Annotated in this window: 53 protein-coding genes, 4 tRNA genes and 1 pseudogene (2 of these 58 cut by a window edge); 15 read left to right on the top strand and 43 right to left on the bottom strand. The window is 61.3% G+C overall.

Annotated elements, in window-relative coordinates; genetic code table 11:
• From ACYVHK_RS15015 to ACYVHK_RS14990, 6 genes are all read right to left on the bottom strand, one after another.
• On the bottom strand, positions 1-540 hold the 5' portion of the coding sequence (locus tag ACYVHK_RS15015) for a response regulator transcription factor (RefSeq protein ID WP_460533676.1). 93 nt of this gene lie to the left of the window's left edge; only the first 540 of its 633 coding nucleotides appear in the window; its start codon is at positions 538-540; the stop codon falls past the left edge of the window.
• Positions 537-1832, bottom strand: coding sequence for a PAS domain-containing sensor histidine kinase (locus ACYVHK_RS15010; RefSeq protein ID WP_460533673.1), 1296 nt, complete (start codon positions 1830-1832; stop codon positions 537-539). Before ACYVHK_RS15010 ends, ACYVHK_RS15015 begins: the two co-directional genes overlap by 4 nt.
• Before the next feature lie 114 nt (positions 1833-1946).
• Positions 1947-2969, bottom strand: coding sequence for a zinc-dependent alcohol dehydrogenase (adhP, locus tag ACYVHK_RS15005; RefSeq protein WP_460533670.1), 1023 nt, complete (start codon positions 2967-2969; stop codon positions 1947-1949).
• A gap of 78 nt (positions 2970-3047) precedes the next feature.
• On the bottom strand, positions 3048-4427 hold the full coding sequence (gene hemN, locus ACYVHK_RS15000; RefSeq protein ID WP_460533667.1) for an oxygen-independent coproporphyrinogen III oxidase: 1380 nt from the start codon (positions 4425-4427) through the stop codon (positions 3048-3050).
• Positions 4428-4665: 238 nt separating this feature from the next.
• The gene (locus ACYVHK_RS14995) at positions 4666-5652 is read right to left on the bottom strand and encodes a hypothetical protein (RefSeq protein ID WP_460533664.1); all 987 of its coding nucleotides are present in this window, start codon (positions 5650-5652) and stop codon (positions 4666-4668) included.
• 9 nt (positions 5653-5661) lie between these two features.
• Complete coding sequence (locus ACYVHK_RS14990) at positions 5662-7158, bottom strand: hypothetical protein (RefSeq protein WP_460533661.1); 1497 nt, start codon at positions 7156-7158, stop codon at positions 5662-5664.
• Between the two features lie 459 nt (positions 7159-7617).
• On the opposite strand from ACYVHK_RS14990, the gene ACYVHK_RS14985 reads away from it, so the two are divergent.
• The gene (locus ACYVHK_RS14985) at positions 7618-9135 is read left to right on the top strand and encodes a sigma 54-interacting transcriptional regulator (protein WP_460533658.1); all 1518 of its coding nucleotides are present in this window, start codon (positions 7618-7620) and stop codon (positions 9133-9135) included.
• Between the two features lie 43 nt (positions 9136-9178).
• On the opposite strand, the gene ACYVHK_RS14980 is transcribed toward ACYVHK_RS14985, so the two are convergent.
• Positions 9179-9721 carry a hypothetical protein gene (locus tag ACYVHK_RS14980; protein WP_460533655.1) on the bottom strand — a complete coding sequence of 181 codons (543 nt, stop codon included), beginning with the start codon at positions 9719-9721 and terminating at the stop codon, positions 9179-9181.
• A complete protein-coding gene (locus ACYVHK_RS14975) occupies positions 9718-11904 on the bottom strand; it encodes a protein kinase domain-containing protein (RefSeq protein WP_460533652.1) in 2187 nt (728 codons plus the stop codon). The genes ACYVHK_RS14980 and ACYVHK_RS14975 overlap by 4 nt, the downstream gene beginning before the upstream one ends.
• A gap of 551 nt (positions 11905-12455) precedes the next feature.
• Here ACYVHK_RS14975 and ACYVHK_RS14970 point away from each other — a divergent pair.
• The 3 genes and pseudogenes from ACYVHK_RS14970 to ACYVHK_RS14960 all read left to right on the top strand — a co-directional run bounded on the left by ACYVHK_RS14970 (position 12456) and on the right by ACYVHK_RS14960 (position 16569).
• Positions 12456-15437 (top strand): ligand-binding sensor domain-containing protein, encoded by a 2982-nt coding sequence (locus tag ACYVHK_RS14970; protein ID WP_460533648.1) that lies wholly within the window; start codon positions 12456-12458, stop codon positions 15435-15437.
• A 315-nt stretch (positions 15438-15752) separates the two neighbouring features.
• A pseudogene (locus tag ACYVHK_RS14965) lies at positions 15753-16142 on the top strand (class I SAM-dependent methyltransferase); the annotation flags it as partial.
• Between the two features lie 217 nt (positions 16143-16359).
• Positions 16360-16569: a hypothetical protein gene (locus ACYVHK_RS14960; protein WP_460534072.1), complete on the top strand. Its 210-nt coding sequence runs from the start codon at positions 16360-16362 to the stop codon at positions 16567-16569.
• Between the two features lie 61 nt (positions 16570-16630).
• Here the strand turns inward: ACYVHK_RS14960 and ACYVHK_RS14955 are convergent, their stop codons facing one another.
• Complete coding sequence (locus ACYVHK_RS14955; protein ID WP_460533645.1) at positions 16631-17536, bottom strand: LysR family transcriptional regulator; 906 nt, start codon at positions 17534-17536, stop codon at positions 16631-16633.
• A 140-nt stretch (positions 17537-17676) separates the two neighbouring features.
• Here ACYVHK_RS14955 and ACYVHK_RS14950 point away from each other — a divergent pair, with 140 nt between their 5' ends.
• Complete coding sequence (locus ACYVHK_RS14950) at positions 17677-18870, top strand: MFS transporter (RefSeq protein ID WP_460533642.1); 1194 nt, start codon at positions 17677-17679, stop codon at positions 18868-18870.
• Positions 18871-18917: 47 nt separating this feature from the next.
• On the opposite strand, the gene ACYVHK_RS14945 is transcribed toward ACYVHK_RS14950, so the two are convergent.
• Both ACYVHK_RS14945 and ACYVHK_RS14940 read right to left on the bottom strand, forming a co-directional pair.
• A complete protein-coding gene (locus ACYVHK_RS14945) occupies positions 18918-20645 on the bottom strand; it encodes a methyl-accepting chemotaxis protein (RefSeq protein WP_460533639.1) in 1728 nt (575 codons plus the stop codon).
• A gap of 551 nt (positions 20646-21196) precedes the next feature.
• Positions 21197-21664 carry a MuF-C-terminal domain-containing protein gene (locus tag ACYVHK_RS14940; protein WP_460533636.1) on the bottom strand — a complete coding sequence of 156 codons (468 nt, stop codon included), beginning with the start codon at positions 21662-21664 and terminating at the stop codon, positions 21197-21199.
• A 560-nt stretch (positions 21665-22224) separates the two neighbouring features.
• On the opposite strand from ACYVHK_RS14940, the gene ACYVHK_RS14935 reads away from it, so the two are divergent.
• Positions 22225-22392: an antitoxin Xre/MbcA/ParS toxin-binding domain-containing protein gene (locus ACYVHK_RS14935; RefSeq protein ID WP_460534062.1), complete on the top strand. Its 168-nt coding sequence runs from the start codon at positions 22225-22227 to the stop codon at positions 22390-22392.
• A gap of 316 nt (positions 22393-22708) precedes the next feature.
• On the opposite strand, the gene ACYVHK_RS14930 is transcribed toward ACYVHK_RS14935, so the two are convergent.
• The 10 genes from ACYVHK_RS14930 to ACYVHK_RS14885 form a co-directional block, all read right to left on the bottom strand.
• Complete coding sequence (locus ACYVHK_RS14930) at positions 22709-23944, bottom strand: type II secretion system protein GspD (protein ID WP_460533633.1); 1236 nt, start codon at positions 23942-23944, stop codon at positions 22709-22711.
• Entirely contained in the window at positions 23925-24938 is a 1014-nt protein-coding gene (locus ACYVHK_RS14925) for a P-loop NTPase family protein (RefSeq protein WP_460533630.1), read from the bottom strand. The genes ACYVHK_RS14930 and ACYVHK_RS14925 overlap by 20 nt, the downstream gene beginning before the upstream one ends.
• 9 nt (positions 24939-24947) lie before the next feature.
• On the bottom strand, positions 24948-25277 hold the full coding sequence (locus ACYVHK_RS14920; protein WP_460533627.1) for a DUF5455 family protein: 330 nt from the start codon (positions 25275-25277) through the stop codon (positions 24948-24950).
• 3 nt (positions 25278-25280) lie between these two features.
• On the bottom strand, positions 25281-26660 hold the full coding sequence (locus ACYVHK_RS14915; protein WP_460533624.1) for a hypothetical protein: 1380 nt from the start codon (positions 26658-26660) through the stop codon (positions 25281-25283).
• 196 nt (positions 26661-26856) lie between these two features.
• Positions 26857-27111, bottom strand: coding sequence for a hypothetical protein (locus tag ACYVHK_RS14910; RefSeq protein ID WP_460533621.1), 255 nt, complete (start codon positions 27109-27111; stop codon positions 26857-26859).
• A 158-nt stretch (positions 27112-27269) separates the two neighbouring features.
• Positions 27270-27434, bottom strand: a complete 165-nt coding sequence (locus ACYVHK_RS14905; RefSeq protein ID WP_460533618.1) for a hypothetical protein — start codon at positions 27432-27434, stop codon at positions 27270-27272.
• The gene (locus ACYVHK_RS14900; RefSeq protein ID WP_460533615.1) at positions 27434-27634 is read right to left on the bottom strand and encodes a hypothetical protein; all 201 of its coding nucleotides are present in this window, start codon (positions 27632-27634) and stop codon (positions 27434-27436) included. The genes ACYVHK_RS14905 and ACYVHK_RS14900 overlap by 1 nt, the downstream gene beginning before the upstream one ends.
• Positions 27634-27993: a hypothetical protein gene (locus ACYVHK_RS14895; protein WP_460533612.1), complete on the bottom strand. Its 360-nt coding sequence runs from the start codon at positions 27991-27993 to the stop codon at positions 27634-27636. The genes ACYVHK_RS14900 and ACYVHK_RS14895 overlap by 1 nt, the downstream gene beginning before the upstream one ends.
• Before the next feature lie 22 nt (positions 27994-28015).
• Positions 28016-29407 carry a replication initiation factor domain-containing protein gene (locus tag ACYVHK_RS14890; RefSeq protein WP_460533609.1) on the bottom strand — a complete coding sequence of 464 codons (1392 nt, stop codon included), beginning with the start codon at positions 29405-29407 and terminating at the stop codon, positions 28016-28018.
• On the bottom strand, positions 29404-29589 hold the full coding sequence (locus tag ACYVHK_RS14885; protein WP_460533606.1) for an excisionase family DNA-binding protein: 186 nt from the start codon (positions 29587-29589) through the stop codon (positions 29404-29406). Before ACYVHK_RS14885 ends, ACYVHK_RS14890 begins: the two co-directional genes overlap by 4 nt.
• 102 nt (positions 29590-29691) lie before the next feature.
• Here ACYVHK_RS14885 and ACYVHK_RS14880 point away from each other — a divergent pair, with 102 nt between their 5' ends.
• Positions 29692-30318, top strand: coding sequence for a hypothetical protein (locus ACYVHK_RS14880; RefSeq protein ID WP_460533604.1), 627 nt, complete (start codon positions 29692-29694; stop codon positions 30316-30318).
• On the top strand, positions 30315-31349 hold the full coding sequence (locus ACYVHK_RS14875; RefSeq protein WP_460533601.1) for a site-specific integrase: 1035 nt from the start codon (positions 30315-30317) through the stop codon (positions 31347-31349). Before ACYVHK_RS14880 ends, ACYVHK_RS14875 begins: the two co-directional genes overlap by 4 nt.
• A gap of 49 nt (positions 31350-31398) precedes the next feature.
• On the opposite strand, the gene ACYVHK_RS14870 is transcribed toward ACYVHK_RS14875, so the two are convergent.
• From ACYVHK_RS14870 to ACYVHK_RS14855, 4 genes are all read right to left on the bottom strand, one after another.
• Positions 31399-31483 (bottom strand) — tRNA-Leu (locus ACYVHK_RS14870).
• 13 nt (positions 31484-31496) lie between these two features.
• Positions 31497-31570: transfer RNA gene (locus ACYVHK_RS14865), tRNA-Cys, on the bottom strand.
• A gap of 52 nt (positions 31571-31622) precedes the next feature.
• Positions 31623-31698 (bottom strand) — tRNA-Gly (locus tag ACYVHK_RS14860).
• Between the two features lie 34 nt (positions 31699-31732).
• A tRNA-Gly gene (locus tag ACYVHK_RS14855) sits at positions 31733-31808 on the bottom strand.
• Between the two features lie 1010 nt (positions 31809-32818).
• On the opposite strand from ACYVHK_RS14855, the gene ACYVHK_RS14850 reads away from it, so the two are divergent.
• Positions 32819-33070 (top strand): ACT domain-containing protein, encoded by a 252-nt coding sequence (locus tag ACYVHK_RS14850; protein ID WP_460533598.1) that lies wholly within the window; start codon positions 32819-32821, stop codon positions 33068-33070.
• Positions 33071-33390: 320 nt separating this feature from the next.
• On the opposite strand, the gene ACYVHK_RS14845 is transcribed toward ACYVHK_RS14850, so the two are convergent.
• From ACYVHK_RS14845 to ACYVHK_RS14830, 4 genes are all read right to left on the bottom strand, one after another.
• On the bottom strand, positions 33391-33816 hold the full coding sequence (locus ACYVHK_RS14845) for a hypothetical protein (protein ID WP_460533595.1): 426 nt from the start codon (positions 33814-33816) through the stop codon (positions 33391-33393).
• Positions 33817-34051: 235 nt separating this feature from the next.
• On the bottom strand, positions 34052-34609 hold the full coding sequence (locus ACYVHK_RS14840; RefSeq protein ID WP_460533592.1) for a DUF4865 family protein: 558 nt from the start codon (positions 34607-34609) through the stop codon (positions 34052-34054).
• A complete protein-coding gene (locus ACYVHK_RS14835) occupies positions 34606-35016 on the bottom strand; it encodes a tautomerase family protein (RefSeq protein WP_460533589.1) in 411 nt (136 codons plus the stop codon). Before ACYVHK_RS14835 ends, ACYVHK_RS14840 begins: the two co-directional genes overlap by 4 nt.
• A 1-nt stretch (position 35017) precedes the next feature.
• Positions 35018-35350: a carboxymuconolactone decarboxylase family protein gene (locus tag ACYVHK_RS14830; protein ID WP_460533586.1), complete on the bottom strand. Its 333-nt coding sequence runs from the start codon at positions 35348-35350 to the stop codon at positions 35018-35020.
• 113 nt (positions 35351-35463) lie between these two features.
• Here ACYVHK_RS14830 and ACYVHK_RS14825 point away from each other — a divergent pair, with 113 nt between their 5' ends.
• Positions 35464-36354, top strand: coding sequence for a LysR substrate-binding domain-containing protein (locus tag ACYVHK_RS14825; protein ID WP_460533583.1), 891 nt, complete (start codon positions 35464-35466; stop codon positions 36352-36354).
• 286 nt (positions 36355-36640) lie between these two features.
• Here ACYVHK_RS14825 and ACYVHK_RS14820 read toward each other — a convergent pair whose 3' ends face one another.
• A complete protein-coding gene (locus tag ACYVHK_RS14820; protein ID WP_460533580.1) occupies positions 36641-37756 on the bottom strand; it encodes an HPP family protein in 1116 nt (371 codons plus the stop codon).
• A gap of 119 nt (positions 37757-37875) precedes the next feature.
• On the opposite strand from ACYVHK_RS14820, the gene ACYVHK_RS14815 reads away from it, so the two are divergent.
• Positions 37876-38319: a MarR family winged helix-turn-helix transcriptional regulator gene (locus ACYVHK_RS14815; RefSeq protein ID WP_460533577.1), complete on the top strand. Its 444-nt coding sequence runs from the start codon at positions 37876-37878 to the stop codon at positions 38317-38319.
• Here ACYVHK_RS14815 and ACYVHK_RS14810 read toward each other — a convergent pair.
• On the bottom strand, positions 38306-39877 hold the full coding sequence (locus ACYVHK_RS14810; protein ID WP_460533574.1) for an ABC transporter substrate-binding protein: 1572 nt from the start codon (positions 39875-39877) through the stop codon (positions 38306-38308). The genes ACYVHK_RS14815 and ACYVHK_RS14810 overlap by 14 nt on opposite strands.
• 205 nt (positions 39878-40082) lie before the next feature.
• Positions 40083-41045: an AraC family transcriptional regulator gene (locus ACYVHK_RS14805; RefSeq protein ID WP_460533571.1), complete on the bottom strand. Its 963-nt coding sequence runs from the start codon at positions 41043-41045 to the stop codon at positions 40083-40085.
• Between the two features lie 130 nt (positions 41046-41175).
• Here ACYVHK_RS14805 and ACYVHK_RS14800 point away from each other — a divergent pair, with 130 nt between their 5' ends.
• Together ACYVHK_RS14800 and ACYVHK_RS14795 are read left to right on the top strand one after the other, a co-directional pair.
• Positions 41176-41928 (top strand): SDR family NAD(P)-dependent oxidoreductase, encoded by a 753-nt coding sequence (locus tag ACYVHK_RS14800; protein ID WP_460533568.1) that lies wholly within the window; start codon positions 41176-41178, stop codon positions 41926-41928.
• A 190-nt stretch (positions 41929-42118) separates the two neighbouring features.
• Positions 42119-42421, top strand: a complete 303-nt coding sequence (locus ACYVHK_RS14795; RefSeq protein ID WP_460533565.1) for a hypothetical protein — start codon at positions 42119-42121, stop codon at positions 42419-42421.
• 263 nt (positions 42422-42684) lie between these two features.
• On the opposite strand, the gene ACYVHK_RS14790 is transcribed toward ACYVHK_RS14795, so the two are convergent.
• The 11 genes from ACYVHK_RS14790 to ACYVHK_RS14740 form a co-directional block, all read right to left on the bottom strand.
• Positions 42685-43119 carry a hypothetical protein gene (locus ACYVHK_RS14790; protein WP_460533562.1) on the bottom strand — a complete coding sequence of 145 codons (435 nt, stop codon included), beginning with the start codon at positions 43117-43119 and terminating at the stop codon, positions 42685-42687.
• 16 nt (positions 43120-43135) lie between these two features.
• Positions 43136-44191 (bottom strand): glycine betaine ABC transporter substrate-binding protein, encoded by a 1056-nt coding sequence (proX, locus tag ACYVHK_RS14785; RefSeq protein ID WP_460533558.1) that lies wholly within the window; start codon positions 44189-44191, stop codon positions 43136-43138.
• A 30-nt stretch (positions 44192-44221) separates the two neighbouring features.
• Positions 44222-45451: an ABC transporter permease gene (proW, locus tag ACYVHK_RS14780; protein WP_460533555.1), complete on the bottom strand. Its 1230-nt coding sequence runs from the start codon at positions 45449-45451 to the stop codon at positions 44222-44224.
• Between the two features lie 103 nt (positions 45452-45554).
• Positions 45555-46754, bottom strand: a complete 1200-nt coding sequence (gene proV, locus ACYVHK_RS14775) for a quaternary amine ABC transporter ATP-binding protein (protein WP_460533553.1) — start codon at positions 46752-46754, stop codon at positions 45555-45557.
• 479 nt (positions 46755-47233) lie between these two features.
• Entirely contained in the window at positions 47234-47746 is a 513-nt protein-coding gene (locus ACYVHK_RS14770; RefSeq protein ID WP_460533550.1) for a MarR family winged helix-turn-helix transcriptional regulator, read from the bottom strand.
• A 110-nt stretch (positions 47747-47856) separates the two neighbouring features.
• A complete protein-coding gene (locus ACYVHK_RS14765) occupies positions 47857-48309 on the bottom strand; it encodes a GNAT family N-acetyltransferase (protein WP_460533547.1) in 453 nt (150 codons plus the stop codon).
• A 31-nt stretch (positions 48310-48340) separates the two neighbouring features.
• Positions 48341-48730, bottom strand: coding sequence for an Imm50 family immunity protein (locus tag ACYVHK_RS14760; protein ID WP_460533544.1), 390 nt, complete (start codon positions 48728-48730; stop codon positions 48341-48343).
• A gap of 228 nt (positions 48731-48958) precedes the next feature.
• Positions 48959-51337 (bottom strand): ADOP family protein, encoded by a 2379-nt coding sequence (locus ACYVHK_RS14755; RefSeq protein WP_460533540.1) that lies wholly within the window; start codon positions 51335-51337, stop codon positions 48959-48961.
• Positions 51338-51349: 12 nt separating this feature from the next.
• On the bottom strand, positions 51350-52027 hold the full coding sequence (locus tag ACYVHK_RS14750; RefSeq protein ID WP_460533537.1) for an ABC transporter ATP-binding protein: 678 nt from the start codon (positions 52025-52027) through the stop codon (positions 51350-51352).
• Between the two features lie 38 nt (positions 52028-52065).
• Positions 52066-52263, bottom strand: a complete 198-nt coding sequence (locus ACYVHK_RS14745; RefSeq protein WP_460533534.1) for a hypothetical protein — start codon at positions 52261-52263, stop codon at positions 52066-52068.
• Between the two features lie 39 nt (positions 52264-52302).
• The gene (locus ACYVHK_RS14740) at positions 52303-53595 is read right to left on the bottom strand and encodes an efflux RND transporter periplasmic adaptor subunit (protein ID WP_460533531.1); all 1293 of its coding nucleotides are present in this window, start codon (positions 53593-53595) and stop codon (positions 52303-52305) included.
• Positions 53596-53820: 225 nt separating this feature from the next.
• Here ACYVHK_RS14740 and ACYVHK_RS14735 point away from each other — a divergent pair, with 225 nt between their 5' ends.
• On the top strand, positions 53821-55155 hold the full coding sequence (locus ACYVHK_RS14735) for a sigma-54-dependent transcriptional regulator (RefSeq protein ID WP_460533529.1): 1335 nt from the start codon (positions 53821-53823) through the stop codon (positions 55153-55155).
• On the top strand, positions 55145-55381 hold the 5' end (the start) of the coding sequence (locus tag ACYVHK_RS14730) for a sensor histidine kinase (RefSeq protein WP_460533526.1). 996 nt of this gene lie beyond the right edge of the window; 237 of the gene's 1233 nt are visible here — the first part of the coding sequence; it begins with the start codon at positions 55145-55147; the stop codon falls past the right edge of the window. Before ACYVHK_RS14735 ends, ACYVHK_RS14730 begins: the two co-directional genes overlap by 11 nt.

Genomic DNA, 55381 nt, shown 5'->3' with positions numbered 1-55381 from the left:
GACGGTCTTGACCGAGAGGTGCAGTTGCTCGGCGATGTCGGTGACCAGGCGGCCTGCGACCAGCAATTGGAACACCTGGAACTCCCGGTCCGACAGCTCTGTATGCGGCATGACGTCCTGGTTGGGCATGGCCTGCAGTGCCAGCATTTCGGCGACTTCCGCACTGATATAGGCGCCACCGCCGGCAACCTTGCGGATGGCGGTGACCAACTGGGCGGAGGCACTCTCCTTGGTCAGGTAGCCTGATGCCCCGGCGCGAATGGCACGGATGGCATACTGGTGTTCTTCGTGCATCGTCAGCACCAGGATGCGAAGGCCGGCCTGTTCGCGTTTAACCTGTTTGATCAGGTCGATACCGCTCTTCCCGGGCATGGACATGTCCAGTAGCAACAAGTCGAAGTTGGCTATGCGTATCCTGGCCAGGACTTCGTCGCCATTGCAGGCCTCGCCAACGACCTGCAGGTCGGGTGTCGCCTGCAGCAGTTGCTTGAGTCCTTCCCGGACGATGGTGTGGTCATCGGCAATGACGATGCGGATCATGTGTTGACCCCCTCTGACGGCAAGGGTAATCGCACGGCGATATGGGTGCCGCGGCCGGCCGGGCTATCGATCCGGGTGACGCCGCCGAGCAGGTAGGCGCGTTCGCGCAAACCCAGGAGGCCGAACGAGTTGGGTTTGCTGGCTTCGTCCTGGGAAAAGCCGCGGCCGTCGTCGCGGATGTCAATCAGGACCTCGGTCGCCGTCTGGGTCAGGCTGATGCTGGCCTCGCTGGCCTGGGCATGCCGCGCGATATTGGTCAGTGATTCCTGCACGATACGGAAGATGGCGGTAGCCAGCGGGTCGGGCCAATGGGCGTCTGGATCGCCGACCGTCAATTGGCAGGGGACCCCTGTACGCTGGCTGAAGTTCTCGACCAGCCACTCCAGCGCCGCAACCACCCCCAGGTCATCCAGGATCAACGGCCGCATTTCGGTCGAGATCCGGCGCGTGGCGGCGACGGTATTGTCGAGCAAGGTCTGCATCTTGCCGAGTTTCTGCCGGACCTGGCTGTCCTCGGCCGGTAGCTGCGCCTGTATCCAGTTGACGTCCATCTTCAGGGCGGTGAGGGCCTGGCCCAGCTCGTCGTGCAGCTCGCGGGCGATACGGCTTTTTTCCTGTTCGCGCACCGAATGGGCGGCAGTCGCGAAGGCGCGCAGTTCCTCACGCGAATCCCGCAAGGCGGCCTCGGTCGCGACGCGTTCGGTGACGTCGCGCAGGATTACGGTAAAGAAACGGGCGCCATGCTCCTGAACATGGGAGATCGAGGCATCGATGGGAAACTCTTCACCGTTGCGGCGCAGGCCAGTGATGATACGGGCGGCCCCCATGCGCCGCGAGGTCACGCCGGTGTTGCCGAACTCGCGGACATGATGGGCATGGGCCTTGCGGTAGCGGTCAGGGATGAACCAATCGAGGGGGGAGTCCAGTGCCTGTTCGCGGCTGCACAGGAACATCTGCTCGGCGGCGGCGTTGAACAGCACGATGCGTTGCCGCTCATCGACGATGATGACCGCATCCATGGCCGATTCGACAATGCCTCCCAGTCGTATCTGTATGTCTTTCAGCGCGGCATTGGCTGCCTGGCCGCTGGCGTGCTGCCGATGCAGGCGCCAGCCGGTCAGCAACGCGATGACTAGGCCGCCGGCGGCGGCCACGATCAACATCAGCGGTGTCTGCCAGCCGGAGAGTCCCGCCACAGTGGCCAGCAGTATCAGCAGGCTCAGCCAGAATGCGCCGTTAACCAGCAATGCCTTGCCGCGGCTCTCTATGTGCTTGTCTTGCGCCTTGTCCACCCCATACCCTTGTCTGTGTCATTACCTGGCCAGCGTCCCCGCCTGGACCAGGGGCCAGCGGACGGGGAGCCAGGCTGTAGTATGGCGGTTTGCCGGCCACGGACAAGAGGGGGGTTAGAAGTTCAGGACCACGCGGCCATCGATTACGCCCGATTGCATGCGCTCGAAGATCTGGTTGATATTGTCGAGCTTGTCGGCACTGAAGTGCGCGCTGACCTTGCCTTCGGCAGCAAACTGCAAGGCCTCGTGCAAATCCTGCCGTGAGCCGACGATGGAGCCACGCACGGTCTTGGCGTTGAGTACGACGTCGAAGATAGGCAGGTCAAAGCTGCCGGGCGGCAGACCGACTAGCGACATGGTGCCACGCTTGTGCAGCAACCCCAGGCCTTGGGCGAAGGCGCTCCGGGACACGGCAGTAACCAGGGCACCATGCACGCCACGGAAGGCTTTTTGCGCTTCGGCGACCGGGTCCTGCTCGGCCGCGTTGATGACCATGTCCGCACCTAAAGACTGAGCCAACTTGAGCTTGTCAGCACTAATGTCGACGGCCAGAACATGAAAGCCCATAGCCTTGGCGTACTGGACAGCCATATGGCCCAGACCCCCAATCCCGGAAATGGCGACCCAGTCACCCGGCTTGCAGTCGAGCACCTTGAGACCCTTGTAGACCGTCAGGCCAGCGCAGAGTACCGGTGCCGCGGCGTCGAAGGCGAGGCTGTCCGGCAGGTGGCCGACATAGCCGGGATCGGCCAGGACGTACTCGGCATAGCCGCCGTTGACGGTATAGCCGGTCATCTGCTGCTCGTCGCAGAGTGTCTCCCAGCCCGTCAGGCAATGTTCGCAGCAGCCGCACGCGGTATGCAGCCACGGTACGCCGACACGGTCCCCCTCCCGGATGCCCCGCACACCGGCCCCCACCTTGGCCACGTAGCCCACGCCCTCATGACCCGGAATGAAGGGCAAGGCGGGCTTGACCGGCCAGTCGCCCTTGGCGGCGTGCAGATCGGTATGGCAGACCCCGGATGCCACGACCTTGACCAGTACCTGGCCAGGCGGCACCTCGGGAACCGGCACCTCCTCGATTTCCAGTGGCTGGCCGAAATCGTGAACAACGGCGGCTTTCATCATGGCGGTCATGGCAGCTTCCTCCGGTTTGGGATGGTGCCAAGATGGCACAGGTGGTGCGCAGCCGGACTGATCTGGATCAAGCCGGCGTCAGATCACTTTGGAATACTTGCCGGCGGCCCGGCCCTCACGCAGGTAGCGGTCGAACACCATGGCGCTGGCGCGAGCCAGGAAGCGGCCTCGGGGGGTGATGCTCAGACGGTCCGGCTTGACCTCCAGCAGACCATCCATCTGCAGCGCCTGCAGCTCGGTGAGTTCAAGTGCGAAGTAGTGGCGGAAGTCGACCCCCCAGCGTTGTTCGAACTCGGCGAATACCAGTTCAGACTGGCATAGCAGGGACTGGATCACTTCGCGCCGGATGGCATCGTCCTGCTCCAGCACGTAGCCGCGGGCTTCCGGCAGGTAACCCAGGTCCATTGCCGCGTAGTAGTCCACCAGTTCGCGATGGTTTTGCACATAGTTGTCACCCGCCTTGCCGATCGCCGATACCCCAAGGCCTATCAGATTGCAGTCTGCGTCGCTGGCATAACCTTGGAAATTGCGCTGCAGTCGACCTTCGGCGAGCGCCATCGCCAGGTCATCGTGCGGCAGGGCGAAATGATCCATGCCGATATAGACGTAACCGGCATCGAGCAGGCTGGCGACGGCTTGTTCCAGCAGCGCCAGCTTGCCCTCCGGCGTCGGCAGCTCGGCGATGGCGATACGACGCTGCGGCATGAAGCGTTCCGGCAGGTGGGCATAGCTGTACAGCGCGATCCGGTCCGGTCGCCAGGCCAGCACGGTTTCCAGCGTGCGCGCCATGCTTTGCGGCGTCTGTCGCGGCAGCCCGTAGATCAGGTCGAAATTGACCGAGCGGAAATGCAAGCGCCGGGCCTCCTGCATTGCACCCATCACCCAGGCCTGCGGCTGGACGCGGTTGATGGCGACCTGTACATCGAGATCCAGGTCCTGTACCCCCAGGCTCATGCGGTTGAAACCGTGCGCGGCCAGTTTTGCCAGGGTCTGCTCGCCCAGCCGGCGAGGGTCGATCTCGATCGCACATTCCATCTTTTCATCGAAGGGAAAGTGCTGCTTGAGCATGCCGACCATCCGGTCGAGCTGGTCGTCACGCAGGAAGGTCGGCGTACCGCCGCCGAGGTGCAGCTGACGAATGGTCGTTTGCTCAGGCAGCTGCGCCCGGCGAAGCCGGATTTCCTTCTCGAGGTAGTCTAGGTAGCGATCGGCCTGCTGCCTGTCCTTGGTGGTGATCTTGTTGCAGGCGCAGTAGTAGCAGACCGTATCGCAGAAGGGGATATGCACATACAGCGACAGCGGCCGCGTGGCCGCCGCCAGTTCCGTACGGTAGGCGCTGGCATCGAAGCTGGACTGGAAACGGTCGGCCGTCGGGTAGGAGGTATAGCGTGGCCCGGGCCGGTCGTAGCGCTGGATCAGGGCGGCATCGAAGGTGACGGCAGTAGCGGGAGGGGGCATGGCAGCGACTCGACGAGGAAACTGCCGGACAGGCTAGGGGAAGCGGGGAAGGAGGGTATTGATGGGGGTCAAGTTGGTGGGATATTCCATTCTGACTAGTGATTGTTGGTTTAAGCGGCTGTCGCCGTAGTATCCGCACTGCGTGCAGTTTGAATGTGGGACGCACTCCCGTCCCAAACCGTGCAACGCGCGGATCTCACGGCGATAGCCGCTAAACAAAGCTGAGTAAGTCATCAGATCAGAGATGCACAAACACCTCTGAATACACCCTTCCATCCGCCCCGCGCGCCAAGGCATGCGCCTGGGGATACGGCAATGACATGGGGCGACCATAGGGGGAGCGCAATTGCACCCGGATGGCGTCACCCGGTTGTTGCAGCAGTGGTAGCGGCGCCGGGGCGACGAAGACCTGGGCGGGACGGCCACCCAGGCGGGTATCGCCGGATTGGCGGGTGAAGATCATGTCGGGGCTGTCGTCGGACTCGACCTGCGCCACCAGCTCGAAATCCTGCACCTTGTGCTGCTTGGGCGGTTGGACGATGTAGTAGCGCCAGTGGGTCTGGCGGGGGGCGAGGTCCAGGCTGTAGAGGGGAGCGCTGAAACTGCGACCGCTTTCGGACAATGCCAGCTTGCCCGGATAGATGGCGATGATGCCCCAGAGCCCCTGGCTACCGCCATGCGGACGCCAGAGCTTCAGGGTTGCGGCCCGATGGGCGTGGATCGTCCGTTCGATTTCGTGAGCGAGCTGCGGGTCCAGCGAGTAGGCAGCGGATGGCGCCACGGCTGGCGGTGTGGTCGCATCCGCCTGCTCGCTGGGTAAGATTGATAGGGTGTGTCGCTCCAGCGTGTCGTCGCACGCGAGCAGGCGTACCCGCCCATGAACCTTGCCGTGATCGACCAGGTTGTCGAAATAGAACAACTGGGTCGCGTCCTCTGTTCCCGCGAATGGCGAGTGGGTGTAGTTGAGCAGGGCAGGGTCGTGGCACTGGACGGCAAAGGTGAAGGCGGCGTGCTCCTCCGCCAGCGCCGCCCAATCGAGATGGCCACCGGATTGATCGTATACGCTGCCGCCACCAGGTTCGGCCTTGAAGGTAAGTTGATATTGGGCGAGCAACTGCTGGCAGCCACTGGTGGGGTGGAGTACCAGCGGCATGCAGATACCATGCGCGAAATAGCCATGGCGGCATTGCAGGCCGAACAGACGGGATGCTTGCTTGCTTGGCATGATCTCTCTTTACATCGGTGCATGTACGCCGGTACGGCGCATTACCGCTTCGACGGGGATGGTGCTTTTGCCGGTGAAGGGACGGACCGGGAACTGATCGATCTGGCTGGCGGAGATGTTCCCGACGACCGAGAGGCTGGGGCCGGCATTGAGCCGTAACAGCAGCGCCTGCTTGTCCATGGCATAGCGCAGGGCGAGTGCTGTGCCGAGTTGGGTGGCCAGGCCCTCCAGAGGACGACGGTTGCCGCGGACCAGCAAGGTGGCGAGCAACAGTGCGACGGCATGGCGGCTGCGGGCGGCATGCTCCCGGCCGGTGATGTTGGGCTGCAGCAAGGTGGCGGGCAGGCGTGCATGCAACTGAAGCACGATGGTTGCATCCTTTCCTGTCAGCAGGCGTATCACCCGCTGCTGGAATTCGGCGGTGGTCAGGTGGGCAATCTGTCGCGCAGCCAGCGGACCTACCAGGATAAGCTCCCGTTGCAAGCAGGCATCCGGCAGCGATTCCAGCCAGGTGGCCAGGCTGGGCGCGCCGGACTTCGACAGCGAGCTGGGCCAAGCGCCATGGCGCAGGAACAGTCGCAAGGCATGGCTCGCAGATTGGGTACGTGGCAGTAGGCCGTCGCTATCCCTTTGTAAGCCTTGCCGCATCAGCCGGCACCAAGCCAGTTGGCGCTCGATGGCGGGTAGGTTCGCTGCTGGTCTGAGGGACTGACCTGCCGCGGATTGCGGTGCCAGTAGGTCCATCAATTGCGCGAGCTGTTGCTCGGTCAGACAGGCGACCAGTGCGGGCTGCCAATGTATGCCTGCCAACTCACGCAGCATGTTTACCAGGGCGTCAGGCGAGCTGGACAGCAGACCACTGACCCAGTTGCGGCGCAATGCGCACTCTATCTGGGCGCTGGCGGGTGCCTGGCTTAGCCAGGTAGCAAGCTGCACCAGCAGGCCATTCTGATGATGCTGCACCCGCCGGGCAGGGCTGGCCATGCTGACAAAGGGAAGGTCGGTGCTGTGCTCCTCGGCCAGCATCAGCAGACGTTCCGCCATGCGGCTGCGTTGCTGCTGTCGCGGCGACAGGCCCTCATGCAGACGCCGCAGCAGGATGGCGGGGGGCAGGTTGCTGTATTCGGCCAGGTGCTGCACGGCGGTACGTAGCAGGCCGGTTTCTTCCATCGGTGTTCCCAGAGGCTGCGATGCCCACAGGGTCAGCGCCGAATCGTGCAGCAACTGGCCGAGTTCGGACTCGATGGCGCCCCGCAAGCGTGCGCGTTCTGCGGTTTTTTGCAGCAGCAGTAAGGTCCGGCATAGCCAACTGGCTTGTCGTGGGGCGAGCAGATGCCACAGTTGATGGCATTGTTCGGTCGCGAGGTCCCGCAGCAGGTCATGACGGGATGCCGGTTCGGCCAACTGTGGGTGCAGGATCAGGCGCAGCGTGGCAGGCGTGCCCTGCCAGTTCTGTATGAGCGTGTCCAGGCTGCTACGGACGTCATTCGGCATTGGTTGATTCAAGGTCTGGCTCCCATGTAGCCTCGGCAGCAGGCGCTCGCAAAGCGTCGCGTACCGGCCAGGGCTGTATTGTTGTTGGACGACTTTGAGGTTGGCGAAGGTCATGGTGTTCATGGGTCGGGATTGCGGTGTTGATGAATCAACCGTGCCAGGGGACCTACCGGCCTGTATTGGCTGGCAGATACACCATGCCCTCGCCCTCTTGGCGTCGATCTTTAGGGGGTACTACTCAAGTTCCATGCCAGGGCACGCCGGGCCTACGGACGGCGAAAGGCGCTGCAAAAAGGCGTTTGATGTGTAAATTGACATGGCAATGACGGCTTTTGACATGTCCGCGGCTGCGCGTCCTTTACACGTGCGGGTTGGTGGCTGCGATCCTGCTTGGCAGGGCTGGCAGGGCGTGCCAGTCCCGCTAGAATGGGATCTCTTTGGAGTGATACTGCGACTGTGATCGATACGGATTTGACCCTACCCAGCCCCGGCGCATCGCAGGGGCGCGCTGCCGAACCCTTGCTGGGTCTGACGCTACTATGGCACCCGCAACTGGAGCGCGTCGGGGAGCAGGCCATGGCGGTGGACGACGGACAGCCCGTGCAGCTCAACCGTTTCATGCCGCTGTTTCGTCCGCCGGGTACCACCAGTGGCCTGCCATTGGGCGAGCGCTGTATTGGCCGCGAGCCCGTTACGCTGCACCGCCAGGTGGACGGCAGCGTGGACCTGGAAATCCCGGTCGGGCGCATGATGGTGGAGATTGATGGTGAAGCCGTAGCTGGACGGGTTACCCTGACCCGCGAAGCGCTGGCTGATGGTGTGGTACTGGGATTGGGTGGCGCGGTGCTGCTATGCCTGCACTGGATCACGACACTGCCACGGGCAGGCGAGATGGCGGGCCTGCTGGGGGTCAGCAGTGCCATGCTCAGGGTGCGGGAGCAGATACGACAGGTCGCCAATACCGACCTGTCGGTCCTGTTGCTGGGCGAAACCGGCTCGGGCAAGGAGTTGGCCGCCAAGGCAGTCCATGCCTGCAGCAAGCGCCGCGACCAACCCTGGGTCAGCGTCAACATGGCGACACTGAACGAATCCCTGGCGGCAGCGGACCTGTTTGGCGCGGTGAAGGGGGCCTATACCGGCGCGCAGTCGCCGCGTCGGGGCTACTTTGCAGAGGCCGGTGAGGGCACACTGTTTCTCGATGAAATCGGCAATGCCCCTGCCACCGTGCAACCGATGCTGTTGCGGGTACTGGAAACCGGCGAATACCGTCCGCTGGGCGCGCCGCGCAACGAATACTCAAAGGCAAGGTTGATCGCGGCGACCGACCAGCGCCTCGATGACGGCAGCTTCAACCAGCCCTTGCTGCGGCGCCTGGAGGCCTTTGTGATCCGCATGCCGGCCCTGCGTGAGCGGCGTGAGGATATCGGCCTGCTGATCGTGCAGCTGTTGGCGCAATGGGCCGCACAGAGCGGAAGCAGTGTGAGTTTCGACCCGGTGTTCGTCCGCGAGCTGTGCTGCTATGACTGGCCGGGCAATGTTAGGCAACTGAGCAACGTGGTGAAGCGTGCGGCTCTGGCGCTGACTGGAGGAGATTTGCCGCGGTTCGAGGAACTCGTCGGGGCGGTAATGATGCCGGAGAGGTCGGTAGTGCCCTCGCCAGATAGCGCTGCCCGGTTTACCGAGACTGCGCCTGTACCGGTACGTCGAGCCAGGTTGTCCGAGCTGTCCGACGCCCAACTATTGCAGGCCATGGAACAGAGCGCCTGGCAGATCAGAGGGGCCGCGTTGGCGCTGGGCATATCCCGGCCCTCACTCTACAAGCTGATCGATGCGCATCCCGACATCCGGCCGGCAGAACGGATCCCCGAGGCCGAGCTACGCGCTGCCTTACAAACGGCTGCTGGGGAGTTGACGGTGTGTGCATCGCTACTGCAGACGCCGAGCGAAGCATTGCGTCGGCGTCTGCGAGCATTGGGTTTGATGGCCTGACCGTTACTTATCCACCCACTTGGCCGCTCAGACGAGCTAGCGTTCAGCGCGTACCGTTGCCCACTTCGCTTTCAGGGTCGAAGGTGAAGACGCGCAGGATAGGCTGGGCGCCGGGGTTGGTCACGATCTTCACCGTAATGTAAAGGGACAACTCCCAGCGACCATTCTGTTGACCCACCGTCAGCGCGTTGGCTTTCTGCATGTAAACATATCGGATGCCGTGTTTCACTTCCACGCCGCAGTCTGTGATTTCGCTTATAGGACGCGCAGAGACGTCCGGGCCGCTAAACAATGAGGGAGGGGCGTAGACAACCGCGTCGGTCGGATCATCCAGACTCACAATCTGTGGGCTCGAGAGAATGGTGCACTCAAGAATGCTGATCTGAAAATTCGGGAACCGCTTCGCATCACCCGTGGCGGTCACGAAGAAGTCCAGCGATTCGCCTTTGAAGAAGCGGACGCCCCCAGCGTAGCGGCCTGTCGTGGGATTCGAGACCTTGTCATCCACGCTCCAGATCAATTGATTGCTGACCTGCTCAATATCGAAACTGACGTTGATACAGGAGTGCTTCTTGATTTCGCTCATTTCGCTTTGCCTATTTGAAGTTGCTGGTAACGGGAATCACGTCGTAGGTTGATCAAGTCGGGTTCCGACTCAATCAGCGACACAGGGTAGCCGAGTGCGACAGCTGTTTTCATTTCAGCGATCGCTTGCTCACGTTCTCCTAGCAACTCGTAGGCCAGCAGTGCCCGAAAGTGCGCATCGGGGTTGTCAGGCGCTAGCGCGAGGCCTTGTTTCATCCATTCCACCGCTTCCCGCTTGTCACCGGTGCGCGCGTGATAGAGCGCGCCACGAGTGCGAAGGGTCGCATCGGCAGGCAGTCTTACGAGCTGTGGTTCCAGTAGCTGGATGGCGCGTTGGTAGGCGCTGATTGCCGCATCCTTGCGACCCGGTACCCAACGCAAGGCATCACCCAGGTTGGCCCATTTCAGATAGTCGTTGGGACTCCCCTTGGCGCTGGATACCGCACGTTCGAAAGCGGAGACTGCGCCTAGATAGTCACCTCGTGCGAACAGGGCAGTGCCGAGGTTGCCGTACAAACGGCTGTTGGGCCGTATCTGCAACCCCTGTTGCAGGACCTGCAGCGCCTCGTCGACACGGTTCTGGCGGAGCAAGGCAGCGTTGAGGTTGGCATACGCGAAGATCGCATCGGGTTGAGCGGCAATGCTGCTTCGGAAAGCACTTTCTGCCCCCGCATAGTCGCCTTGCTGGAAACGGATAGTGCCGAGCAAGTCGGTGAACAGGCGTTCCGTAGGATGGTGTCCCAGTGCCTGCTGGACGATTTTCTCCGCCTCTGCCAAGCGGCCTTGGCGCAGCATCCACTGCGCTTTGCCGTTCAAGGCGTAGATATTGGTCGGGTCCAATGCAAGTGCCCGTTCTGTACTTTGCAGGGCCTCGGCAAGCTTGCCCTGAAACTCCAATACCCAGCCCATGGCGGTATGTGCCAAGGCTAGCTGGTCGTCGAGCTTCAAGGCCATGCGTGCGCTGGTATCGGCGCGTTGCAACCAGACTTCATCTTTGCCATCGCCGCTATAACGCAAGCTATAGGCTAGCGAGAGCGCCGCTGCCGCTGCCGCATGGTCAGGGCTGCGTTCCAGCAGCGAAGTGAAATGGGTAATGGCGGCGCTGAGCTCGTCCTCGTTATCGAAGTTATGCAAGGCACGCATGCCGGCCGCCAGTACGCTGGCTTCGGACGGCGGTGGTTGCAGATGTTGTCGCCAGTCAGGCCGCAGATAGCCCAGCAGCAGTGCCGCTGCAATCAGTAGCAGGCTGCCACCCAGCCACAAGCCGAGTTTGCGCCAGCTCCGGACCTGGACCAAGCTGCCCTCTAGAACGGCGCCGGTACGACGCAACATCGGCGTACGCCCGTCGTGAACCGCCTGGATCTGTTGCCGTACCAACTGCATGCTGGCAGGGCGCAGGGTGGGATCGCGTGCCACAAGCTCGTGGATCAGTGCCCGACATGCGGGTGTAACGCTCTCCGGCAACGGCCATTGCTCCGGCATGGACTGCATATGTGCAGCCGCCAGGGCGAGGCCGTGCAGGCCGGCAAAAGGGCGCTCGCCCGCGATCAGTTCATAGAGGATGACCCCCAGGGCATAGATATCGCTACCCATGTCGGGCGGGTTGCCCAGTAGCCGTTCCGGCGCCATGTAGGCGATGGTCCCCTCCTGGCCGGTCTGCGAGCTGGAGCCGGTCGCCAGTGGGTCGATCTGCCGTGCAAGGCCAAAGTCGAGGATACGGATACGGCCTGAAGGCTCGACCATCAGGTTGGAGGGTTTGAGGTCCCCGTGGATCAGGCCAGAAGCGTGAGCCTGCTCCATCGCCGCCGCGATCTGGGCCACGATCTCCAGTGCCTGGTGCTCATTGGGATGCTGCTCGCGGATAAAGACCTGCAGTGTGCTGCCCGGCACCATCTCCATGATGATGAACTGGCTGTTGTCGTGATCGTCGATCGCAAAGATGTCGACGAAGGCCTCGTGGTCCAGTGAGGCGGCGAGTCGTGCCTCGGTCATCAACTGGTCTGGCCGGAACGAGTCGGACAGCAGCTTGAGGCGCTTGACCGCCACGCTGCGACAGAGCCGGGTATCCCAGGCTTCAAAAACTTCCCCAAAGCCTCCCTCGCCCAGACGACGACGCAAGGCGTAGTGGCCGAGCGTTTCGTCGGCCGTACCGGTGGATGGCGGACTGGTCGGATTGACGTCCATAAGTGTCTGTTTGAGCTGCCCTGACAGCCGTGCGCAGTGTGCTTGTGGTGTAAGCGGATGCCGGATTGTGCATGGAATCCCGTTTGCTTCAAAGGCAAGTGGCGCCTTGCTCACGAATATCCCGACGGGATCGTGGTGGACGGGCCACGAACACTATCCCTGCAGCGCCGTCGGCCGAGGGGGCAATGGCCTTCTGCCCTGGCCTGAACGGCCCTTTCTTGCTAAACCCGGCTTGAGAGATTGACCCTGCCGACAGGGCAGGAAGACGGCGTGTTGCTTTGTCTCGATGTGGGGTGATGGTGCTGGCGTGCCAGAAATTGGGTGTCGCTGCTACCCCCAAAGAGGTATTGCTGCTGGTGAGGTGAGGTGTCAGCATTTTCCCCAGCAAATAAAGGTTGGTCGTGCATGTTCGAGCCCTTTGCTACGCATACGCCTGCTTAACGATTTCATGACTTGTTTGCAGATCGCCGGTCTACATGATTTGGGAAGGACAGGGTTTGAGATCGCTCTCTTTCGAGCTTGGCCAATGTGTCCGGCGGTTCCGGGCTTGCTTGCGTATCGCGTTGGCTGCTTACCTGATACTGGCGGTGACGCCATCGCAGGCGGTAGAACCGGAGCGCTTGCTGTCGAACTTCCACCATACGGCCTGGACGGCAAAGGACGGGGCGCCAGCAGATATCTGGGCCTTGGCGCAGACCCTGGATGGCTGGCTCTGGATCGGTTCCTCGGCGGGCTTGTACCGCTTTGATGGTGTGCGCTTTGAGCGGATGGAGGCCATCACCGGCCACAAGCTGCTGTCCGGTAATGTACTGGCGCTGATGGCCGACGGCGATGGCGGACTCTGGGTCGGGTATCGCTTCGGCGGCATCAGTCATTTCAGGGCTGGCCAGGTTTGGCACTATGGTGAGCACGACGGGCTGCCGCCGCGCAGCATCCTGGCCATCGACAAGGCGCAGGATGGCACTGTCTGGGCGGCGACCAGCAATGGTATCGCCTTCCTGCGCGATGCGCGATGGCAGATGCTGGGGATGGAGGTGGGGTTGCCCGATGACATAGCGACCCAGGTCGTCTCGACCTATCCGGCTGGTTTACTGGTCGGCACCCGTCGATCCGGCGCCTACTTGCGGCCCCCTGGACAGACTCGTTTCCATAAGCTGGCGCTTGACGATAGCGCCAATGTCTTCCTGGTCACGCCGGATCAATCCCTGCTGGCCGCCAACGATGCGAGCGGTCTGTTCAAGTTTTCCGATACGCGCCAGCAATTTTCCGCCCTGCCGTTGCGTGGCGAGAAAATCCAGCGCAGCGCGATGCTGGTCGACAGGGAGGGCGCGCTCTGGACGGCGACGACGGGTGCCTTGCGACGCTCCCTGCTGCATAGACCGGATAGCGCAGCGCAGTATCTGTCTGTTACCCAGGGTTTAAGTGGCGAGAATATCCAGGTCATGCTGGAAGACCGGGAGGGCAGTGTCTGGCTGGGTACGACCGGTGGGCTGGACCGTATCCGCCGCAACAAGCTGGTCTCGGCCCCCTTGCCGCCAGAGCTGCAACATCTGGGCATCACCAAGGGTGAGCGCGGCGCGGTGTGGGCGGGTGGGGCGCCTTACCTGGTGGAGATCGCCGCCGATGGCCGACAGACCCGGCATGAACATATCCTGCCGACGACCCTTTATACCGATCCTTCCGACGTGGCCTGGATCGGGACCAGTGAAGGCATCTGGCGGTTCGAGGGTGGGGCGTCGTCTTTCTTTGCCCTGCCGTCGAACATGAAGGGTTCCGATATCCAGGCGCTGAGCCGGGATGGCAAAGGCGGCCTGTGGGTATCGGTCGCTGGCAAGGGTATCTACCTGCTCAAGGACGGCCAGTGGATCGCGCGTGGCGGCCGGACCGATTTGCCCGACGGGGCGGCCATCACCATCCTGGTGGATGGTGCCGGGCGGGCGTGGTTTGGCTTTCCCGGCGACCGGATTGCATTGCTGGAGGCAAACAGGGTGAGGTTGCTCGGTAGCGAGCAGGGACTGAGGGTGGGCAACGTGCTGAGCCTTGCCAGCCGTGGTGATCGCGTCTGGGTGGGGGGCGAGGGCGGTGTGGCCTATTTTGACGGGACGCGCTTTGTGCCGCTGACAGGGCGGCATGGCGAGCCGCTGCTGGGCGTATCCGGAATCGTCGAGACCGCCGCCGGCGATGTGTGGCTGCATGGTATCGAGGGCATCAGCCGGGTGACGGCTGCGGATCTGCGGCGTTATGTGCAGGCACCGACACTGGGCGCGCCGCTGGAGCGCTTGAACTATGAGGACGGTCTGGTCGGCGTTGCCATGCAGATACGACCGGTACCCAGCCTGATCGAAGGCAGTGATGGCCGCATCTGGTACGTTACTTCGGCGGCCGCGGGCTGGATCGATCCGTTGCGGATACGTCGCAACGCCCTGGCGCCCCCGCTGGCCATCACCAGTCTGATGGCGGACGGCAAGGTGCATCCGCTCGCCGCCGCCAATGTGCTGCCCAAGGGGACCAGCAAGCTGCATATCCGCTTCGCTGCCTTGAGCCTGACCATTCCAGAGCGGGTACGTTTTCGCTACCGGCTGGAGGGTGTGGACCGGGTGTGGCAGGACCCGTCGGGCCGGCGCGAAGCGTTCTATACCAATCTCGGGCCAGGCAAGTATCGCTTCACGGTGCTGGCGGCCAACGAGGATGGCGTCTGGAACGAGACCGGTGCCTCGCTGGCGCTGGAGATACCGCCGACCTTTGTGCAGACACCCTGGTTTGTCCTGCTGGTCATCGTGATGGTGCTGGGCTTGTTGTACCTGCTCTATTTGCTGCGCTTGCGGCAGGTGACGTCCCGCATCCGCGAGCGGGCCCATGAGCGCCAGATCGAACGGGAACGCATCGCCCGGGCTGTGCACGACACCTTGCTGCAGGGTATGCAGGGGCTGATGTTGCGATTGCAGATTGCCGGCAAGCACGCCCATACCGATGCGGACAAGGCCCAGGCCATGATCGAGCAGGTGCTGGACCAGGCGGATCAACTGATGGCCGAGGGGCGGGACCAGATCATGGCGCTTCGGGCGGACATCCAGTTTGCGGATGGCATACCGCGGGCTTTGGGCCTGATTGGTACGACTCTGGCCGATGAACACGGGAATTTCTTCCAGTTGCTGATCGAAGGTGAGCCCCGCGATATCCAGTGTGCTGCCCGCGATGCCATCTATGGCATAGGCCGCGAGGCTTTGTTTAATGCCTATCGCCACGCCCAGGCCCGCAAGATCGAGCTGGAGCTGATCTATGGGGCCGAGCATCTGCAACTGCGGATAGGCGATGATGGTCGTGGCCTTGATCAGGCGGAGCTGGAGGCGGCGCAGCGCCCTGGGCATTGGGGTTGGGCGGGGATGCGGGAGCGTGCCGACCGAATAGGTGCGCAGCTCGATATCTGGAGTCAGCCGGACAAGGGAACCGAGGTGGTGCTGAAGGTCCCGGCCGAGCAGGCCTATGCGCCGCAACGCAGCGGGTTCTGGTCGGTGCGGCACAAACCGGCCTGAGACGAACAGCCGTGCGGCACCAGATCGGTGCCGAACGCGCGCCGCAGATCCCGCTAAGTCATCTGTTAGGTTGTCTCCGTAGAGTAGCGAGACTGTCAGCGACCCGCTTTTCATCCTGATGACCCGTAATGAGTATTGCAGGTGCAGGGTCCTGCAGGCAGGGACCGACAAGGCTTCCCTCGCCTGCCTGTCGCTCGTTGATTCCTCTGCGCTCAGATAACCCGGTGCATGATCAGCGATCAAATTGAAGCCGACATCTGGGCGGCATGACTCCTGCGTGACCGCCATGGTGACGATACGGCGTACGGCGGTGCGATGCAGTCGGTGGTGGCGCGCTATGCGGATCGTGTGTTCAAGGGCGCAATGCTGGGGCCGGGCATGCGCCTGCCGGATGTCGGTACCGGAGATGGCCCGATTGCCTCCCGAGTCATCGAACGGGTCGGACCCGACCTGCAGGTCGTATTGTTCGACGTATCGGCACCCCTGCTGACGCACGCCGAAGCGCTGGCCCGGCGCCGAGGCGCGGAAAGGCAGTGTACTTTTCTGCAGGGCAGCGCCGATGATCTGCGTGCCGTGTCCGATGCGTCGGTCGATGTGGTCACGACTCGCGCGGTACTGGCCTACCTAGCCGACAAACCTGCAGCATTGGGCGAATTCCATCGTATCCTCAAGCCGGGCGGCAGGATTTCCATCGCGGAGCCGTTTTCCAGGATGACGCCTTGGCTGCCTGCGCGCTGCGCAGGCTGGTCGATGGCATGCAGGCGGTGTCCCCGGACCGTTTCCTTCCCTTGCTGCATCGCTGGAAGGCCGCGCTGTTCCCCGATACCAAAGAGAAGATGGCAAGTGATCCGCTCTGCAACTACTCCGAGCGTGATCTGCTCGGCTTTGTTCAGGCTGCTGGCTTTGCCAGGTTCATGTCGATGTGGACCCCGTCATCGTGCCGAGCTGGGAGGCCTTTCTCGGCAGCGCCCTCCATCCGTTGGTACCCACCCATGGCGCGATTCTCGCCATGCATTTCAATGCAGAGGAGCGCCGGTTCTTCGAGCAGATTGTTCGACCCAGCATTGAAACGGGCCAGTTCCAGGGCTCGGACCGTATTGCCTACCTGACCGCGATCAAGACGCCCGGTTGACCCGTTCTGATGGCCGTGCTGTGTACCGGCAGTACCGGTTTTGCCGGTCGGAAGGCCGGGGCTACGAGGACGGGTGGCCCACCTGTGCCAGCAAATGGGCGACCAGGGCCTTCACCTTGTTCGAATAGCGTCGATTGGGCAGGTAGGCGAGATAAACGCAGATCTCGTCCAGCGTCGGGCTGATCTGCCAGTCCGGCAATACCTGCTGCAGTGTGTGTCCGTCCTGCTGTTCCACCATCCATCTTGGCAGCAACGCAATACCTTGCCCGTCTATGGCTGCCTGGTAGAGAAGATCAAGGCTGTTGGCCAGCATGCGGCCCGTCACGAGAATGTCGGCATGCTCGACCTGCCGGTTGAACAGCCAGCGCTGTGGGCCGGACGTATAGGCAAAGCGCAGGCAATGATGTGCGGATAGCTCATCCGGACGGGTGGGCATTCCCATTAGGGACAGGTAGGCCGGGCTGGCCACGAGGATGCGAGGATTGTCGGCCAGCCTGCGAACGATCAACTGGGGTGTATTGGCCGGCGTACCTATCCGGACGGCGAGATCGACGCGTTCGGTGGCGAGATCGACATAGGCATCGGAGACCAGCAGATCCAGCGTCAGCTTGGGGTGGGCGGCCAGAAAGCGATTGAGCGGTTGTGCGAGGCAAAGCCGGGAGTAGGTGACCGGCACCGAGATGCGCAAGTTGCCTGTCAGCTCGCTGCTGCTGTCAGCGACGCTGTCGTCGGCCAGCCTCAGGTCGGACAGGATGCCGCCGACCTGCGCCAGATAGGTCGAGCCTGCATCGGTCAGGCTGACCTGGCGGGTTGATCGCGTCAGCAGGATGGTGCCCAGTGATGCTTCCAGTGCGTCCATCAGGCGCGTGACCGACGAGGTGGCCATGCCCAGCTTGCGCGCTGCCCTGGAAAATCCCTCCGCTTCGGCGACTGCCACAAATGTCCGGATTGCCAGCAGCTTGTCCATGCGGTCACCTTTGCTATTTATACAATGCTGGATTGCATTTTAGCCATATTCTCCGCGATCGGCGCAATAGGTAGGCTGACCTCGATCCAAATCATCCGGGGGGCACGCCCCCTGATCCATCCGGTCACCAAGGAGCTGCCATGAAGCTGGAATCCCTCGCCCTCCCCGCCGGCAGTGCCGGCCTCAGCAGGGGCATGATTGCCCTGTTCGCTTTCTGCTGTGGCGCCATTGTCGCCAACATCTACTATGCCCAGCCCATCATCGCGTTGATCGCGCCGGATGTCGGCCTCTCGGCCAGTACGGCCGGGCTGGTGGTCTCGCTGACCCAGATCGGCTATGCCGCTGGGCTGTTCCTGCTGGTGCCCCTGGGCGACCTGCTGGAGAACCGTCGGCTGATGATCACCACCGCGGCGGTCTCCATCCTGGCGCTGGGCGCCGCCTCGTTTGCGCATGGCGGCAGCGCCTTCCTGCTGGTTTCGCTATTGATCGGCATCAGTTCGGTATCGGTCCAGATGTTGATCCCGCTGGCTGCGCATATGTCGCCTGCGGCCTCGCGCGGCAGCGTGGTCGGCAGCATCATGAGCGGCTTGCTGATGGGCATTCTGCTGGCTCGCCCCATCTCCAGCTTTGTGGCAGACCACTGGGGTTGGCGTACGGTATTTTCCGGCGCCGCCGTACTCATGGTGCTGATCACGCTGGCCTTGGCCTGGCTGTTGCCTGAGCGTCAGCCAGACCATAAGGCAAGCTACGCCAGCTTGCTGCGCTCGCTGATCGGCTTCGTGGTCAACATGCCGGTACTGCGTGAACGCTCGCTCTATCAGGCGAGCCTGTTCGCCGCTTTCAGCCTGTTCTGGACTGCGGTGCCGATGGAGCTGATGCACCACTACCAGTTCTCCCAATCCGGTGTGGCCCTGTTCGCGCTGGTGGGCGCCATTGGCGCCGTTGCGGCACCCATCAGCGGTCGCCTGGCCGACAAGGGGTACACGCGCGTGGCAACGATGGCCGCGCTGGCGCTGGGGGTGCTGAGTTTTCTGCCGAACGTGTTGTTGCCGGGTCTGGGCGCGATGGGTCTGGTACTCACCGGCGTGGTGCTCGACTTTGCGGTGCAGATGAACCTGGTGCTGGGGCAGCGTGAAATCTATGCCCTGGACCCCCAAAGCCGCAGTCGGCTGAACGCGGTCTACATGACCAGTATTTTCCTGGGAGGGGCACTGGGTTCTGGCCTGGCGGGTGTGCTGTATGCGCAGGGCGGCTGGCTATGGATCGCCCTTGCGGGTTCGGCGTTCGCCCTGATGGCGTTGGGGCGCAATATCGAGGTATCGAGCAGGGGCTGAGTCGAACAGCCCGGCGTGCATGCGATGCCGCCGGGCGGACTCCTTGGTCAGATGCGAAAGTGTGAGGACAGCTCCTTGAGCTGCAGGCCCAGCCTATGCAGTTGTTCCGAAGCGCTGCCGGCCTGCCGTGAGCTGGCCATGTTCTGCGCGCTGACGCGATGGATATTGCCCATCGCCACCACCAGTTGCTCTATGCCAACCAGCTGCTGCTGTGACGATACGGCGATCTGGGTCGCGACCTGGGTGCTCGCGGACAGGCGCTCACTGAGGAAACGAATGGCGTCACCCGCCTGTGTGGATTGCTTCAGCCCGCTTTCGGCCGCACGGCTTCCCTGCTCCGCCGCGAACGAGGCGCGATTGATGGCCCGTTGTATGTCCCCAAGTATCTGGGTCACGTTGACGGTAGCCTTTTTGGACTGGTTTGCCAGTCCCTTCACTTCCTGCGCCACCATGGCAAAGCCCAGGCCGTAGTCACCGGCCTTGGCCGCTTCCAGCGATGCATTGACGGCCAGGACGTTGGACTGCTCGGCCAGGTCGTTCACGGTGGCGACGATCTCGGCGATGGCCTGTGTCTGCTCGGTCAGCCGCAATACGCATTCGCTGATGAGTTCCGCCTGCTTGTGTGCTTGCAGCATGCTGGCGACGGTCTCGTCGACCGCCTGCTTGCCCTCCTGCGAGACCATCGCCGCTTCCTGCGAGGAGGTCGAGAGCGTACGGGCTTGCTGGCTGGCCAGCATGGCGGCCTGCTTCACTTCTTCTGCACTGGTTGCGGTCTCGATGACCGAGGTTGCCGTCTCCTCGGTGGCGGAGGCGATCTGGACGGCACCGGCGGCGATCTCGCCCGAAGACGCGGCGAGCATGTCGATCCCCGCCCGTATTTCGCCGTTGAACTGGCGAAGATTCTGGACCATCTGGGCCAGTGCGACGCCGAGTATGTCTTCGTCGGAATGCTGTTCGAGCTTTACCGTCAGATCGCCGCCGGCTATCTGCCGGGCCAGCTCGGCCTTGCTTCGCAAGGAGGCCACCATGCGGCGAAAATGCTCGGTCAACTTGCCGATCTCGTCCTGCCTGTGGGTGAGGGCAGGCTCGCAGGATAGGTCACCGTTGCTGATCCGCTCGGAAATATCCGCCATATCCCTCACCGGCCGCGCGATATGGGCGGTAAAGAACAGGCCCAGCGCCACGACGATCACGCCGGAAACTGCCACACCCAGGAGAATGGAATCCATGCTGCGCTTTGCGGCCTGGGCCGCCGCTTCATCGCGCACCTGCTGCAGGGTGTTTTCCTCATGGATCATGTCGCCGACCTGGGTCCGGATACCATCCATGGCGGTTTTTCCCGCGCCGGTCTGCACCAGTCCGAGTACGCCTTCGAAGCCTTGCTCACGGCGTAGCGTGATGCTCTTCTGCATCACGGCCAGTTTCTGGTTGATCAGGGGCTCCAGCTTGTCGAGACGCCGCTGCTGATTGGCGTTACTCGCCGTCAACTGGCGTACCGACTGCAATTGTCCCGGTATGCGGGCGGTGCCCGACAGATAGGGCGCCAGATAACGCTCGGAGCCTGTGATCGCATAACCGCGCGTACCGGTTTCCGCATCCTGAATCGAGGAAAACAGTTCGTTCAGCTTGATGGTGACCTGGTAGGTGTGCGCCACCCAGTACGCCGACTCGTTGGCTCTGGCCTGATTCCGGTACGCCATGGCGGCCACAAAGAAAATGACCAGCAGGATCGCCAGATAGCTCAACCAGAGCTTTGCCCCTATCGTTGCCTTCATGCGTGATTCCTCCTGGCCCTTCGCGGCTTTGCTAAGGTATAGCGAAGTATCCGGGACAAAGCCATGCACCCTTCGGCCGCCGCCATGACGAGCGGACGGGAAGATCTTTTTTGCAGAATCAATCGCTTGGGAAGCCGCGGGGTCGTGTCTTGCGGAGCGCCAGCAGAATGGCGGAGCGGAAATGCAAAAAGGCTCCAATCGACTTGGAGCCTTATTCTGCGCGGTGGTGCCCGGAGCCGGAATCGAACCGGCACAGCTTGCGCCGAGGGATTTTAAGTCTCGTTTTTTGTCCGTCTTTGTCCGTCAATGCCCGTCAGATCAAGGCTGCGGCCGTCTTTGGCCGTCATTGTACGGCTATGCGGTTGGAAGTTTGTTGGAGGCGAATGACAAGGCTATTAGCATATTCAGGCTGTAAACCTACTTGACACGATGGGGTAGACTGCTCAAAATTGAGTTGTCTGAGGGCTGGAGGCCATACCGTCACACAGTCGAGTGCCGCTATCTCCAGACTCAGACAAAATCATTCTAATGGGCCGCGTAAGCGGCCCATTTCATTTCTGCCATAAAGTCAGTCCTTGCTTCCCCCAGCGAGCTATCGCATCTTGATCCTCTTTTGGATAGGCGCTCGCAAGCCAGTGCACGTTGGCCTTTTGGTATGAGTCCGGCTTGTCTACCTTGATTGCAGCAATAACAGGGAAAGACCGAGCAATCTGCGCCGTCAAAACAATAATGCTACCGTCATCATGAGTGGCCGACTTATAAATAGCGGTTGGCTCACAAAGATGCCCATGCAGATTAGCAATCATGCTTGGGGTGAGACCATGATCAAAAATCATCTTTTCGATAATTTTTACTGATGTGACTACCTGTAGCTCGGGTATGCCGAGATCAGTACAGAGTTGCGCAGGTAGAGAACCGAAAGACGCCTGATCACGTCGAAACTGATCCGAAATGCTGCCCTCTGAAGCTTCTTGCTGAATTTGGCGGACAAAATCTAGTGATATTGAATGACGATGCATGGGGTATCTAGTGAACTCAACAATGGCGCTTCGTAGCCACGGAAGCTGGCAAGTGTAGCTGCGAGCTCTTCCGTGGCGAAGAAAAACCTTCCTCGACTTTCCGGGGCGGGATGAGAGTGCTACCTTCGACACACATATCTAGGCTGCAGATCGATGCACCTGTGTAAACGCCCCCTTCAGGGGCGAGCCCGAATCGGATAGCGCTTATCCGCCCCAACCCTCTCTTAAGGCGGAGAGTGCTCCCTACGTCAAAGCAAAGTAAATCCCCGCCCGACGGCTGCAAGCAGCCGACGGATCGAGAATTGACTTTCCTTTGACTCCGGAAGCGGGTGGCCGCATGAGGGGTGGGGGAGGTGACCATCCAAAAGGATGGCACTGCCTCACCAGCGAGCACTGATCATGGCCGTGTACAAGACCGCAAGAACCGTCGAGTTCGTAGTGCGCATCGAAGACAAAACAAACGGAGATAGAGCTTGAAACGGTCATCCATTGTGGGGGCGGCGTCGCGCCAACAACCCCGCAGCACAGAACTTGAAGCACTGGTTACCCAAGTCCAAGCCATGGTCGATGAACCAGGCTTTGACGCAGCAAAGTGGCTAGATGACTGGGTCAGGCAGCCTGTGCCTGCTTTGGGTGGAGTGCGGCCGATAGAGTTGCTCGATACAGCAGAGGGATTTGAACTGGTAGTGAGCACTCTCGCCGCAATCGAAAATGGTGCCTATAGGTAGTTTGCTGTCCGAGCGGCGTAGGTGCTTACGCTTCACAAAAATATTATCAGGATAATAATATTTTCCGGCCGGACCGCGTGGCCGCACAGGCTTGGCATTCTTGCTAGTCAGATGCTTAATATTGAAGATATGCAAAATGAATAAAAGATGTAGTGCTTTGATATTTAAATGAAAACTTGGAATGTGCGTTAACGCACATTCCCCGAGAACCGAGCAATCATCCGTGCATCAACACCGACTCCAAGAGGCCGCGCTATCGGATTGGCTCTAGCCAAGCAGCCCCTTGGACAGGTTACTTGGAACGCAATTTTCATAACTAAACCCTATTAAATTGAAGAAGTAACAGAAGAGTGGTTTTGCTACTTGTGTTGCTGTTAGAAAATCGCCAGCCAAGCAACCCGCCGGATGCCTTGGTGACTTGCTGTTCATCCAGTCCACCGATGATGACCAGTTCCCCAAATTCCGCTGTCAGGTCAGTCTCAAGGTCGCGCTTGAGCAGCGTTGGGCTGTCGATGTTGCTGGTCTTGGTGACGGCAAACGACGATAGGGTTTGATGGACATTCGCATGCACCGTATTGCCCACCTTCACGGGCTTGATGCTGAGGATTAGCCCGCTCGGCCTGTAGGTGACGGACTGAAGGGCTTTGCCGGTATTGTCCGTAGTGATCTGCCCCAGCACGGGCACATCCTGGCCGACGTTCAACTGGCCCTGCTTGCCGCTCACAATGCGCAACGTGCTTGTGTCCAGAATGCTGAATCGGCTGTCCTGCGATAGAGCCGATAGGACAGCATCTACACTTCCAGTTTTTAGGCTGAGTGCGTTGGCAAGCGGGCTATCTCCGAATTGAAGCGAAAGCCGACCACCCAGAACCTTTAGCGCCCCGGCCAAGCCTTGGCCGTCATCGCTTGTGGCGGTGTATTCGACGATCGAGGCCCGCACCGACAATTCATCTACCGGTTGGTCGTACTGCTCTGCAATGGTACGTGCGAGCGCCACTCGTTCTGGGTTGCCCACCAGCAGCACGCTGTCGTCAGCAATCGTTTGCACACTGCCGCCAGCGAGGATGGAGCCCAGCACCTTTGCCAGGTCGCCTACGGGCCGATTGTGGCTTCGAAACAGAAAGGCACTTTGGGCGTCTGGCTTGGGCGGGGAGCTCTCGTGTGGGAGAGCCGCATCGCTTACGCCTGATCCGGGCTTTGCTGGCGTCCCCGATGCTGCACCAGAACCGGCGTCGAAAACATGGACACCGCTCTTGATCGTATGGCGGACACCTCTGCCCGCCAGATAAGCATCAAGTACCTGACGCACGGCTTCTGGTTCGGCCCCTTTTAGGTTCAGGGTTACCAAAGCGCCTTTTATGCTGTCATCCAGCAGGTATGGCTCATGTAAAACCTCGCCATAGACTAGGGTAAGCACCTGAGGCAACGGTACCGCGTTGAGATTAAAAGCGTACCCAGCCTGCGGACGTTGGACCACATCGCCGGCTTTCGTAAGAGGCGAGACCAGGAGGAGTACAAAAACCAGGGACAGCCTAGTGAGTATGAAGAACATGGGAATAACCATCCTCCAACTTCACGTAGTAATCGCCGCCCACAACCGTCACATCGAAGGTCTGATGAACATGCCCGGTCTTATCCAAGAATGACAGCGTGCCTGTGGGCGCCCTCACAACCCCGACCAGATCTTCAATGGCGTTCTCGGTTGCTGCGGCAGTCTTAACCGACTCTTGCTTTCGATAGCCTGCGACCCAGCCCGCGGCAGTAATCGCAACAGAGCCGATGACCAGGCCCGCGACAAGAGCGGAGCGTGCGTAAGGTTTGACCAGTGCAAATTTCGACATAAAACGTCCTTTCAGATGCCAAGGGGGTAGGACGCAACTCGCGCCCTCGTGGATAACGAGATCGATCGCGCCGACTTCGTGATCGAGGTCGATCAGCTGCCGTGTGGAATAGGCTTCGAACAGATCACTGCCGCGGAAAAAGTCGCGATCGGCGATAACGGCGTTGCGATCGAGGCCGTAACGGGTAACCGCCACATGCACACGCGGCAGCTTAAGTTTGATGCCGATGGCGGAAAGGCCTGGGATGTTGAGGCGGTCCATACGACGTACTGTCACGCCATACTCGATCAGCGCCTCGCGAATCTGCTTATCAATCAGCGCGACGTTCTGAACGATGAACACCACGTCCCAGCCAAGCTTGCGGCTGTGCAAGAACCACTTGATTAGCTCATCGCGGCCTTTCTGGTTGTAGGTACGGGCATTCAGAATCGCCCCGCACTCATCCAGGATGAGCAAACCGTTTTTCGTTTCGTCGGTTGTTGGATTGCCGATGCCGATGGCCTGTAGGTCTCGCAACGCAGGAGAGTCCGGAATACGGAGCAACTGGATATCGCTTTCGTCCCGCCAGGGATGCGCGAACGACTCCGCGAAAATATCGAAGTTGGCGGCAACCCTATGCGCCTTGAGTAGGCGTTCTCGTGCCTGCGATACGGCATAGAGAGTTTTGCCCCCGCCTAGCTTGCCGGTTACGGCCCAGACTGGCATTTGTGTCCCCTATACAGTCGGCTGGAGAACATGAGCCATGTTCCAGCGATAGAGATAGACAGCCAGATCCGCTGCGACCATGGCCGAGCAGCAGACTTCCCAGTTTGCAGGTAGGACGAGATTGAGGCCGACCAGCAGCCAATGTGTGAGGCCACTGTTTGGAATGACGACCATGAGGCCAGCAATCAGGCCACGAATGGCCACCCACAGTGCGGCCAGTGCAGCGAGGAACACTGTCATTGCTGCGACAAAAACTGCGGCTCGTTTGCCAAGCCAATTGGCGAATGCGGCAACCAACGCACCGAAGACGCCTTCGAGAAACAGGGCAAGGAATGGCATAGCTCAATCCGTAGCAGTTGGAATTTCCGACGACATGAATCGGCGCCAGATGTAAGCGACGGTGAAGACGTACAGCAGGAAGGCTTCTACCTGCTTGCCGATTACAACCAGGGGGTTTTCGCATACGTCTAGAGACAGCGAACCTGCGCTACTGGACAAGTAGCCGAGGTCAATGACGATCGGTTCACATGCAACGCTGGCTAGGCCGAAGCGGAAATCGGTCCAGTACTGGGACGTCTCGATACCATGGTCGTTGTTGTTGCTTGTGACGCTATGGTTGTAAGCGTCGGGCAGCGCATTGATTGCGTTATCAAGGGACGTGTGATCGATGCCGGCGCCCTTGAAGCCACTATCGTCAATTGCACAAGGAGGCTGACCAGCACCGCCACATGCGGGACCTGTCGCTGAGGAACCAGTGTTGCCAGGTGTGTTTCCATTGGATGGCCCGACGATACCGCCACCACCAGTCTGGGTTGTCGATGAAGGTGGATAGCCGTTCTGTCCAGGGTCGTAGGGGCCAGTCTTCACACAGGTCATTGAACCTGACGCGCCCTTGTCCTGGCATATCGTGAACCCACCGTCGCTGTTTGGAGTAACGGACCAACCTTCCCGGTTTCCCCCAGCATCAATTCCGGTCGTGGTCAGCTTCTGCGGGTTGCTGCTATCGCCGCTTTGAAGACGCTGAGCTAGGCCATCGCACGCGGGGTTTGCCGCATCAAAAAGCATCTTCTTTGCGGTGCTGTCCCAGAGTATTTCGCAAGTAGTGCCAGTCGGCTTCCGCACAGCGGAAGGAACCGCCAAAGTGCATCCGCTGCTACCAAGCACATAGCCAGCGTCACAGGTTTGATCCTGAATTTGGTAGCCAACAAGGTAGTTAGTGCCATCTACAGACCCACACCAGCCGGGAGTCCACCCGCCACCCAGTTGATCCTGTTGTGTCGTGGCTGACGGACAGGAGTTGTTTGCCTTGGGGTTTGAAGGATCGGTAGCCACCAGTATCTTGAACCGGCGATCCTGAAGGGCACTTTGGCCGCTTGAACCGTTGATATACCAACGCGACATTCCTGCACCACCAACGCTACGAACAAGATCTGGGTAGCTAGATGGCGCCAGTGATCCACCCTGCTTGTTTGTTGGAATAGCGGCCTTCGGGGTTACGTCGCGTGACGTAGGTGTTGGGTCGTTAAATTTGCTCGGATCAGGGTTTTGACGTTTTGCATCAGGCCGAAGGTCTACCTTCATCGGCTGATTAGGGTTGAATCCGCTCGTGCTGGGTTGAGCTGTTGATTTGCAAGATGTGAAGCTGGTGAAACCATTGCACTCATACCAAAGTACGCCTGAGAGGACTCCGGTAAGGCCAATCGCAACATCCGCGATCAGCATGTTAGTACCAGTAATTAGCCAAGCCCCGGCGGCCGCACAGGCTATGTTGATGCCAGGCATGAGGCAAATGACGCCAAAACCAAACAGTCCTGGCAGTAGGCACATAAGGGTTATGGTGACGACTAATTTCCGATAGCGCATCGCAGCCTCAAATCAAAAAATGGCCTGGTGATTCACCAGGCCAGCAGTGCAGAAATTACTTGGCACCCTTCTTCACCCAACGCCAGGCGAAACCCATCCCGAACACCAACACGAGCAGCGGGACGATCTTGGCGAACGTAGTGCCGACACCGGTCATCACGCCGGAGATCAGCGCGTCGATGGCTGCGCCGAGCGGATCTGCGGTGTCGGCATGTGCAGCAACGCCGGCCAGGATTGCAATGGCGGGGATAGCGATGCGGGTGTGCTGGCGATTGGCCAGCGAGATCAGGGCTTGTAGCTTGGTCTTCATAAAAAGCTCCTTTTGAGGTTGAGGTGGTACTGCGGAACTACGAGTCCTGGGACAAGTCGCCCAGAAATCGCCTGGCCCAGGACACGGTAAAACCGACGACCCAGCCGATTGCCCACGCCGTAAACAGCGCGGCAAAAAATTGCGCTACCGACGAGGGATCAAATTTCACGATTGCTAGACCCCTTGCCGGCATTGAAGCCATGAGCGAACGACAGCAGAAAACCCAGAGCTAGAAGGAACGACGCGATACCGCCAACGGGTTCAAAAAACGCCTTGATGGCGGCAAGTAAGTCGATGAGCTGTTGAGCCTGATCGGAGGTCATCAGTGCACCTGGCACCAGAACTCGAAGATCACGTATTCGCCGCGGTGGAGGTAATCGTCGGCCGTGGCCAGCGCTGACTCCACGTCGTCGAATACACCCGCCTCTGTCACGAGCCGCGTGTAGCCCACATCACCCTCCTTGTGGGGATACAGGAACAGGCCCGTTTCCTTGTCTTGGACGATGAAGGCATGGGTGAGCATCAGAACTCCTTGGCACCCTTGCCTGCGACGACCTCGGCGACTTTGCCGGCGTTCTGCTGCACGACGGGCTTGTAGTCGCGCACTACTGTCTTCACGACCTTGCCGCTGGTGACGTTCTCGATCACCAGTTCAGCCTCATGCGGAAAGGGGAGGTGCTTAACCTTCTGGAAAATTTCCGAGGTGCCTGCTTTGTACTCGACCGTGGCATAGCCCTTGGCGGTACCGCGCGTGTCGTCGAGCGGGGTGATAACGAAGATGCTTGCAGTGTCGATGTGGCTGCCGTCGATATCCCCGGAAAAGGACTTGATGCCCAATACGGTGGCTTTGACGACTTGCTTGGGGGTTTCGAATGCGAACATTGGCTTTGATTCCTACCGGCATCTAAGCCATGGCCCCGTCGGCCGGGAGCGACGGGTGGCGTGGAGATTCGGGGAACGCCATCTCGGCTAGTTCTTCGAGCGAGTGGGCGACGGGCGTGAGGGATTCGATGGTTTCGTGCGCAACGTCGAGCACGTAGCGCTTCATACGGCGCGGTGTGTCATCGCGGCGGACCAGTTCGAGCACGGCGGATGCGGAGCCTTCGACTTGCTCAGCAAAGGCCAGGGCAGGGCCGCATTGGCGTTTGAGCCAAGCAAGCATGGTTTGATAGCTGGTGTTGGCTTCGCGCTTGTAGGTCTCGATGCGTGTTTGGTGCTCGTCGATCCAGGCGAAGGCGGGGTAGGCGGCGGCGAGGTATTCGCCGGGATTCAGGAGGATTTCGAACGGGATCACGCGATCCACGCTTTTGAATTCGACTTCGATCCGCACCCAGGGCGACTCAGGCGAGCCGAGCTGCATGCCCTTCTCGTAGACGCGGCAGTACTTCCCGTTGGCACGATGGCCGATATAGGCAGTACGGCCCTTGCCATTAGGCTTGTGCCAATTGCCGCGCCGCTCGCAATCGGGCTGCATGACATGGCAGACGAACAGGCCGGCTTCGTAGTCCTCCAGCGCGCGGTCTACCGTGTAGCGCTCGCCGGTGAAGTCGTCATGCGCCACGTCCACGCGCGTCAGGCGCGGTTGGATGGCGACGTGGGTGAGGAAGTCATACAGCTTGGCTTGCCAGCCTTCGCTGGCAGTCGTCAGGGCTTGGCTGTTGAGCATCACCAGCATCGTATCGCGCTGGCCGCCAATGCAGACGAAGCCCAGGCCGTCACCAATTTCGTAGGCTTCGTGGTAGAAATTTCGGCCTTTTTCGCACTGGCGGGTTACGACCCATGCATCCCCGCCGATGCTGCGGAGCTTGTGCGACAACGAGATCACCATGTCGCGGTTCTGTGGCGTCGTCGCACCCAGCCGTTCCCAGCAGGTCGAGGCATGAAAGGTGACGTTGATCCAATCGATGATGGCCGTCTGCCCCCTGCCCGGCACTCGAACCAAAACCTCTTTCAACTTCCCGTCACTCAGCACAAGCCGCATCGGCTCGATTGTTTCCGCTCCCCCCGTGATTACTGTAGGGGCGGCGGCTGCGCCGGCATCGGCACCAGTGCGCCCACGCTGCGCGTGGTACGCCCTGGCACCATCTGCCGGCTCTTGCGCACCCGATACCGCCGCCGCGGCTAACCCTGTCCGGGTGAGTTCACAAGCCTGCTGAATCGAGAGAGGTTGCATGGCGGCCTGGATGCGAGCCCATTCGGCTTCGCAGGCAGCAGCAGTGGCTTCGCGGTTTGCGCCTAGGCGTGAGGCCAGTTCGCGCTGATCGATACCGTGGTCGAGGCGTTTCGAGTTCATCATGCGCCTCGCTCGTCGGCGAGCCATTGGCGCATGTCCACCAAGGACCGTTTACCAATTCGATGGGTGCGGATGCGACCGTCACGGATCCACCGTTCAAGGGTGTCTTCTGTGATGCCTACAAGCTCGGCAAACCGAGCGCGGGTCAAAAAGGGAACGAAGATGAGGTCCACAGGGCTTCCCATGCTAGCCAAACATGGACTAGACTTTATCTGGCCTATTTAGATAACTAAAAGGCCAGATAAAAGAGATCTCTCCCCTTGAAAGCTAGTTAACTGGACTTGTACATGGACAACATCGAGAAGCGAGCGCGGAAGCCGAGAGTTAGCCAGACGGCTAGGGAACTATCCATGGCCTATGCAGTGGCCATGAAGCAGGTGAGTGGAAGAACAAATGCTGAGATTGAAGAGGCGCTTAAGATAGACGAATCGCCTGCGGGAAATCGCTGGAGCCGATACTGCTGCGGGAAAAGGACGCTTACGGAAGCGCAAAGGAAGGAATACACGCGAAAAGCTGTAGAAGCAGGCCTAATTCCACAAAAGCTATCCGGAATCATCAGCCTAGACGCGCAAAACGCTTTGGGATGGCGCCTGGAAGGGCGAACCTTGGAGAGCGTCCAAGGGGAGTACCACTGGCTCATGCTGAAGCAAAAGAAAATGGAGGAGGCTGCTCGTAAATGCGTTGATGCGATTGATGCCCTTAGGGCAGTAGTGGAAGGGCATGAAGAATACTGGGCTGTCGGCCACGAAGACTATGCATATCAAAATCAGAATGACCTTGAGTCTCCCGAAGCGTGGCGCTTGGTTCTAGGGCATCAATTCGAGTTTGAAAAGGAGCTTGCAACCATTCGCGAGAAGATATGCGCACTGAATGCTCGCTATGAGTTCGTGGCCAAGAGGTTACCGCTGGCATGAGCATCAAGAAACGACCAGATGGGAAGTGGGCTGTGAACGTTCAGCCTGGCGGCAGAACTGGCCCGCAGTTCAAGCGCATCTTTGATACGCAAGCCGAAGCCAAACAGTTCGTCGTCTACGTCCAGTCTAAGCATGCCGAAGATCCCGAGTGGAAGCCGGCAGCTAAGGACAAACGCCGCCTCTCCGACCTGGTGAACAGTTGGTACGAGGCCCATGGCCGAGCGTTACGCAGCGGCACGAGTCGTTTCGGCAAGCTGAAGGCGATGTGCGAAGCGATGGGTGATCCGTTGGCGGCCAATTTCACTGCCGAGGACTTTGCGGATTTTCGTGCCCAGCGTCTTGAGGCTGGCGTTTCGATGAACACGGTCAATCATGACCACGCTTATCTCCGGGCTGTGTTTCAGGAGCTGGTACGGCTAGGCCAGTGGTCGAAGCCCAATCCGTTGAAGACAGTGCGAGCCTATAGGATTGTTGAGCGGGAGCTGTCGTTCCTGACGCGCGAGCAGATCGACGTCTTGTTGGCCGGAGTAGAGCAGTCGGCGAATCCGCATGTGAAGGTCATCACCAAGGTCTGCTTAGCGACCGGCGCAAGATGGGGCGAGGCTGAGCGCCTGACCACGAACCAGGTACGACATGGCGTAATCCAGTTCGCGATGACGAAGTCTGGTAAGACGCGAGCGGTGCCGATCCAAAAGGAGCTTGAGCGCGAACTCAATGCGCACCATAAGGCGCATGGGGAAGGAAACCGGTTGTTCGGCCCATCGTATAACACGTTCTGCGATTTGCTCGATGCGACCGAGATCGTGTTGCCGAAGGGGCAAGCGACCCACGTGTTGCGCCATACCTTTGCCAGCCATTTCATGATGAATGGCGGCAACATCCTCGTTCTGCAAAAGGTACTTGGGCACTCAACGCTGACGATGACCATGAAGTATGCGCACCTCGCGCCCGATCATTTGCAGGAGGCCAAGCTCCTGAATCCGCTGTACTTCCAAATATCTGCGTCGGAAGAACGTCGGAAGCCAGAATGACAAAAGGACCGCGAAGTTTTCGCAGTCCTTTTAAATTCATATACTTAGATGGTGCCCGGAGCCGGAATCGAACCGGCACAGCTTGCGCCGAGGGATTTTAAGTCCCTTGTGTCTACCAGTTTCACCATCCGGGCGGATAGGGGGTAGTGGAGGCGGGTACCGGAATCGAACCGATGTAGACGGATTTGCAATCCGCTGCATAACCACTTTGCTAACCCGCCGTTAGCCACAGACGAAAAAGGGAAAGTCATGCTTTCCCTTTTTCTTTTAATCTGGAGCGGGAGAAGAGTCTCGAACTCTCGACCTCAACCTTGGCAAGGTTGCGCTCTACCAACTGAGCTACTCCCGCATTTCATGACACACTGGCGAACAAATTAGCAATTTGGAGCGGGAGAAGAGTCTCGAACTCTCGACCTCAACCTTGGCAAGGTTGCGCTCTACCAACTGAGCTACTCCCGCTTCGTTTGCTGCTTTGTTTCGCTTCGTGTGTTACGAAGAGCCGCCATTATAGGCACCGAAAAAATGCTGTCAAGCAATTGTGACGAAGATTTTACCGGGCTGGCCAGGGTGTTTTGCTAAGTCGCTGTTCCGTAAGAAAACGAGCCCGAAAATTTTCTGCGTGACGTGTACAAGTGTGCCGCAGCCTGATCGGCTACCCGGGGCGCGAGGCATAGCTACTGTTGTAGACGGATTTGCAATCCGCTGCAGAAACACCTTGGCCACCCAGGTTCGGCACGGCGTAGATCAATAAGGAAGGGGCTGCAAGTAGCTGGCGGGCAAGCAAGGGGCAAAAAAAGAGGCGTTCCCGCCGGAAGACCGGACAAGAACGCCTGTGTTCTAGAGGTGGCAGCAGACTGCGCACCCCGGAGCTATCCACCTGTTGCTAAGGCAGGTTTGGGCCCCCAATCAGACTCCCCAACGAATCTGGAGTGATCCGGCTCGCAAAAGCCGGGAGACGGATAGTGCAATGCAGCAACCGTGCCAGCCTTGTGCGGGTTTGCCAGGGGGAGTTCCTAATGGTTTTATAAGTTATTGATATTGAATGTGAAAACGGCGGTTTGGATTTTCGGTAAGGCCTGCGTAAGTTAAGGTGGGTTACTCAGCGCACCTTTGAGCTGTGGGTTTGCTGCGGTGCATGCGGGTGGCAGATGCACTTTTCTGGAACATAAGAGAATGCTTTTGCGCCAGATGGGGGCACTTGCCAGCGAGCAGGGCAGCAGTTACAGTCAAGGCATCTGCAAATTCATATTGCATTGCAACACCCATGAGCTACGCCGTAACCGCCCTGCGCACTACCACCATTAAACGCACCATGATGAAACCATCATGGGGCGCGATGTCGGTTGCGCGAATGGGATGCCAGCAGTAAGTCAGACACCCAGACGCCAGAATCCAGCAAAGCCCCCGAGTCGAAAGATCGGGGGCTTTGTGCTTTTGGGGCTTGCCCCAACCCTGCCAGAAAGAACGATATGCCCAAGCAACTAACGATGAGTGTGGACAACAACAGCGATGCTCTGGAGCGTGTGCTGCGCGTGGTACGCCACCGTGGCTATGCGGTGCGACGGGTCGAAGCCCAGATGCCTGAAGCGAGTGATCGCATGGAGGTGCTGCTGGAGCTGGAAAGCAGCCGTCCGGCCTTTGGTCTGGTAGCGCAACTGGCCAAGCTGGCCGAGGTGCGTTCCCTGGCCGTGCAAGGCGAAGGTGTGCGCATTGCCTTGTAAGGGCTAGGCACTGAGCAGGCAGGGGGGGCGTAAGGCGCGTCGACGGACGTCTGGGGGTCGGCTCAGGGTTCCATCCAGGCGATCAGTGCGGAACAGCTGAGCCACCCCATCAGCCAGATACCGGCGACCAGCGCGGATCGCCAGGGAGATGGGCTGTCAGGGGCCTGCCGCGGTGGTGCGGGCTTCATGATTGGGCGACCAATAGCAGTCCGGCGCGGCTCTGGCGCCATTGCATCTGCCGGCATCCGGCCGCCAGCAGGCGGCGGGTCGTGTCGCTAAGGGTTCCGTTTTGCCAGTGGGCCACGATATAGATTGTCATCTCAATCCCCGCTGCGGTAGCTGGTGCCGCGCCGCTGGGCATAAGCCTGTTCCCGGCCAAGGCTGGCCTGGCAGATGGACTGTGACTGGCTGCGGGTCTTGCTCACGGTGACCGGGCTGAGCATGGCGGGCTGCCAGACTTCCCGTTGATAGTGGTTGGCTCGCTGGCCGGCGCGGCGGGACAAGCTCGCGAGACGGCGGTGCTCCGACTGGGCCGCGCGCAGGCCGGCTTCCAGATCGTGTATGCGTGGGTCTGGCCAGCGCACGCCACTCATGACGCGTTGCAGGCGCTCGATTTCAGACAGCTGGCTTTGCAGTTGGCGGTCGGCGAGGCGGGCAATCTGCCGTAGGTCGGCCAGGCGGTTATCGATAGCCAGTTCGCCGCTGGCGCGATCCAGTTGCTGGCTGATTTCGGCGAAGACATGCATACGGGACTCCTGTTGAGGGGCGCGGAGGTGAATGGCGCCGGCTGGATGAATAGGATGCCTGAAGTTTAGCTATTTGGTTAATATTAAGTCAATAGCTAAATGGTATTGTGTGAAAATTCATTGTCGATAGCTAATCGAATGGCCTGCCTAAGCTAATGTGTCATCTGTGGTGCGATGACGCCGGGCAACAAAAAAAGCCCGCGTTGGCGGGCTGGGCGTGGAGGCTGATCGCTAATCAGGGCAGGGCCATATGACCGATATCGTATAGCTGTAGGCTATCTGCCTCTGCGCGCTCAACCCGATCTCGCCAAAGCGTATAACGCAGTTGTCGCCAGTTGGCAGGGTCCACGGCGGTCACCACGGCAAGTGCGCCGTCTCGTCCGAGCTGCCGGTCGGCGTCCTCGCCGGCGCGTTCCCGGAGGATATTCAGATGCGTACCGTCCGATATCGGCAGGACGTCGCGGCTGGCGTAGCGCGCTTCGGCTAACTGTCCGGACAGGTTGGCGCGCCAGACTGGCCAGATATCGATCGACGGTCGGCCAAAGGCTTCGCACACTGCGGCAAAGCCGTCGCTCGAGAGAAAGTGCGTCATCGCCTCGGGGCTGTTCCATAGATAGAAAGGGGCGTAACGGTTGTCGCGCACCTGGCCGGCGAGCTTGCGGCTGCTCTGGAAGGCCTTGAAGCGCAAACCGGGGAAGCCGTCGAACTTATGGCCGTTCTGGGCGATGCGCTGATCGATCAGTGCCATATCGTAGTTGGCCGGCAGGATGAAGCTGTATTGCATGGCAATCATGGTTGTATCTCCCCGACTACCGTCCCCTGGCCAATGCCTGCGCGGCCGCCACCGAAGGACCAGTCCTCCGAGCGGGCGGTGCTGATCACCACCATGACATCTTCCGGCCGAATGCCCGGCGCGATCGCCAGCTGTTCCACCAGGCGGCGATAGAAGGCTTGCTTGGTAGCGGTCGAGCGGTCGCGGCCGGTATCCAGATGGATCAGCAGGAAATCATCGCTGCGAGGGCCACCCATATAGTGGCGGTCAAAGATCAATTCCTCCGGTTCATGCTGATGGATGGTCTGGAAGCGATCATCCGCCGGCACTTCATAGCTCTCGACCAGGGCGAGGTGCAAGCTGTTGGAGAGGGCGCGCAGGTAGTCGGGCGATTTGCCCTTGAGCAGGGAGATACGGGCGTAAGGCATGTCAGGACTCCGGTTGCGGGGTGGATTGATCCAGCGCCTGTAGCAGGCGCACGGCGGATGCCGCGACCGGCCAGCCAGCATAGAAAGCCAGGTGGGTCGCGAGTTCGGCCAGTTCGGCACGATGCACGCCATGGTCCAGCGCGCGCTGCAGATGAAAGGGTAGTTGCTCGGTGCGATTGAGCGCGATCAGTGCGGCCACCGTGATCAGGCTGCGGTCCCGCTTGGACAGCTCGCTCCGCTCCCAGATGTCGCCGAACAGGACCTCGTCGGTCAGCTCGGCCAGCTTGGGCGCTATCCTGCCCATGGCGTGTTGGCCCAAGGTGGTAGGTGGCATGTCGTGACTCCGGCTGTGATTGACAGTGCAAACATAGCGCTGCAGGATGGTTCTGAATATCAGGAAGTTTTTGATTGATAGTTCAGTTATTTGGGATGGTTGGTGTGCGACGCGTGAACTTTGATCTGGACGTCCTGCGCAGCTTTGTACTGGGCATGGAGCTGGGCAGCTTTGCCAGGGCGGCGGATCGCCTTGGACGCTCGACCTCGGCGGTCAGCGCGCAGCTCAAGAAGCTGGAAGAGCAGGCGGGTACGCCGGTCCTGCGCAAGGCCGGGCGTGGCATGGCCCTGACCGAAGCGGGTGAGAGTCTGCTTGCCTATGCCCGGCGGTTGCTGGAGCTCAACGACGAGGCGGTCGACGCGCTGCGCGGCATCGAACTCGCGGGCTGGGTGCGGCTGGGTATGCCCGAGGATTTTGGCGAGCGATTGTTGCCCGAGGTCCTGGGCCGGTTTGCCCGTGCCCATCCTCGGGTCAAGATAGAGGCAAGGATTGCCCGCAATGTGGACTTGCTCGATCAGCTCAATGCCGGCCGGCTCGATCTCGCGCTAGCCTGGGATTCCGGCGTCACCGCGCCCCATACAGAGCCGGTGGGGCGGCTGGCGATGCAATGGATCGTGCCAGCAGGTGGGTGGGATGCCTTGTCCTGGCAGGCGGGAGAGCCGCTACCGCTGGTGATGTTCGAGGCGCCATGCCTGATGCGCAGCGCCGCGACCGCCGCCCTGGACAAGGCGGGCATACCGTGGCGGCTGGCATTCAGCAGCCCCAGCCTTGGCGGCATCTGGGCGGCGGTGGCTGCGGGTCTGGGAGTGACCGTACGGACAGGAATAGGCCTGCCCGAACGATTGCAGGCCTTGCCGGCTGGCGAGTCAAGCTTGCCGCCGTTACCGGATATCCGGCTTGGCCTGCTGCGCTCCGAGGCGGAGCCCGGGCTTGCGACCAAGCGTTTAGGCGAGATCATTCTGGAGAGCCTAGCGGGCATGCCGGCGTTGCAGCGTAATCCCTAAAAATTCGTATCTATCTTAATAGACGCAGTAAGAAGCCCCAGAACTCGTCGCCGTAGATAAGTGCCAGATACGCGCTGAGCGCGATGAGTACCATGCTGACGGGTATCAGCACGAGCGCAGACAGCTGAGTGGCCGTGACGGCTAGCAGGATAGCCGTTAGTAAGCCCAGCAGGGCGCCGCAAGCGATGCGTATCCGGGCTTCAAATCGATCGGCGTGATCGCCATAAGGCGGCGGTTGATCTGGCATGGCAGTGGGCTTGGCAACAATGAGCCCATTCTGCCACTTTCATGTCTGTTCTAGGCTGCTGCGGAACATCGCCGCTATCAGGTCGGCCTGGGTCAGCATGCCCACCATCGTGCCATCGTCGGCGAGCACCGGCAGATGGTGCAGCACACCGTCCGAAAATGCCGATATCCATGCCGCAACGGGCTGCTCCGGGCTGGCCGAGTGCGAGGCGGGCCGCATGAGTGAGGAAACGGTGCCATCGATGGCCGGGGCGGTTGCGGTGCGCGGTGCCGGCTTTGTTGCCGGGAAGAAGTCCGACCAGGCCAGCATGCCCAGAAGGCGCCGATCCGCGTCCAGTACCGGCAGCATGCTGATGCGATGCGTTTCCATATGGCGCCAAGCTTGCGCCAGCGTCATGTCGGGCTGAAGAAACAGCAGGTCGCGCGACATCACATCGATACAGCGGATCTCGCCAAAGCGGCGCCGGTAGGCGCGCTGTTCGGCGTCCAGCAGGATGCTTTCGAGATCGTCCTGGCTGATGTCCAATAGCTCACGATGGGCGGCGAGCGCGGCAGCTACGTCGGCAGCGGTCACGCCAAGCCGGACGCTGGGCGCTGCGTCGCTGGTCTGCTGCGGTTTGGCATGCTCGAGCGGGTGATGCGGATAGCGACGTCCCGCAAACCGGTTGAAAAGGACGGCAAGCACCACCAGCAGCAGCGAGTTGATGGCGACAGGCCAGAGTACGAACTGATAGCCCAGTTGATGGATGGCCGGACCGCCGATTACCGCCGTCAGCGCCATGGCCCCGCCAGGAGGATGCAGGCAGCGCAGCGGGAACATGGCCGCGATGGTCAGTGCCGCCGCCAGCGGAGCGGCCAGCATGGGATAGGGCAGCCACTGGGCGCAGGCCACGCCGATCAGTGCGGAGACCATATTGCCACCGACGGCTGACCAGGGTTGCGCCAGCGGGCTGGCTGGCACGGCGAACAACAAGACCGCCGAGGCTCCCATCGGAGCGACAAACCACGGCTGGTGGCCGCCCAGCAGCCAGCGGCTGGTCAATTCCGTCAACAAGAGACCCAGGCCGGCGCCCAGCGCGCTGAGCCAGCGCTCGCCTTGGCTGACCAATAGGGGGGCGGGCAGGAAGCTGCGTAACCAGGGTAGGGCGGGACGCACGATAACCTCGAACAATGAATGCACCAAACAGGTGCGCATTGTAAGCGGCAATAAATACATCACATAGTGATATATTCCCCAAGTCCCCGTCTGCCCCGCTTGCCATGACCTTGCCTGCCTTGAATAAAGCCCAGTACGAAGCCTTGTCGGAGTTCCGCTACCAGTTGCGGCGCTTCCTGCATTTCAGCGAAAGCGCGGCCAAGGCCCAGGGCCTGACGCCGTTGCAGTATCTGTTGATGCTGCATGTGCGCGGCTTTCCCGGCCGGGATTGGGCAACCGTGGGGGAGTTGGCGGAGCGGCTGCAGATGCAGCACCACGCGGTGGTGGCCCTGCTGACGCGTTGCGAAGAGAACGGGCTGGTGCAGCGACGTCGCAGCATGGTCGACAAGCGGCAGGTCGAGGTGCATCTGCTACCGAAAGGGGCGCAGCACCTGGCTCACCTGGCGGCCCTGCACGAGGCCGAACTGCATTCGCTGCAGGATACCTTCCAGGTGGCGCAGATCACGGCGTTCAACGATGCAGACCCGACGGCTGCATCGTCGTCCGGTGTCACTCCACGCTGACCTTGCGGAAGTCACTGGTGTTGAGCGGGCTGGGCACGTAGCCCTTGATCCGCTTGCTGACGGCGTTGATCACGACCGAGTAGGTGAGCGGGATCACTGGCACTTCGTCGTAGACCCGTTTCTGGGCCTGGCGGTAGAGGTCGGTCCGCTTCTTCTGGTCGTTGCTCTGGCGGGCTGCGGTGATCAGGTCTTCAAAGCGCTTGTCGCACCATTGCGCCTTGTTGCTGTTGCCCACGCTGTTGCAGGACAGGTTGGGCGTGAAGAAATTATCCGGATCACCATTGTCGCCGTACCAGCTCATCAGCATCAGGTCATGCTCGCCCTTGCCGCCGCGCTTGAACAGCGTGCTGAGTTCCATGACCTCGACCGACACCTTGATGCCGGCTCGCGCCCAGTCGCCTTGCAGCAGTTCGCCCGCGCGAGCGCTGATGCCGGAATTGTCCACGAACAGATGCAGCGTGCTGCCGTCGTAGCCGGCCGCCTTGGCCAGTTGGCGGGCCTTGTCACGATCCAGTCGGTTCTTCAGGCTGGCATCGTGGCTCCAGATGCTCGGCGGCAGGAAATTGGCGGCGGCCTTGCCCATGCCGCCGCGTATCACCTGCAGGTAGGTGTCCTTGTCGATAGCGATGGAGAGGGCCTCGCGCATGCGGACGTCACTGAGGAAACGGTGTTGGGTATTCAGCGAGATAAAGGCGGTTGCCAACGGTGTGCTCTTGACCACGTCGGTCTTCGGGTCATTGCGGAAAGTATCGGCTGCGGTTGGCTTGAGCTGCAGGGCAATCAGGCATTCGCCCGCTTTTACCTTCTGTGCGCGGGTATCGTCGTTGACGGTGATGGCAAATAGCAGGTTGTCTACCTTGGGGCGACCATCCCAGTAAGCGGTATGGGCGCTATAGCGGATCTGTTCATTCTTCTGGTAGCGCTTGAGGGCGAACGGCCCGGTGCCGATGGGCTGGCTGTTGAGCAGTTCCAGCTTGCCGGCCTTGATCAGTTGCTGGCCGTATTCGGCCGAGTAGACAGAGCCGATGGGCGACATCGCCAGATCGGACAGGAACGGTGCTTCGGGATGGTTGAGGGTGAAGCGCACCGTGTAGTCGTCGATCTTGCTGATCGACTTGATCAGCTTGGACATCTCCATGCCGGCCCAGTAGGCATAGCCGGACTTGGCCACGGCGTGGGCAGGATGGTGCTCGTCCAAGAGGCGGTTGATGGAGAACAGCACATCGTCCGCGTTCATGTCGCGGCTGGGCGTGAACCAGGGCGTGGTGTGGAACTTCACGCCACGCCGCAGGTGCAGGGTGTAGTCCAGCCCGTTGCTGCTGATTTCCCAGTGACTGGCCAGGCTGGGCATGAGTTCGGTCGTGCCGGGCTTGAAGCGCAACAATTGGTCAAACACCGTCATCCCGGCCGCATCGTTGCTGACCGCAAGCTCGGTCTGCACGATATCAAAACTCTCAGGCGCGGCATCGGTACAGACGACGAGGGTGGAGGCAGCCTGGGCGCTGAGGCCCAGACCCAGCAGGAGGTGGCTGGCCAGCAGGCTGAAGGCTCGGGACATTATCGCTCCGGTAAGGCAGTGTGAGTGGGCGCACGATGTGCGCGGTGTCGGCGCGACTATAGCGGAGCGGATGGTGCTTGTTGCTGCAAGCGCCACTTGCATGGCCGCAGCGTGTACTTGCCGCCACATAGGCCTTGGCGCGACCGGGTCGACGGAGGGGGTAGACACAGCAGATGGCGGCCACCGTCCCACCGCCGTAGTTCGCTCACTTCAAAACAGATAGCCCTGGCGAGTCGGAATTCTTGCGACCGGCATCTCTCGCTACCATTCCGCTGGATAGTGCGCGCTGCTTGATGGCGGCCGCGATCCTTAAAGCGTCCCTGGCCGGAGGCAGTCCAAACGCCCGCCCGTACTCCCGACTAAACTGTGTCGGACTGTCGTAGCCCACCGCGTATGCCACCCTGGTGACGTTTTGCCCTCCGATTACCAACAGCTTGCGGGCTTGCAGCAAGCGCAACTGCTTTTGATACTGCAGAGGGCTCAAGGACGTGATGGCCTTGAAGTGCCGATGGAAGGCTGACGCGCTCATCGCGGCTTCTTCAGCCAATGCTTCCACGACCAAGGGCTGGGCAAACTCGCGGCGAATACGCTGGATGACCTTGTTGACACGGGCCAGCGTCGAGTCGGGCGTCGCGATATCGCGCAACATCCACCCCATCGGACCCTGCAATACGCGATACAGGATCTCGCGCTCAAAGACGGGGGCCAGGACTGGAATTTCGGCAGGCCGGTCCATCAGTCGAAGCATGCGTACCCAGGCGTCCAGTAGCTCGGGCGTCACTGACGCGACTGAGAATCCTTGTTCTGCGGTGCTGGGCGAAGTAGGGTCGGGCAGTACAGAAAAGAGATCTGCCAGCACTGCGGCATCCAGCGTCAGTGCGACAGCCAGATACGGCAAACCGTCCGCTGCCGGCCTGACGGCCCCGGCAGCCGGCAGGCCTACCGACATGACGAAATACGTGGCGGGATCATAGTCCAGCGCCTGCTCGCCCACGGTCAGGGTCTTTCCACCTTGCAGGATGAGGTTGACCATGGGGTCGTACACAGCGGCCAGTTCATGTTCCGGAATGCCGCCCTGAACCATGAAGACACGTGGAATGCCCGTCTCGGTGGGACGGTTCTCCGCGCGGCTCGCCAAAACCCGGAGTTCGTTGAGTTGTTCTTGCATGGCAGGATTCTATCCCCGCCGCAAACCCATAGGCAGGAATAGGCAAGAACCGAACAGGAACTGCTGCGCCTCAAAACGGCCGCGTCGTTACATTTCAAACATCCCAAGCACTGAACGTCAGGAGTCTGAAATGAGTAACAGCAAAGTCATCGTTATTACCGGCGGCAGCCGGGGCATCGGCGCCAAGACGGCTCTGGAGGCAGCTCGACGCGGTCTCGGCGTCATTCTCACCTACAACACCAACCCGGATGCTGCGCGTGCGGTGGTACACGACATCGAGTCACAGGGTGGCAAGGTGGTCGCGTTACCGCTGGACGTTGCCAACGCTTCCCGCTTTGCTGCCTTCCGCACGGAAGTCGAAAAGGCGCTGGACGCCACCTGGAACACCGGGAATTTGGCGGGTCTGGTGAACAACGCAGGATACGGCCTGTTCCAGCCCATCACCGCCGTCACCGAGGCTCAGTTCGATGACCTCTTCAAGGTGCATCTCAAGGCTCCATTCTTTTTGACGCAAACGCTGCTGCCACTGCTGGGCAGAGGTGCCGGCATTGTGAATCTCACCAGCGCCACCACCCGTGTCGCTACCGCTGGCGTGGCGCCTTACGCCTCGTTCAAGGGCGGCTTGCAGGTGCTTACACGCTACATGGCCAAAGAGTTCGGCGAGAAAGGTATTCGCGTGAACTCGGTCTCACCCGGCCCCATCCGTACTGAGCTGGGTGGTGGCCTCAATGATGAATTCGAAGCGCTGCTGTCCGCCCAGACCGCGTTGGGCCGGGTTGGCGAACCGGAGGAGGTGGCCCGCGTGATCACCTCCCTGCTCACCGACGATAGTGGCTGGATTAACGCGCAGGATATCGAGGTGTCCGGCGGTTACGTCATCTGATCGTCCACGGGCGCGCACACCAATGCGGCGGCGATGGCCGCCGGTGCGGCAGATAACGTTTGCCCCGGGGTGAGGCCTCACGATGACCCGCGCGACTACCCCGCCAACCAGCTGGATCCCGATGGATATAGCCGGGAGTTCGCCCGCAAGCCTTGGCAACACGCTCGCACCACGATCAAAGGAGGACGTCATGAATGAAGCTATGGAAATCACGACCTTTCAGCTGGCGAAAGGCATAACAATCAAGGATTTCATCGCCGCAAACGTTGATGTTGATGCATGGCTCCAATGCCAGCCAGGCTTCATCTTGCGGCGCATCTGTGAGGGTCACGATGGCTGGGTCATCGATATGCTGTTGTGGAAATCGGTGCGTGAAGGACAGCAAGCTGCCGCTGGAATCATGACCGAGCTATCCGGCTCACCCGTGCATGCAACCATCGACCAGACTACCGTGGATTGGTCTATCCAAACCTGTCGGCATCGGCTTGGCTGATATCGCCGCTCATTGTTTACTTGCTTTCACTGCCTGGCCGGCGCGCTAAAGACAGTATCGGCGAGGTGGCCTGGAGTCCGTGGGGGGGGGCTGGTCAGCAGAGGGAAGGCTCGGGACAGGGGAGCGCCATTAAGGCGGTGGGGTGCGGCCGGATGTGCGAGGTACTGGCGTGACCATCGCGGCGCGGATGGAGCTTGTGCTACCTGAGCCCCTTGCATGGTCGCCTGTATTTGCAGCCACATTGGCTCGTGGCGCGACCTGGGCTATTTAGGTGGCGTACAGATATAGCGGATGGCGGCCGGACGCAGGCGGATCATGGCGGTGTTGTAGCGCTCCGCAAAGTGATAGGCCTTGTCGCCAAGCTTGGTATGGGCACTGTCCCACATGTCCTGGGAGCTGCCGGGCAAGAAGCGGATTTCCTTGGCGGGTAGCTCACAGTTATTGCGATTCAGTGCCGGTACGACGGTGATGTAACCGCGCAGGGCAAGAAAGCGATAGTCGCCGGTCCGGGCATTCTTGCGGGCCAGGCGATCAGGGTCTGCCGAGACGAATTTGCGTAGCGTCTCCAGGTTGCGCTGGTAGCTGTCCGCCAGCGTCGCGGGGGCGGCGAGCAAGGTCGGCAGCAGCAACAGCCAGCCCAAGGCGCGGCTGGCTGATCTTGGCGCTGCGGTACGGATCGTCGAGCAGTGCGATTTCACAAGGCGTTCATGGTGTTCAGGATGGGGGCGAGGTTAACACTTGTGACCGCCCTTGTTCTGCCTGCTGTGCCGCTGCCCGTGCGCGGCTCAGCCAGCCCTGGTACTGGGCCTGATGCGCCTTGATCCAGCCGGCGACATGAAGGTTGATCGCGGCCTGGCCGTTCTGGCCTTCGCGCATGCGGCGGTTCTGTGCGCTGATGTCGTTGCTGCTCAGTTGCATGGTCCTGAACAGGCTGGCTGCGGCCGGGTTGGCCAGGGCAAAGGCACGGTTGGCGACGATGCGCTGATTGTTGGCCTCGAAACCATAGTCGCGGCCGTTGGCCTGTTGGGTGTTTTGGTCCTTGTGCTCACCCGGCAGGCTGGAGAACGGCACCTGCAGCCAGACCACGTCACGATTCGGCACCAGTACGCCGCTGACCCAATAGGGGGTCCAAGTGTAGTACAGCACCGGCTTGCCGGCCTTATGGCGGGCGATCGTATCGGCAATGATGGCTGCGTAGGCACCTTGCTTGTGGGTGACGGTGGCGCGCAGGCCGTAGGCATCAAGCTGGTGTTCGATCACGGCCTCGCAGCCCCAGCCGGGGTTGCAGCCGGCGAGGTCGGCCTTGCCGTCGCCGTCGGCATCGAACAGCCGGGCGAGCCTGGGGTCCTTGAGCTGGGCGATATGGCTGATCTTGTATTGCTCGGCGGTTTTCCGGTCGATCAGGTAGCCCTGGATCGCGCCCGGCGAGTAGACGCCTTCGCGATAGAGCTTGGCATCGCCCCCAGCCTTGGCATAGAAGTCGGCATGCAGCGGGTCCCAATGGGTGGCGAGGAAGGTCGCGTCGCCATTGGCCAGTGCGATATGGCCGGCTGCGTATTCCACCTCCTTGTAAGGTTGCACGTCGTAACCTAGATCGCGCAGCGCCTGCATGACCAGTTGGGTTTGGAAGGTTTCTTCCGCGATGGAGCTCTTGATCGGCTGCACGCGTACGCCCTTGCCGGGTTGCAACGTGTCAGCCAGGGTGGTGGTACCCAGCAGGCAGGCGCCAAGAATGCCGATCAGGCTCGAGAGCAGGCATGTTTTACGCATAGTGTTCCCTTGCGGTGATGGGTAAGGGGATCAGGGGGCGGTCAGCGGGGTGGCCGCCTGATCCGAGCTATTTGCACTGGTGCCAGTGGATCGACGCGCCAGCAGGCGCCGGGCGAGGCCGATCGGGCCTGCCGCATGCCAGGGCTGGTATTGGCCGTTCTGTCGGCCACGGCCCATGGCCTGGGTGACGCGGTCCAGTACGATGGCCATCAGCACGATGCCAAGCCCGCCCACGGTGGCGAGGCCCATGTCGAGCCGGCCTATGCCGCGCAACACCATCTGGCCGAGGCCACCCACGGCGATCATGGATGCGATCACGACCATGCTCAGCGACAGCATCAAGGTCTGGTTGACGCCCGCCATGATGGTCGGCAGGGCCAAGGGCAGTTGCACCTTGCTCAGCATCTGCCAGGGTGAGGCGCCAAAGGCGCGTGAGGCTTCGATCAGGTCCGGCCTGACCTGGCGGATGCCGAGGTTGGTCAGGCGGATCAATGGCGGCAAGGCGAAGACGATGGTCACGACGACGCCCGGCACATTGCCGATACCGAACAGCATGACGACCGGGACCAGGTAGACGAAGGCCGGTGTAGTCTGCATGGCATCGAGCAGCGGGCGCAGCCAGCGGTCCAGCCGTTCGCTGCGGGCGATGGCAATGCCCATCGGCAGTCCGAGCAGCAGGCAAAAGCAGACGGAGGTCAGCGCCAGCGACAGGGTGGTCATGGCTTCGGACCAGGCGCCGATCAGCCCGATCAGGGTGAATGCGAACACGGTGCCCAGCGCAAGGCGCCGGCCAGCGGCCTGCCAGGCGATCAGGCCCAGCAGCGCCAGCATGAGTAGTGGCGGCACGGCTTGCAGCGCGTTTTCCACGCCGGCGAGGGTGGATTCGATCGGCAGGCGTATTGCCTGGAAAGCCGGCCGTGCGTGCTGCACGACATAGTCCAGGCCCTGGTTGACCCAGTCGGCCAGCGGGACCGTGGTGTGCTCGTTGAACGGGTGCAGCCAGTCAACGCCCGGAGCGTGATGCCCCGCCAATTCGGCTGAAGACGGTGTTGCCGCATCTAGCCAGGTATCGGCAGAAGGGCCTGTGTCGGTCACGCTGTAAGGGTCTACCGGCTGCGAGGCGTAGGGATCTGCCGCAGTTGGCGTGTTGGCGTCGGGGATCTGTGGCACGTTGTTGATCACGTCCCAGGGGCTGCTGCTGGGTTCGGTGGGCGCGTAGGCGTCCACTGCCGGGGTGGCCGGCAGGAGGGTATCGGTCATGGATGACTCCGCTTTGAGGTGACAGGGCGGGGGAGCGACAGCTTGTCGACGCCAGGCGATGCCGGGGCGCCGTGTGGCCGTGCGTTGGGCTTTACGGCGCGCGTCAGGCTGCTGCGCGCTGGTCCAGGAACTCCAGCAGGATGTTCTTGGTGATGGCACCGCGATAACGACCGCTGGCATCCACCACCGGCAGCCCGTGCGAGTGACTGGCCAGTGGGCTGTAGAGGCTGGCGATCGGCGTATCGGCCGTCAGGGGTTCGACGTTGGGGATGAAGGCGTTGCGCAGCCTGGGTTCGGGGTTGGCCTGCAATTCGGCTTGCAAGGTATCGATCGACACCACGCCCATGAAGGCCTGGTCGGCATTCACTACATAGCCATATTCGCGCTGGTGCTGCCGCAGGCGTTGCAGGCTGGAGCGCACACCCATGCCGGCGTGATCGATGATGGACAATTGCGAGCGACGCGCCAGATCGGCTGCGGAGTAGACATTGCTGACGTCCACATGCTTGAAGAAGGAGCGGACGTAGGGTGTGGCAGGCTGCTTGATGATCTCTTCGGCCGTGCCGACCTGCACCACGTTGCCACCCTGCATGATGGCGATGCGATCACCGATGCGGATGGCTTCGTCGAGATCATGCGAGATGAAGATGATGGTGCGCTTGTCGCGTCGTTGCAGCCGGACCAACTCATCCTGCATCTCGGTACGGATCAGCGGATCGAGGGCCGAGAAGGCCTCGTCCATCAGGAGGACCGCCGGATTGCCGGCCAGGGCACGGGCAAGGCCGACCCGCTGCTGCATGCCGCCGGACAGCTCAGAGGGGTAGCGATCTGCCCAGTCACCCAGGCCGACCTGCTCCAGCGCCTGCTGTGCCAGTACCAGCCGTTCCGGCCGGGGTTCACCGGCCAGTTCCAGGCCGAAAGCCACGTTCTGCAGCACCGTGCGGTGCGGCATCAGGGCAAAGGACTGGAACACCATGCTGATCTGGCGACGGCGCAGTTCGCGTAGCTCCCGCTCGTTCATGCGGGCGATATCCCGCCCCTCGAACAGGACTTGGCCACGGGTCGGTTCGATCAACCGGTTCAGCAGCCTTACCAGGGTCGACTTGCCCGAGCCGGACAGGCCCATCACCACGAAGATCTCGCCCTCGTACACCGTAAAGGAGGCGTTGTTCACGCCCAGCGTCTGACCTGTCCTGGCCAGGATATCGGCCTTGCCGGCCCCTTGTTCGACCAGTGCCATCGCAGCGTCCGGGTCGTCCCCGAATACCTTGTACAGCGACTTGACGACGAGTTTTTCACGCATGGTTTTCTCCCTTTGAGTGTGAGTAAGCCACGGCGCCCTGCGCTCGGTTACCCGCGCAATCAGGCGGGGGAGCGGGTTTGATCAGCGTCATCACCCGCATGCCAGTGCGGTTTCGCGCCAGACGATATCGGGCGATAAGCAGAAGCGAGATGAGTGCGCTGACGGGACGTCCTTATGTGGCGGCGATGGTGCTGTCCTTGAGTTGGATCGGATGAAATAGCGTCGCCTCGCCGAAGGTGTGGTGCGCTCGGTGAGGGGCTGATGAATGCCGGGTCGTCTGGTGGCGGGCCTGCTTGCAACCAGATGGGAACGATTAAAGCGTCAGCATTGTAACAAATACATTTGTACAAATGCAAATTGATGGAATATCCAAACAGTGATCGAGGCCGTCGAAATCGCCCGCCGCGCGCGGCAGACAGGCGTGCCGAACCAGGCCCACGACGATCGTGGACAGGGAAAGCAGGGGGGCGGGTGGCGGTCTAATTGTCGGACAGCGGGGTGCTGTTGCCGGCATCCGGGTCCAGATTGCTCATGGTGCTCAGCAGCACGTTGAGGTTCTGGTGCAGATCACGCAGGGTGCCATGCGGCAGTTTTTCCAGCGCGTCCGGCAGCAGCCCCTTGACCGGGCCGGGCGCGGTGGCCAGCTTGGCTTTGCCCGTTTCGCTGATATGCAGCCGGATCGAGCGGCCATCGCTGGAAGAGCGTTCACGCCTCACCAGGCCTTGCTCGACCAGCTTCTCGATCAGGTTGCTGGCGGTGGATTGATGCAAGGACATGGCCTTGGCCAGCTCGGTGACGCGCAGGCCGGGGGTTTCACCGATGGCCGACAAGGCCCAGAGCTGTGAACCGCTGATGGCCAGCGTGTCCTCGATGGACTGGAAGTGCTTGCGGACCGATTTGAATATGACGCGGAACTGCTTCAGGACTTCGGCATCGAGCGCGGTGTCGGGGTGTAGTGCGTGCTTCATTTCGGTCTTGGTAGGGATGGGCATGATCTGGCCGGCACACTGGCGCCGCGGGATATCGTCAAGTCGAAGCATAGGCCAAAGATCGGCCAGAATTATATTGAGGGGAATATTTCCGCTGAATTGCTGCCGGCGGCTTAAGGCGCTGCCAGCAGCATCTCATAGCTATGCGGCGTGTTGTCGACAATCTGGAAACCATGCCGCTCATAGAGCCGCCGCGCGGGATTGGTGTGCAGTACGCCCAGGCTAAGGCCAATGCCAGCCGCGCGGACCTCCTCGACCAAGGTACCCAGCAACTGGCCACCGATGCCCAGGCCCTGGACCGAAGGGCTCAGTTGCAGTTGCAACAGGCGCCAGGTCTGGCCTTCGCGGTCGAGTTTCCACAAGCCGACGGGTTCGCCATCGAGCAGCAGGATTTCTGCCAGATCAAAACGGAACCGTACCCTGGCTTCCCGCTCTTCGGCCGTGGGCTCGATGCCTGACGCCTTCAGGTTGTGGCTCATGGTCTGTTCGCGCAGGGCGAGCAGGAAAGGCACATCGGCCTCGGTGGCTGGGCGCCGGGTCAATCCGGCCAGTAATTGCGTGGACATCGATAAGTCGGGTATCCGGTATCAGGGTGGGTCAGCGCTGCCGGTTCACGTAACCGGTCATGCGCTCGATATGCAGCAGGGCACAGCGCACGGTAAAGCGACATTCTGTACTGAAGAAGCCCAACTGGTAACCCTGCTCGGCCTGGGCGATGCGTAACTCGCCTGCCAGCGACTTGGCCCAGCCGTAGACTTCAAGATCCTTGATCTGCCAGACGGTGATGATGAACTGGGTGGTGTTGCAGCCATCCTGCCACTTGGCAGGCAAGGGCGAGGGCGCGCGGCGGATATCGAACCAGAGTCGCAGTACCGGACCGTCGCGGTGAGCGGTCATCTCATGCAGGTCGATATGGACAAAGTCGTCATAACGCTCGAACAGCGTGGTGACGGCCTGTTTATTGTCGAGTGCGTCTACCCAAAGCATGCTGGAGCCTGGCCGATGGCGTGTGATGGTGTTGCTGTGGTGGTTGAAGGATCCGGGCGCAGGGGCAGGGGCTGGCTCATCGCCTTTTGCCATTGCGGCCCAATCGGTTTGCGAGGCAGCTTAGCGATTCCCTTCGCGCATCACAATCATCCATATGGGGGAAAACAGACCGCCCCGGCCTGCATCCGAATGGATACAGAAAGGGGCGGTAAGGTTGGCGTGCGGACCTCAGCCTTGGAGTGCGTGCGATGGTGGCAACGCCAGTGCGGTCAGGGTGTGGCGTAAGGTAGCGAGCATGGCGACGGTTGTTGCCGCCAGCAGGGCCGCAGCCAGCGGCATGACCCCGATGTCAGCGTGCTCCGCGAAGCTCTCCAGATAGCGTTGACCCGCCAGCCAGGACAAGGGTAGGCCGATGGCAGCCCCGATCACCACCAGGCTGCCGAACTCCCGGCCCAGCAGGCGCAGGATGGCACCACGGCCCGCGCCGTACAGCTTGCGGATCACGATCTCACGTGCACGACGACGGACGCTGTACGCGGCCAGCGCATAGAGGCCGAAACCGGCGATCAGGGTGGCGATGCCTGCGGCACCGGCCAGCACCCGCGCCAACAGCGTGTCGCCTTTGTAGACGCGCTCCAGGTGCGTGCTGAACCAGTCGATTTCAGGCGTTTCATCGGGATAAGTATTGCGCCACAGCGCCTCGACCGCTGCGTAAACCTGAGCGTGGTCCCCGCTGGTCCGCAGGGTGATGGTACGCAGCCACTGCTTGTCGATGGCGTAGACCATGGGGTAACCAGGGTCACGCAAGGACTGGTAACGGATATCGTCGATCACCCCGATAATTTCCATCGAGTCCTCATTGCGCTTGATGAACTGGCCGACCGCTGCCTGTGGCGACGTAAAGCCCATGGCGCTAACGGCACTGCGGTTGATGACCAGGTAGCCGGTATTGGCCATCGTATCCCTAACCGGCTCCAGTACCCGACCCGCGATCGGCTTGATTCCGTAGGTCGCGAACATGTAGGGGTCGACCGGCTCATTGCGGATGCCCATCTTGCGACCGTCTTTCAGTGTGACTTCCTGCCCGTTCCGGGTCTCGTTGCGGCCCGGCATGTCGAGCGAACGACCGGCGATCTCCACGCCCGGCAGATGGGACAGTGCCGCACGGAAGCGTTCGGTCTGTTCGTCGTTTAGATGGCCTGGGGCATCAACCACCAGCAGGTTGGAAAATTCGAAGCCAGGGTTCACATGGGTGGCATGGCGTGCCTGCAGCATGATCACGATGGCGAATGAGGACAGGCCCAGTGCGGCAGCGAACTGCAGCACGGTCAGGCCGCGGCGCAGCCAGAGCCCGCCGCCACCTTCCTGCCGGTCACGGCCGGCCAGCGCTTGTGCCACAGGTATCTTGCAGGCCACCCAGGCCGGATAGAGACCGGCCAGAAAGCCCGTCAGCAGACCGGCAACCAGTGCCAACGGCAGCATGATGGGATCGAAACTGCTGCCGGCCTTGATGCCAAGCCACTCCACCAGCAGCGGCCAAGCCAGCCAGGCAAGCAGCACACCCAGCACGGTGGCCAGCAGGGCCACCAGCAGGGATTCGGTCAGGAACTGCGCCACAATGCGGGCCGGTGAGGCGCCCAGGGTCTTGCGGATGCCGATCTCTCGCTGGCGCTTGAGCGTGCGGACCGTGCTCAGGTTGACGTAGTTGATGGCTGCGAGTACCAGGATGAGGACCGAGAGACCGGTCAGGCCGGCGAACATCGCTGCATTGCCGTCGCTGTGTGCGCCGTCGAGCTTGAGGCGCGGTGCTGCGGTGAGTCTCACCTCGGCGACATGGCCGTTCAGGCGATACTGGTCCGGTACTTCTTCACCGCGCGGTGCGTTGTCGTACAGCTGTTGCAGCAGGCGGGTCGCGGCCTGCACATCGGCGCCCGGACGCAGTTGCAGGTAGAGGCGGCCGGAATGGTGGCCCCAGCCCTTGATGGCGAAATCACGGTTGTCCCAGATGGCCGAAGCACTGGAGGCCAGTACATCGAAACGAAAGATGCTGTTGCTGGCCCGGGCGGCGATCACCGCCGAGATGCGGTAGGGCTGGCCCCGGATGATCACGCTCTTGCCGACGACGTCCGTCCGCCCGAACAAAGCTTCGGCCGTGGTGCTGGAAAGCGCGAGATGATCGGGCTTGGCGAGGGCATCGTTGATGTCGCCATACAGCGGGACCATGCCGACCATGGCCGGATAGCCGGGATCGACAAATGCTGTGCGGTAGGACTGCACCTTGTCGCCGACCCGCAGCGAATAGCCGCGGATATAGAAGATGCTGTTGCCGGCGAAGTAGGTCGAGGCCTTGTCGGCTTCCTGCTTGAACGGCACCGGTATCTGGGCCTGCCAGTACGGGGCGCCGCTATTGCCACGGTAGCGGATCTCCATCTGCATCAGCCTGTCACCGTCACGGATATCCCGCTCCGAAGTAAGCTCTGACTGCACGATGCTGGTGAGCACGAAGGCCACGGCGACGCCGATTGCCAGGCCCAGGATGACCACGGCCGAATAGGCCGGGTCCTGCCACAACTGCCGCCAACCGATACGCAGGTCTTTCAGTAGCATGATGGTGGCTCCTTAGACCGCGACCGCGTCGACAAGCACCCGGCCGTCGAGCAGACGCAAGGTACGCGAGGCCTGGGCGGCATGCGTGGTCGAGTGCGTCACCATGATCAGCGTGGTGCCCTCGGCATTGATGTCGCGCAGGAGGCGCATGACTTCATCGCCATGGGCGCTGTCGAGGTTACCGGTGGGTTCATCCGCGAGCAGCAGGCTGGGGCGGGAGACCAGGGCGCGGGCGATGGCAACGCGCTGCTGCTGGCCGCCGGACAGCTGCGAGGGGCGGTGGCCGGCCCTGTGGCTGACACCGAGCTTGGCCATGGCCTCATCCACCCGCTGCTTGCGCTCGCGTGCTGGCACATCGCCATATTCCAGTGCAAGGGCGACATTCTCCGCCACGGTCAGCTCGTCGATCAGATTGAAGCTCTGGAATATGAAGCCGATGCGACCACGGCGCAGCTGGTTCAGGCGTGATTCGCTCCAGCCCGCGACATTCTGGCCCTCGAACCAGTATTCTCCTTCGCTGGGCGCATCCAGCAGGCCAAGAATCCCCAGCAAGGTGGACTTGCCGCAGCCGGAAGGGCCGGTAATGGCGAGGTACTCGCCGGCCTCGATATCGAGGTCAACCCGGTCCAGTGCGTTGGTCTCGATATCACTGGTGCGATGGACTTTGCTGATGTTGCGAAGTTTGAGCATGGCAGTTCCTGGCGAAGTAGGTGGCAGTGTAAACGGGGTCAGATCAGGGCGGGCTGGTCGCCGGACTGTCTGGCATGGGTGGTGGTACCGATCAGGCACAGGGCGTCGCAGTTGTCGGGCAAGGTGTTGGTCTTGCAGGGCTGCGGACGGGGCTCAACCATGCCGGCGGCCAAGTTGACGGCGAGTCCGGCACACGCAATGCGGGCGATCAGGTAAGGGGAAATCAGCAGGCTCATGGTGTGCTCCTTGATGGTGGGAAGACGGCACGGCCGTGTTCAGTTGCTAAGACGCAGACGTTCTGCGTCACGGTAGTCGCGGTAGCTTGAGACGATCACGCGTTCGCCGGCTTTCAATCCGCTCACCACCTCCAGCTGGTTGGCGGCGCGTCGGCCAAGCTTGATGGCGCGACGCTCGGCCTGGTTGCCTGCAGCGTTCAGGACAAAGATCCAGGCGCCGCCGGTGTCGGTGTAGAACATGCCGTCAGGCAACAGCAGGGACTGGCTGGGCTGGCCCAGGCTCAGGCGTGCATCGACACTCTGGCCAGGCTGCATCTGCTGCGGCATGGCATCGCTGAACTGCAGTTCCAGGTTGAAACGGCCTTCCTTGACCTGCGGGTTGAGCCGGGACAGCGTCAAGGGGTAGGTCTTGCCGCCAATCTCGGCGCTACCCTTCAGGCCCAGCGTGACGCGGCCGAGGTAGAACTCGTCGGCGCTGGCGGTCAGCTTGTAGCGGTCCGGTGTGTCGATCCGTCCCAGCCGGTCCCCCGGCTTGACCGATTCACCTTCCTCCAGACGGAAGTCGGTCAGCCGGCCATCGGTCGGTGCCCGTACGGCCAGTGCATCGGCGGTGGTGCGCATCAGCTTCAGACCCTCATGCAGGCCATTGATGGCCCGCGCCATCTGGTTGATCGCCTGCTCGCGGGTGGCCAGTTCGGCCTGGATGTCGGTACGGGCTTCGGCCAGCAGGCGCCCTTGCTGGTTGAGCTTGTCACGGGATTCCTCCAAGGCGGCCGGCGAGAGGAAGCCCTGGCTTGCCAACTGGCTATTGCGCTTGTGGTCTTTCTGGATGCGATCCAGCGAGTACTCAAGGCCGGCCAGTTCGCGCCGATGCTCGGCCTTGCTCGATTCCAGCCCCACCTTGAGCCCGGCCAGGTTTGCCACCTGCTGGGCCACATCCGATTCCCGCGCCAGCATTTCCTGTTGCCGCTGCGGGTTGGAGAGACGGAACAGCAGTTCGCCCTTCTTGACCATGGCGCCATCGCGAACATGGACCGCTTCCACTCGGCCGCCTTCGGTGGCATCCAGCATCACCGAGGCGAGCGGGGCAGCGTTGCTGCGCAACAAGAGCTCATCGCGGAACTGGCCTGCCGTCACGGTGGCGATCTCGACCGCACCGCTGCTGATAACCTGACCGCGTGGCAGCAGCAACCAGATCAGCCCAGCCGCCACGACGAGGGCGGCGCCACCGCCCACCCACAACCAGGGTTTGCGACGGCGGGTGACGACACGGTCCATGCCGGCACCGGTGACCGGAGTGGCGGGAGGAATCGGGGAGGTGGGAGCGTTCATGGCTAGCCGCGGACAAGTTGATTGATGCGACAGCTATTGCACAGGTCGTGCCATGTATTGATATCGTTTTAAATCAGTGGTTTATGAGTGTGTCCGCTGTCCGCTGTGCACTAGCTGTCCGGAATCGGACAGTGGCATTTGTCCGTAAGCGGACAGGGGTTTGCGAAGCGGGGCCAAGCACTGTTAAGTTCCGTGCCTGACTTGCTAGCGAGCGAATGTGGCCCGATGTCCAACACGCCTATCCTGATTCTTGACGATGATCCCGATGTCGCGACGGCGGCACGGCTGCTGCTGCGCCGTCGGCTGGGTGAGGTGGCCGAACTGAGGGAGCCGCGCGCCCTGGCGGCGGAGCTGGATCGCGTCAAGCCATCGGTGTTGCTGCTGGATATGAATTTCACGCCGGGTCGCTCCGATGGCGCAGAGGGGCTGGCCGTGCTGCGGCAGTTGCTGGGCCGCGCCGATGCGCCGGCGGTGATCGTCATGACCGCCTACGCCGAGGTGGCGCTGGCGGTCGAGGCGGTCAAGCTCGGTGCTTTCGATTTCATCACCAAGCCCTGGGACAACGCCAAGCTGCTGGCGACGGTCGGTGCGGCGCTTGATAGCCGCCAGCCGGCACGGGACGGCCCGGACAGCAGCCTGCTGGGGGTATCACGCCCCATGGTCGATCTGCGGGCCATGATTGCCAGCGTAGCGCCCACAGAGGCCAATGTGCTGATCCTGGGAGAGAACGGTGTCGGCAAGGAACTGGTCGCCCGCGCCATTCATGAATCCTCCCACCGTGCTGGCGCGACCTTCCTGGCGGTAGACATGGGGGCCTTGCCGGAGTCGACCTTCGAGAGCGAACTGTTCGGCCACCGCAAGGGCAGCTTTACCGATGCCAGACAGGACCGGGCGGGGCGCTTCCAAGCTGCGCGGGCAGGCACATTGTTTCTCGACGAGATCGGCAATATGCCGTTGGGCAACCAGGCCAAACTGCTGACGGCACTGGAGCGCAGGCAGGTGACACCCATCGGCGCCGACAAGCCCGAAGCGATCGATGTGCGCATCGTCAGCGCGACCAATCTGGATGAAGCTCATCTGTTTAACCCAGCCCAGTTCCGTCCCGACCTGCTGTACCGGCTCAATACCATCGTGCTGCGGGTGCCGCCGTTACGTGAGCGGCGCGAGGATATCCCGCTGCTGCTTGATCACTACCTGCGGTGCTATGCCAGGCAGTACGATAAACCGTTGCGTCCGGTCGGTAGCGCTGCCCTGGCGACGCTGAGTGGCTATGCCTGGCCGGGCAATGTCCGGGCATTGCGCCATGCTTGCGAGCGGGCGGTGATCCTGGCGACCGGCCCCCAACTGGAGGCCGCGGATTTCGGGCTGGCTCCGTCGGCACCCGGTACCGTGCCGGCCGAGCCGGCGCCGACGGCCGATGCCCTGAAACTGGCCGAACGGGAACGCGACACGATCGCGACCGCCCTGCAGCGTGCCGAAGGCAATATCAGCCAGGCAGCCAAGCTCTTGGGTGTGAGCCGGGCGGCCCTGTACCGCAAGCTGGAAAAGCATGGACTCTGAACAACTCAGCCGGCTGGCGAGCCATCGCGCCCGTTGGCGCATCCTGATCGCGGCCGTGCTGCTGGCGGTGGCCGCCGCGGGTGCGACTGTGGCCGGGCTGCAATCGCCGCGCTTGCTGACGCTGAGCGGCATGCTGGCACTGTTTGCCCTGATCTGGGGTGGACGGATACTGACGCGCCTGAGTATTCCACCGCCACTCAAGGTCGGCGAACCGGCCTTCGGCATG

It is taken from the genome of Chitinimonas naiadis, from assembly GCF_054780835.1.
Note: the sequence above shows the minus strand (reverse complement) of the source record. Positions and strands in the feature narration are given on the sequence as shown.

Excerpts from the sequence above, each read along its gene's own strand:
- ACYVHK_RS14885 (WP_460533606.1), bottom strand. The coding sequence starts at position 29,589 with ATGGGAAGCCCTGTGGACCTCATCTTCGTTCCCTTTTTGACCCGCGCT.
- proW (WP_460533555.1), bottom strand. The coding sequence starts at position 45,451 with ATGACCGATACCCTCCTGCCGGCCACCCCGGCAGTGGACGCCTACGCG.
- ACYVHK_RS14795 (WP_460533565.1), top strand. The coding sequence starts at position 42,119 with ATGAATGAAGCTATGGAAATCACGACCTTTCAGCTGGCGAAAGGCATA.
- ACYVHK_RS14800 (WP_460533568.1), top strand. The coding sequence starts at position 41,176 with ATGAGTAACAGCAAAGTCATCGTTATTACCGGCGGCAGCCGGGGCATC.
- ACYVHK_RS14850 (WP_460533598.1), top strand. The coding sequence starts at position 32,819 with ATGCCCAAGCAACTAACGATGAGTGTGGACAACAACAGCGATGCTCTG.
- ACYVHK_RS14745 (WP_460533534.1), bottom strand. The coding sequence starts at position 52,263 with ATGAGCCTGCTGATTTCCCCTTACCTGATCGCCCGCATTGCGTGTGCC.
- ACYVHK_RS14760 (WP_460533544.1), bottom strand. The coding sequence starts at position 48,730 with ATGCTTTGGGTAGACGCACTCGACAATAAACAGGCCGTCACCACGCTG.
- ACYVHK_RS14750 (WP_460533537.1), bottom strand. The coding sequence starts at position 52,027 with ATGCTCAAACTTCGCAACATCAGCAAAGTCCATCGCACCAGTGATATC.
- ACYVHK_RS14770 (WP_460533550.1), bottom strand. The coding sequence starts at position 47,746 with ATGCCCATCCCTACCAAGACCGAAATGAAGCACGCACTACACCCCGAC.
- ACYVHK_RS14910 (WP_460533621.1), bottom strand. The coding sequence starts at position 27,111 with ATGAAGACCAAGCTACAAGCCCTGATCTCGCTGGCCAATCGCCAGCAC.
- ACYVHK_RS14890 (WP_460533609.1), bottom strand. The coding sequence starts at position 29,407 with ATGATGAACTCGAAACGCCTCGACCACGGTATCGATCAGCGCGAACTG.
- ACYVHK_RS14810 (WP_460533574.1), bottom strand. The coding sequence starts at position 39,877 with ATGTCCCGAGCCTTCAGCCTGCTGGCCAGCCACCTCCTGCTGGGTCTG.
- ACYVHK_RS14920 (WP_460533627.1), bottom strand. The coding sequence starts at position 25,277 with ATGCCATTCCTTGCCCTGTTTCTCGAAGGCGTCTTCGGTGCGTTGGTT.
- ACYVHK_RS14735 (WP_460533529.1), top strand. The coding sequence starts at position 53,821 with ATGTCCAACACGCCTATCCTGATTCTTGACGATGATCCCGATGTCGCG.
- ACYVHK_RS14835 (WP_460533589.1), bottom strand. The coding sequence starts at position 35,016 with ATGCCTTACGCCCGTATCTCCCTGCTCAAGGGCAAATCGCCCGACTAC.
- ACYVHK_RS14875 (WP_460533601.1), top strand. The coding sequence starts at position 30,315 with ATGAGCATCAAGAAACGACCAGATGGGAAGTGGGCTGTGAACGTTCAG.
- ACYVHK_RS14765 (WP_460533547.1), bottom strand. The coding sequence starts at position 48,309 with ATGTCCACGCAATTACTGGCCGGATTGACCCGGCGCCCAGCCACCGAG.
- proX (WP_460533558.1), bottom strand. The coding sequence starts at position 44,191 with ATGCGTAAAACATGCCTGCTCTCGAGCCTGATCGGCATTCTTGGCGCC.
- ACYVHK_RS14880 (WP_460533604.1), top strand. The coding sequence starts at position 29,692 with ATGGACAACATCGAGAAGCGAGCGCGGAAGCCGAGAGTTAGCCAGACG.
- ACYVHK_RS14740 (WP_460533531.1), bottom strand. The coding sequence starts at position 53,595 with ATGAACGCTCCCACCTCCCCGATTCCTCCCGCCACTCCGGTCACCGGT.
- ACYVHK_RS14980 (WP_460533655.1), bottom strand. The coding sequence starts at position 9,721 with ATGAGCGAAATCAAGAAGCACTCCTGTATCAACGTCAGTTTCGATATT.
- ACYVHK_RS14805 (WP_460533571.1), bottom strand. The coding sequence starts at position 41,045 with ATGCAAGAACAACTCAACGAACTCCGGGTTTTGGCGAGCCGCGCGGAG.
- adhP (WP_460533670.1), bottom strand. The coding sequence starts at position 2,969 with ATGACCGCCATGATGAAAGCCGCCGTTGTTCACGATTTCGGCCAGCCA.
- ACYVHK_RS14925 (WP_460533630.1), bottom strand. The coding sequence starts at position 24,938 with ATGCCAGTCTGGGCCGTAACCGGCAAGCTAGGCGGGGGCAAAACTCTC.
- ACYVHK_RS14895 (WP_460533612.1), bottom strand. The coding sequence starts at position 27,993 with ATGTTCGCATTCGAAACCCCCAAGCAAGTCGTCAAAGCCACCGTATTG.
- ACYVHK_RS14945 (WP_460533639.1), bottom strand. The coding sequence starts at position 20,645 with ATGAAGGCAACGATAGGGGCAAAGCTCTGGTTGAGCTATCTGGCGATC.
- ACYVHK_RS14930 (WP_460533633.1), bottom strand. The coding sequence starts at position 23,944 with ATGTTCTTCATACTCACTAGGCTGTCCCTGGTTTTTGTACTCCTCCTG.
- ACYVHK_RS14905 (WP_460533618.1), bottom strand. The coding sequence starts at position 27,434 with ATGACCTCCGATCAGGCTCAACAGCTCATCGACTTACTTGCCGCCATC.
- proV (WP_460533553.1), bottom strand. The coding sequence starts at position 46,754 with ATGCGTGAAAAACTCGTCGTCAAGTCGCTGTACAAGGTATTCGGGGAC.
- ACYVHK_RS14845 (WP_460533595.1), bottom strand. The coding sequence starts at position 33,816 with ATGCATGTCTTCGCCGAAATCAGCCAGCAACTGGATCGCGCCAGCGGC.
- ACYVHK_RS14840 (WP_460533592.1), bottom strand. The coding sequence starts at position 34,609 with ATGATTGCCATGCAATACAGCTTCATCCTGCCGGCCAACTACGATATG.
- ACYVHK_RS14915 (WP_460533624.1), bottom strand. The coding sequence starts at position 26,660 with ATGCTGATCGCGGATGTTGCGATTGGCCTTACCGGAGTCCTCTCAGGC.
- ACYVHK_RS14955 (WP_460533645.1), bottom strand. The coding sequence starts at position 17,536 with ATGGACAAGCTGCTGGCAATCCGGACATTTGTGGCAGTCGCCGAAGCG.
- hemN (WP_460533667.1), bottom strand. The coding sequence starts at position 4,427 with ATGCCCCCTCCCGCTACTGCCGTCACCTTCGATGCCGCCCTGATCCAG.
- ACYVHK_RS14950 (WP_460533642.1), top strand. The coding sequence starts at position 17,677 with ATGAAGCTGGAATCCCTCGCCCTCCCCGCCGGCAGTGCCGGCCTCAGC.
- ACYVHK_RS14935 (WP_460534062.1), top strand. The coding sequence starts at position 22,225 with ATGGTCGATGAACCAGGCTTTGACGCAGCAAAGTGGCTAGATGACTGG.
- ACYVHK_RS14755 (WP_460533540.1), bottom strand. The coding sequence starts at position 51,337 with ATGCTACTGAAAGACCTGCGTATCGGTTGGCGGCAGTTGTGGCAGGAC.
- ACYVHK_RS14940 (WP_460533636.1), bottom strand. The coding sequence starts at position 21,664 with ATGCATCGTCATTCAATATCACTAGATTTTGTCCGCCAAATTCAGCAA.
- ACYVHK_RS14975 (WP_460533652.1), bottom strand. The coding sequence starts at position 11,904 with ATGGACGTCAATCCGACCAGTCCGCCATCCACCGGTACGGCCGACGAA.
- ACYVHK_RS14830 (WP_460533586.1), bottom strand. The coding sequence starts at position 35,350 with ATGCCACCTACCACCTTGGGCCAACACGCCATGGGCAGGATAGCGCCC.
- ACYVHK_RS14900 (WP_460533615.1), bottom strand. The coding sequence starts at position 27,634 with ATGCTCACCCATGCCTTCATCGTCCAAGACAAGGAAACGGGCCTGTTC.
- ACYVHK_RS14995 (WP_460533664.1), bottom strand. The coding sequence starts at position 5,652 with ATGCCAAGCAAGCAAGCATCCCGTCTGTTCGGCCTGCAATGCCGCCAT.